The sequence below is a fragment of the Enterobacter hormaechei subsp. hoffmannii genome (assembly GCF_001729745.1).
Lineage (GTDB): Bacteria > Pseudomonadota > Gammaproteobacteria > Enterobacterales > Enterobacteriaceae > Enterobacter > Enterobacter intestinihominis.
The window spans coordinates 1-56,472 of record NZ_CP017186.1; the positions used below are offsets into that span (position 1 = coordinate 1).

Here is a 56,472-nt window from a genome sequence, read left to right on the forward strand (position 1 = left end):
TGCTGCCTAAATCGCGAGGCACTCGCGTCAGGATCGTTTACACTTACCCGATTCCGGATCTTCCTGTGGATAAATCGGGAAGAATCTGTGAGAAACAGAAGATCTCTGGCTCAGTTTAGGCTATGATCCGCGGTCCTGATCGGGATCCAGCGATCCTGGCCGGACATAAACACAACATCGTTCAGGCTGTATCAACGATAGCGTGTATAACCGCAGATAGCGGTTCGCACATCACCCTGATGGGGTCATGTCGATGTGCGCCAACAATCATGAATATTCAATAGTTTTCTTTTATTGTTCGAGTGGAGTCCGCCGTGTCACTTTCGCTTTGGCAGCAGTGTCTTGCCCGATTGCAGGATGAGTTACCAGCCACAGAATTCAGTATGTGGATCCGCCCATTGCAGGCGGAACTGAGCGATAACACGCTGGCTTTGTACGCGCCAAACCGTTTCGTGCTCGATTGGGTAAGGGATAAATACCTTAATAACATCAATGGACTGCTGAACGATTTCTGCGGGTCAGATGCCCCACAGCTGCGTTTTGAAGTGGGCACAAAGCCGGTCACCCAAACCGTTCGTGAAGTTGTCAATGTGGCAGCCCCTGCACAGGCGGCGCCCGCTCCAGCGCCTCGCGTTGCACCGGCTCGTCAGGGCTGGGATAACGTTCCGGCCCCCGCTGAGCCTACCTACCGCTCAAATGTTAACGTGAAACACACGTTCGATAACTTCGTCGAAGGTAAGTCGAACCAGCTGGCGCGCGCGGCGGCCCGCCAGGTTGCCGATAATCCCGGTGGTGCTTACAACCCGCTGTTCCTTTATGGCGGCACGGGTCTCGGTAAAACGCACCTGCTGCATGCGGTGGGCAACGGCATTATGGCGCGTAAGCCCAATGCCAAAGTAGTGTATATGCACTCCGAACGCTTCGTTCAGGACATGGTAAAAGCCCTGCAAAACAATGCGATCGAAGAGTTTAAACGCTACTACCGTTCCGTTGATGCGCTGCTGATCGATGACATCCAGTTCTTTGCCAATAAAGAACGATCGCAGGAAGAGTTTTTCCACACCTTTAACGCCCTGCTGGAAGGCAATCAGCAGATCATTTTGACCTCGGATCGTTATCCAAAAGAGATCAACGGCGTTGAAGATCGTCTCAAATCCCGCTTCGGCTGGGGCCTGACCGTGGCGATCGAGCCGCCGGAGCTGGAAACCCGCGTCGCGATCCTGATGAAAAAAGCCGACGAGAACGACATTCGCCTGCCGGGTGAAGTGGCGTTCTTTATTGCCAAGCGCCTGCGTTCCAACGTTCGTGAGCTGGAAGGGGCACTGAACCGCGTTATCGCCAACGCCAATTTTACCGGTCGTGCGATCACCATCGATTTTGTGCGTGAAGCGCTGCGCGATTTGTTGGCATTGCAGGAAAAACTGGTCACCATCGACAATATTCAGAAGACGGTGGCTGAGTACTACAAGATCAAAGTGGCAGATTTACTGTCTAAACGTCGTTCCCGCTCGGTGGCGCGTCCGCGTCAGATGGCGATGGCGCTGGCAAAAGAGCTCACCAACCACAGCCTGCCGGAAATCGGTGATGCGTTTGGTGGCCGTGACCATACGACCGTGCTGCACGCCTGTCGCAAGATTGAGCAGTTACGCGAAGAAAGCCACGACATAAAAGAAGATTTTTCCAATTTAATCAGAACATTATCATCGTGACGCTATGAAATTTACCGTTGAACGTGAACATTTATTAAAACCGCTGCAACAGGTGAGTGGCCCATTAGGCGGCCGCCCTACGCTGCCTATTCTTGGAAACCTGCTGCTTCAGGTCGCTGACGGTACGCTGTCGCTGACCGGCACAGATCTGGAAATGGAAATGATCGCGCGCGTTACGCTGACTCAGCCGCACGACGCGGGCGCGACCACGGTTCCGGCACGTAAATTCTTTGATATTTGCCGTGGGCTGCCGGAAGGCGCTGAAATCGCCGTGCAACTGGAGGGCGACCGCATGCTGGTGCGCTCTGGCCGCAGCCGTTTCTCCCTCTCCACGCTGCCCGCTGCGGACTTCCCGAACCTGGATGACTGGCAGAGCGAAGTTGAATTTACCCTGCCGCAGGCGACGATGAAGCGTCTGATTGAAGCCACGCAGTTCTCCATGGCGCATCAGGACGTTCGTTACTACTTAAACGGCATGCTGTTCGAAACCGAAGGTGAAGAGCTGCGTACCGTGGCTACAGACGGTCACCGTCTGGCGGTCTGTTCCATGCCGATTGGCGATTCACTGCCAAACCATTCGGTGATCGTACCGCGTAAAGGCGTAATTGAACTGATGCGTATGCTCGACGGCGGCGACACCCCGCTGCGCGTGCAGATCGGTAGCAACAATATTCGTGCCCACGTGGGCGATTTTGTCTTCACATCGAAGCTGGTAGACGGACGTTTCCCGGATTATCGCCGCGTATTGCCGAAGAACCCGGACAAAACGCTGGAGGCGGGTTGCGACATCCTCAAGCAGGCGTTCGCGCGCGCCGCTATTCTCTCCAACGAGAAATTCCGCGGCGTACGTCTGTACGTGAGTGAAAACCAGATCAAAATCACCGCCAACAACCCGGAGCAGGAAGAGGCAGAAGAGATTCTGGACGTCACCTACGCCGGGGCTGAGATGGAAATCGGCTTCAACGTCAGCTATGTGCTGGATGTGCTGAATGCACTGAAATGCGAGAACGTTCGCATCCTGCTGACTGACTCCGTTTCGAGCGTACAGATTGAAGATGCCGCATCACAGTCGGCTGCTTATGTTGTCATGCCAATGAGACTGTAATGTCGCTCACCCGTCTGTTGATCCGCGACTTTCGCAACATCGAGAGCGCGGATCTCGCTTTATCCCCTGGCTTTAATTTCCTGGTTGGCGCGAACGGCAGCGGCAAAACCAGCGTGCTGGAAGCCATCTATACGCTCGGTCATGGCCGGGCGTTTCGCAGTTTGCAGATTGGTCGCGTGATTCGCCACGAGCAGGATGCGTTTGTGCTGCATGGGCGCTTACAGGGTGCCGAGCGGGAAACTGCCATCGGCCTGACCAAAGACAAGCAGGGCGACAGCAAGGTGCGCATCGACGGCACCGACGGCCACAAGGTGGCGGAGCTGGCACTGCTGATGCCGATGCAGCTGATTACGCCGGAGGGGTTTACTTTACTCAACGGCGGCCCCAAATACAGAAGAGCGTTCCTCGACTGGGGATGCTTTCACAATGAAGCCGGTTTCTTTAACGCCTGGAGCAATCTGAAGCGTCTGCTTAAACAGCGTAACGCCGCATTGCGCCAGGTCACGCGCTACGCCCAGCTGCGTCCGTGGGACATGGAATTAATTCCTCTTGCGGAACAAATCAGCCGCTGGCGTGCCGAATACAGCGCAGGTATCGCCGAAGACATGGCCGATACCTGCAAACAGTTTTTACCCGAGTTCTCTCTCACCTTCTCTTTCCAGCGTGGCTGGGAAAAAGAGACGGATTATGCCGAGGTGTTAGAGAGAAGCTTCGAGCGCGATCGCATGTTGACCTACACCGCGCACGGCCCGCACAAGGCGGATTTCCGCATTCGTGCCGACGGTGCGCCGGTGGAAGACACGCTGTCGCGCGGGCAGCTGAAGCTCCTGATGTGCGCGCTACGCCTGGCGCAGGGGGAGTTCCTCACCCGCGAAAGTGGGCGACGCTGCCTGTACCTGATAGATGATTTTGCCTCGGAACTTGACGACGCGCGGCGCGGGCTACTTGCCAGCCGCTTAAAAGCCACGCAGTCGCAGGTTTTCGTCAGCGCCATTAGCGCTGAACACGTTATGGACATGTCGGACGAAAATTCGAAGATGTTTACCGTGGAAAAGGGTAAAATAACGGATTAACCCAAGTTGAAATGAGCGAGAAACGTTGATGTCGAATTCTTATGACTCCTCCAGTATCAAAGTCCTGAAAGGACTGGATGCGGTGCGTAAGCGCCCGGGTATGTATATCGGCGACACGGATGACGGCACCGGTCTGCACCACATGGTATTCGAGGTGGTAGATAACGCTATCGACGAAGCGCTCGCGGGTCACTGTAAAGACATCGTGGTCACGATCCATGCGGACAACTCCGTGTCCGTTACCGATGACGGTCGTGGCATCCCAACCGGTATTCACCCGGAAGAGGGCGTATCTGCTGCGGAAGTGATCATGACCGTTCTGCACGCAGGCGGTAAGTTCGATGATAACTCCTATAAAGTTTCCGGCGGTCTGCACGGCGTAGGCGTATCCGTGGTAAACGCCCTGTCGCAGAAGCTGGAGCTGGTTATCCAGCGCGAAGGCAAAATTCACCGCCAGATTTACACCCATGGTGTGCCGCAGGCACCGCTGGCCGTTACCGGTGATACCGACAAAACCGGTACCATGGTGCGTTTCTGGCCGAGCCTTGAAACCTTCACCAACGTCACCGAATTCGAGTACGAGATCCTGGCGAAACGCCTGCGTGAACTGTCGTTCCTGAACTCCGGCGTGTCGATTCGACTGCGCGACAAACGCGACAACAAAGAAGACCACTTCCACTACGAAGGCGGTATCAAGGCGTTCGTTGAGTATCTGAACAAGAACAAAACGCCAATTCACCCGAATATCTTCTACTTCTCTACTGAAAAAGACGGTATCGGCGTGGAAGTGGCACTGCAGTGGAACGATGGTTTCCAGGAAAACATCTACTGCTTTACCAACAACATTCCACAGCGCGACGGCGGTACGCACCTTGCGGGCTTCCGCGCGGCGATGACCCGTACCCTGAACGCCTACATGGACAAAGAAGGCTACAGCAAAAAAGCGAAAGTCAGCGCCACCGGCGACGATGCCCGTGAAGGCCTGATTGCCGTGGTCTCCGTGAAGGTGCCGGATCCGAAATTCTCCTCACAGACAAAAGACAAGCTGGTCTCTTCTGAGGTGAAATCGGCGGTTGAACAGCAGATGAACGAACTGCTGAGCGAATACCTGCTGGAAAACCCGTCCGACGCGAAAATCGTGGTGGGTAAAATTATCGATGCGGCGCGTGCCCGTGAAGCGGCGCGTAAAGCCCGTGAAATGACCCGCCGTAAAGGCGCGCTGGACCTGGCAGGCCTGCCGGGCAAACTGGCTGACTGCCAGGAACGCGATCCGGCGCTGTCTGAACTGTACCTTGTGGAAGGGGACTCCGCGGGCGGTTCTGCAAAGCAGGGCCGTAACCGCAAGAACCAGGCGATTCTGCCGCTGAAGGGTAAAATCCTTAACGTTGAGAAAGCGCGCTTCGACAAGATGCTCTCTTCTCAGGAAGTGGCGACGCTCATCACCGCGCTCGGCTGCGGCATCGGTCGCGACGAGTACAACCCGGACAAACTGCGCTATCACAGCATCATCATCATGACCGATGCGGACGTCGACGGCTCGCACATTCGTACGCTGCTGTTGACCTTCTTCTATCGTCAGATGCCGGAAATCGTTGAGCGCGGCCACGTCTACATTGCCCAGCCGCCGCTGTATAAAGTGAAGAAAGGCAAGCAGGAACAGTACATTAAAGATGACGAGGCGATGGATCAGTACCAAATCGCGATCGCCCTTGATGGTGCGACCCTGCACGCAAACTCCAGCGCGCCAGCGCTGGCCGGTGAACCGCTGGAGCGTCTGGTCTCCGAGTTCAACGCCACGCAGAAAATGATTGGCCGTATGGAGCGTCGCTATCCGAAAGCGCTGCTGAAAGAGCTGATTTATCAGCCGACCCTGACCGAAGCCGAGCTGAGCGACGAGCAGACCGTCACCCGCTGGGTGAACACCCTGGTGAGCGAGCTGAACGAGAAAGAGCAGCACGGCAGCCAGTGGAAGTTCGACGTTCAGCAGAACGCTGAGCAGCAGTTCGAGCCGATTGTTCGCGTGCGTACCCACGGCGTCGATACCGACTACCCGCTGGAGCACGAGTTTGTTACCGGTCCGGAATACCGCCGTATCTGCACCCTCGGCGAGAAGCTGCGTGGTCTGATCGAAGACGACGCGTTTATCGAACGTGGCGAGCGTCGTCAGCCGGTAGCCAGCTTCGAACAGGCGCTGGAGTGGCTGGTGAAAGAGTCCCGTCGTGGCCTCTCTATTCAGCGTTATAAAGGCCTGGGCGAAATGAACCCGGATCAGCTGTGGGAAACCACCATGGATCCAGAAAGCCGTCGCATGCTGCGCGTCACCGTTAAAGACGCAATCGCAGCGGATCAACTGTTCACCACCCTGATGGGCGATGCGGTTGAACCACGTCGCGCCTTCATCGAAGAGAACGCCCTGAAAGCGGCGAATATCGATATTTAATCGTCGTAATACCGCACGATAACAGGCCGCGCTTTTAGCGCGGCTTTTTTATGGGCGCAGGCATATCCAGCGACATCACGGACGGTAAACGGCTCGCCAGCGTATCTATCGCTATTCTAACCCTCAGCGGCAGATGCGGCGTCTGCTGCCAGACTGCATGAACGTCGAAGCGCACGTCCGGTGCCTGCTTTAAAAGCGGGATGAGTTTTCCCTGATGTATTTCTCTGCGGGCCATCCAGCAGGGCAACCACGCAAGGCCGTGTCCGGCCAGCGCAGCGTCGCAGATTGCCTGTAAATCATCCATATTGAGTGATGAGCGGGGAGTAAAGGTGTGCGATCTCCCTTCGCTATCCATTAGCTGCCAGGGCAGCACTCTGCCTGATCGCAGATAGTTAATGGCAGTGTGGTGGGGTAAATCAGCAACGTTTTCTGGATGGCCGTTCTTCATCAGGTAATCCGGGGCGGCACACAGCACCATGCGATGCTCGCCCAGCCTTCTGGCGACCAGCACGCTGCTGTCCTGCAGCGTGCCGTTACGTACCGCCATATCAAAGCCTTCCTCTACCAGATCCACCACGCGGTCGCTGAATGACATTTCAAGCTCAAGCCCAGGATGTTCCTGCGTCAGTTCTATCAGCAGTGGCGCGACGCACTGGCGACCAAACAGCACCGGCATGGCAACGCGCAGGCGGCCGCTGACCTGCTGTTTTCCGGTTTCAAGCAGCGATTCCGCACCCCGAATCTCCTCAAGCGCCCGCAGGCAGCGTTCATAAAAAAGGGCGCCGTTATCGGTAAGACTCTGGCTGCGGGTGGTGCGTTGAAACAGACGTACCCCCAGCCGCTCTTCAAGACGAGCAATGCTTTTTCCTACCGCCGAGCGCGACAAATGCAGACGGACGGCGGCCTGCGCAAAACTTCCCGCCTCAACGGCGGCCACAAATACAGGTATATCCTTCAGCGTATCGGTCATGGATTGTATCCACTGCGTCATCAATTATGGGAAAACTTATCGCCACTGGCGACCAGGCGTCAACGGTAGACTGTCAGTCCTAAAGCTTATTTGATGGCAGGAGAGAAAAAATGACAGAAACAATGCAGCGCTGGTCAATGAACGCCCTTGGGCGCGAGAGCCTTCAGCTTGTTCAGGTGCCTGTGCCACAGCCCGGCCCGGGTGAGATCTGCGTGCGGGTGAGTGCCGTTGCGCTCAACTACCGGGATAAAATGGTGATTGAAGGCACGATGCCGATTCCGCTTTCCTTCCCGTTTACCCCGGCGTCTGACATGGCAGGCGTGGTGGACAGCATTGGCGAAGGCGTTACGCGTTTCAAACCCGGCGCACGCGTCATCTCAACCTTCTTCCCGGAATGGATCGACGGCAAGCCGCAGGCAGACGCGCGCGATTTGCCCTATAAAACGTCCGGTGGATACTTCCAGGGCATGCTGGCCGAATATGTGATTGTGAGTGAAAACGCGCTGGTGGCGTCCCCGGAAAGCCTGAATGACGCTGAGGCCAGCACGCTTCCTTGCGCGGGGCTTACCGCATGGTTCGCGCTGGTGGAGCGCGGTCATTTACGCGCCGGGCAATCGGTGCTGGTACAAGGCACGGGCGGTGTGGCGCTATTCGCTTTGCAGATAGCAAAAGCGCACGGCGCAGAAGTTATTGTTACGTCGGGGAGTGATGAAAAACTGGCTCTGGCCAAAAAGCTGGGAGCCAGCCAGGGCATCAACCGACTGAAAGGCGACTGGGCTGAAAATACGCTGGCACTGACGCAGGATCGCGGCATCGACCATATTATCGAAACCGTGGGTGGGGAGAATCTGAGACATTCCCTTCGCGCGGTAGCCGTTCACGGGCGTATCTCCGTTATTGGCGTGCTGGCCGGAACGGACATTTCCCTGCCTGCTGGCGAGCTGCTGCTGAAATCCCCCGTCATTCAGGGGATTGGGGTTGGACACCGCCGGGCGCTGGAAGATTTCGTCCGTGCTGTTGATGTCACGGAGTTAAAACCGGTGATTGAACATCGCTATCGTTTTGACGAACTGGAACAGGCGCTTGAGCATCTGGATCGCGGTGCGTTTGGCAAAATCGTTCTCACCCGCGAGTGAGTTCTTGTTCCCGGGATAAATATAAAAGGGGCTTTTTGTTACGCAAGGTAGCTCTATTTTTGTGTGCTTAATCGCGTTAGCATGAAATAGCACTCATTTATCCCGGGGACCTCATGGCTATCAAACTCATTGCAATCGATATGGACGGCACGCTGCTGCTGCCAGACCACACTATCTCTCCTGCCGTTAAAAATGCGATCGCCGCCGCACGCGAAAAAGGCGTGAACGTGGTGCTCACCACCGGACGCCCGTATGCCGGGGTGCACAGCTACCTGAAAGAGCTGCACATGAATGAGCCTGGCGATTACTGCATCACCTATAACGGCGCGCTAGTGCAAAAGGCAGCCGATGGCAGCACGGTGGCGCAAACTACACTGAGCTATGATGACTACCTGTTCCTGGAAAAGCTCTCCCGCGAAGTGGGCTCTCACTTCCACGCGCTCGATCGCAATACGCTTTACACCGCCAACCGCGATATCAGCTACTACACGGTGCACGAGTCCTACGTTGCAACCATTCCACTGGTGTTCTGCGAAGCGGAAAACATGGACCCGGCAACCCAGTTCCTGAAAGTGATGATGATTGATGAACCTGCGGTTCTCGACAAAGCCATCTCACGCATTCCGGCTGAGGTAAAAGAGAAATACACCGTGCTGAAAAGTGCGCCGTACTTCCTCGAAATCCTCGATAAACGCGTCAATAAAGGCACGGGTGTCAAATCGCTTGCCGATGCGCTGGGCATCAAGCCTGAGGAGATTATGGCGCTGGGCGACCAGGAAAACGATATTGCGATGATCGAATATGCAGGCATGGGCGTGGCGATGGATAACGCCATCCCGTCGGTGAAAGAAGTGGCGAACTTCGTCACCAAATCTAACCTGGAAGACGGCGTGGCTTATGCGATTGAGAAATTTGTCCTGTCCTGACAGCTGTCTGTAATCATCAGCCTCGGTTATCAACCGGGGCTTTTTTTGGCGCTGAATTTATCGAATTGTTCTTTTTGTGATCTGGATTGTAGTACAACATTAATTGATTGTACTACATTGTCACCACGGCAAAGGCGAAAGGACTCACGTTTGTACTGCAAAAGTGAGGCGAAATTCAGCGGTCGCGGTAAAGTAGTGATGGACTTACAGAGCACAAGGACTCTCCATGACACTCAATAAAACCGATCGCATTGTCATCACGCTGGGCACTCAGATTGTGGGTGGCAAATACGTTCCCGGTTCGCCGCTGCCAGCAGAGGCGGAACTGTGCGAGGAGTTTGAAACCTCGCGCAATATCATCCGGGAAGTGTTCCGCTCGCTGATGGCGAAGCGGCTGATTGAAATGAAGCGCTATCGCGGCGCGTTTGTTGCGCCGCGTAACCAGTGGAACTACCTCGATACCGATGTTCTGCAATGGGTACTGGAAAACGACTACGACCCACGGCTTATCGGCGCGATGAGCGAAGTCCGAAATCTGGTGGAACCGGCCATCGCCCGCTGGGCAGCAGAGCGTGCAACGTCAGGTGACCTGGCACAGATTGAGTCGGCGTTAAACGACATGATCGCCAATAACCAGAATCGGGAGGCGTTCAACGAGGCGGACATTCGCTACCACGAGGCGGTACTGCAGTCGGTGCATAACCCGGTGTTACAGCAGCTTAGCGTGGCGATCAGCTCGCTACAGCGAGCAGTTTTTGAACGTACCTGGATGGGCGATGAGGCCAACATGCCGAAAACGCTTCAGGAACATAAAGCGCTGTTCGATGCGATACGGCATCAGGACGGCGATGCGGCAGAGCAGGCGGCGCTGACCATGATCGCCAGCTCGACACGAAGGTTGAAGGAAATCACATGACATCACGCTACATCGCAATTGACTGGGGATCGACCAATCTGCGCGCCTGGCTCTACCAGGGGGAGCAGTGTCTGGAAAGCAGGCAATCAGAAGCAGGTGTGACGCGCCTGAACGGTAAATCCCCCGAAGCGGTGTTAGCAGAGGTGACACAAAACTGGCGCGACGGAACTACGCCAGTGGTGATGGCCGGAATGGTCGGCAGTAACGTGGGCTGGAAGGTTGCGCCTTACCTGTCGGTTCCGGTGCATTTCACCGCCGTTGGCGAGCAGTTAACGTCCGTTGGCGACAATGTCTGGATTATTCCCGGTTTATGCGTCTCTCGCGACGATAACCATAACGTGATGCGCGGCGAAGAGACGCAGCTGCTCGGGGCGCGCACCCTTTCTCCTTCTTCTGTCTACGTCATGCCCGGGACGCACTGCAAATGGGTCCAGGCGGATGCTGAGCAAATTCATGATTTCCGCACGGTGATGACCGGCGAACTGCACCACTTGCTGCTTAAGCATTCGCTGGTGGGGGCCGGTTTGCCGGAGCAAACCCCTTCGCCGGAAGCGTTTGCCGCCGGGCTTGAGCGCGGGATCGCATCCCCTGCCGTTTTGCCGCAACTTTTTGAGGTTCGCGCCTCGCACGTGCTGGGAAATCTTCCGCGCGAGCAGGTCAGCGAATTTCTGTCCGGCCTGCTGATTGGCGCCGAAGTCGCCACCCTGAGCGACGCATTCGCCGGGCAGCAGGCCATCACGCTCGTCGCGGGTTCATCGCTGACGTCTCGTTACCGCCAGGCGTTCCACGCTATCGGACGGGATGTTGATGCGGTGGAAGGCGACACGGCATTTCAGGCAGGCATAAGGAGCATCGCTCATGCAGTGGCAAACTGATCTTCCCCTTATCGCGATTTTGCGCGGTATCACGCCCGGTGAGGCCTTAGCGCACGTTGGCGCGGTGATCGACGCCGGGTTCGACGCGGTGGAAATCCCGCTCAACTCCCCGGAATGGGAAAAAAGCATTCCGGCAGTTGTTAAGGCGTTCGGTGATAAGGCGCTGATTGGTGCTGGTACCGTATTACAGCCGGAGCAGGTGGATGAGCTGGCGAAGATGGGCTGCAAGCTTATCGTCACACCGAATATCAACCCCGAGGTGATCCGCCGGGCGGTGGATTACGGCATGACCGTATGCCCGGGTTGCGCCACGGCCACAGAAGCCTTTTCCGCCCTCGATGCGGGCGCACAGTCTCTCAAAATTTTCCCGTCGTCGGCCTTTGGTCCGGATTACATCAAAGCGCTGAAAGCGGTCTTACCCGCCAGCGTGCCGGTCTTTGCCGTGGGCGGCGTCACGCCGGAAAACCTGGTGCAGTGGATAAAAGCAGGTTGTGCGGGCGCGGGGCTGGGCAGCGATCTCTATCGTGCCGGACAGCCCGTTGAGCGTACCGCACAGCAGGCGGCAGCATTTGTGAAAGCGTATCGAGAGGCAGTGCAATGAAAATAACCAAACTTACCACGTACCGTTTACCCCCGCGTTGGATGTTCCTGAAAATCGAAACCGACGAAGGCGTGGTTGGCTGGGGCGAGCCGGTGATTGAAGGCCGTGCGCGCACCGTTGAAGCCGCGGTTCACGAGCTGGGTGAATACCTGATTGGCCAGGATCCGGCGCGCATCAACGACCTGTGGCAGGTCATGTACCGGGCGGGATTTTACCGTGGCGGTCCGATCCTGATGAGCGCCATCGCCGGTATCGATCAGGCGCTGTGGGATATCAAAGGCAAAGTGCTGAATGCCCCGGTCTGGCAATTAATGGGCGGCCTGGTGCGAGACAAAATCAAAGCCTACAGCTGGGTGGGCGGTGACCGCCCTGCGGAAGTGATCGACGGTATCCGGCAGCTGCGCAACATCGGTTTTGACACCTTCAAACTCAACGGCTGCGAAGAGATGGGCGTTATCGACAACTCGCGCGCGGTAGACCGGGCGGTGAACACCGTGGCGCAAATCCGCGAGGCTTTCGGCAACGAGATTGAGTTTGGCCTGGATTTCCACGGCCGCGTCAGCGCGCCAATGGCCAAAGTGCTGATTAAAGAGCTGGAGCCGTATCGCCCGCTGTTTATTGAAGAGCCTGTTCTGGCCGAGCAGGCGGAATACTATCCAAAACTGGCTGAACAGACGCACATTCCCATCGCGGCGGGGGAGCGTATGTTCTCGCGCTTCGAGTTTAAGCGCGTGCTGGAAGCGGGCGGCATTGCGATCCTGCAACCGGACCTCTCCCACGCGGGTGGCATCACTGAATGCTACAAAATTGCCGGCATGGCAGAAGCCTACGATGTGGCGCTGGCGCCGCACTGTCCGCTTGGGCCGATTGCGCTGGCAGCCTGTCTGCATGTGGACTTCGTCTCCCGTAATGCGGTGTTCCAGGAACAAAGCATGGGCATTCACTATAACAAGGGCGCGGAGCTGCTCGACTTTGTGAAAAACAAGGAAGATTTCAGCATGGAAGGCGGTTTCTTTAAACCGTTAACGAAGCCGGGCCTTGGCGTGGAGATCGACGAAGCCAAAGTCATTGAGCTGAGTAAAAGTGCGCCGGACTGGCGTAACCCACTGTGGCGTCATGAAGACGGTTCCGTAGCCGAGTGGTAAATCGCCGGATGGCGCTACGCTTATCCGGCCTACTCTCTCGTAGGCCCGGTAAGCGAAGCGCCACCGGGCAAAAAAAACGTACATAGAAAAAATATAACCCTCTGTAAATTACAGGGCATGGTGAGCGGCTTCGCTATGCCCAAAATCTGGAGACAGATTGCGATGGATATTCCAGTTACTGCTACAAAAACCGGGCGTCGTCGTTACCTGACGCTGATCATGATCTTTATTACCGTGGTCATCTGTTATGTCGACCGCGCCAACCTCGCCGTGGCCTCGGCCCATATTCAGGAAGAGTTTGGCATCACCAAAGCGGAAATGGGCTACGTCTTCTCGGCGTTTGCCTGGCTGTATACGTTCTGCCAGATCCCCGGCGGCTGGTTCCTTGACCGCGTGGGGTCACGTCTGACCTACTTTATCGCTATTTTGGGCTGGTCCGTGGCGACCCTGTTCCAGGGCTTCGCCACCGGGCTGATGTCGCTGATAGGCCTGCGCGCCATCACCGGGGTGTTTGAAGCGCCCGCGTTCCCGACCAACAACCGCATGGTGACCAGCTGGTTCCCTGAACACGAACGTGCTTCCGCTGTTGGTTTTTACACCTCCGGGCAGTTTGTTGGTCTGGCGTTTCTGACGCCGCTGTTAATCTGGATCCAGGAGCTGCTGAGCTGGCACTGGGTGTTCATCGTCACCGGCGGGATCGGCATTATCTGGTCGTTAATCTGGTTTAAGGTCTATCAGCCGCCGCGTCTGACCAAAAGCATCACCAAAGCCGAACTGGACTACATCCGCGACGGCGGCGGTCTGGTGGACGGCGATGCGCCAGTGAAAAAAGAGGCGCGCCAGCCGCTGACCAGAGCGGACTGGAAGCTGGTCTTCCACCGTAAGCTGGTGGGCGTATATCTGGGCCAGTTCGCGGTGACCTCCACGCTGTGGTTCTTCCTCACCTGGTTCCCGAACTATCTGACCCAGGAAAAAGGTATTACCGCGCTGAAGGCGGGCTTTATGACCACCGTTCCCTTCCTTGCGGCGTTTTTCGGCGTGCTGCTCTCGGGCTGGCTGGCGGATAAGCTGGTGAAAAAAGGCTTCTCACTGGGGGTTGCGCGTAAAACGCCGATTATCTGCGGACTGCTGATCTCTACCTGCATCATGGGAGCGAACTACACCAACGATCCAGTGTGGATCATGACCCTGATGGCGGTAGCGTTCTTCGGGAACGGTTTTGCCTCCATCACCTGGTCGCTGGTGTCGTCCCTGGCACCGATGCGGCTGATTGGCCTGACCGGTGGCGTGTTTAACTTCGTTGGCGGCCTGGGCGGGATCACCGTGCCGCTGGTCATCGGTTACCTGGCGCAGGACTACGGCTTTGGTCCGGCTCTGGTGTATATCTCTGCCGTGGCGCTGATCGGCGCGCTCTCCTACATCCTGCTGGTAGGTGACGTGAAACGAGTAGGCTAATCCCTTCGGATGTTTTACCCTGATGCGATAACCGCGCATCAGGGTATTTTCATGAAACAAATCACCTTCGCTTCCCGCAACCACCAGCTCACCAACATCAACATCTGGACGCCAGACAGCCAGTGGCTTGTCTATGATGTCCGCCCGTCCGGCGCGTCGTTTACCGGTAATACCATTGAGCGGGTCAATGTCATTACGGGCGAGGTTGAGGTGATCTACCGTGCGACTGACGGCGCGCATGTCGGCGTGGTGACCGTTCATCCTGCCGGGGAGAAATATGTTTTTATCCACGGCCCGAAAAACCCGGATGCAGACTGGCAGTATGATTTTCACCATCGTCAGGGAGTGATTGCGCACAACGGCCAGGTGAGCAATCTTGATGCGATGGATATCACCGCGCCTTACACGGCGGGGGCGCTGCGTGGCGGCAGCCACGTTCACGTTTTTAGCCCGAACGGGCAGTTCGTCAGCTTTACCTACAACGACCATGTACTGCACGCGCGCGATCCGCAGCTGGATTTGCGTAACGTCGGGGTGGCGGCGCCTTTTGGTCCGGTAAATCCACAGGGGAACCATCCGCGGGAATATGCTGGCACCTTCTGGAGCGTGCTGGTAAGCCGGACAACGCCGAACCCGCAACCGGGCAGCGATGAGATCAACCGCGCCTATGAAGAGGGCTGGGTGGACAACGACAGGCTGGCGTTTATCGGCGATACGGTGTCTGCGAAAGGCGAGAAAGTGCCCGAACTGTTTATTGTGGACCTTCCCAAGGACGAGCAGGGCTGGAAACGGGCGGGCGATGCGCCGTTGCAGGGGACGCCGGATACAATGCCCGCGCCGCCTGCGGGCGTCATGCAACGCCGCCTTACCTTCACCCATCAGAAGGCGTATCCGGGGCTGGTGAACGTGCCGCGCCACTGGGTGCGCAGCAATCCACAGGGGACGCAGATTGCGTTTTTAATGCGGGACGATAACGGCATTGTGCAGCTGTGGCTTATCTCCCCTGAAGGCGGTGAGCCGCGTCAGTTGACACACGCTGAGAGCGATATTCAGTCGGCCTTTAACTGGCATCCTTCCGGCAACGGGCTGGGATTTGTGCTTGCAGGCCGCATTGCCTGCTGCGATGCGCAGACCGGAGAGGTGACGTTTTTGACGTCCGATCATGGCAACCCGCCGTCTGCTGACGCTGTGGTGTTTTCCCCGGACGGACGTTTTATTGCGTGGATGGAAGAGAAGGACGGTTTCCGCCAGCTGTGGCTAACGGAAACCGCACAGAATTAGCGCGGGGTCATCTCTGCGGGCGGGATGACGGAGTTAGTCGCCAGCGTCTCCTGCTCGCTTTTCTCAACGCGCGAACGCACTGAGCTGTCGGTGCGGAACATATCCCACGGCAGCAGAAGCGTATCGGCAACCGCCGTAAACGGCATATCAAGAATCGCCAGAGATTTGGTACCCCAGTTTGTCTCATCATCAGAGATCATGGCGGCACTGGCGCGCGTCCCCGGATATGTTCCTTCTTTACCGCCGGTGTGCGACATCACGCTCGAACACCCGCAAAGTAAAACAACCCCGCTGAACGTCGCCAGCTTAATCAGAACATTTCTCATCATCACTCAGTCATCATTAGTAGCACGGCATTGACCTGCAACTCAGGGTTATAGCGAGGCGCGTCCAAAATGGATAGCTCAAAACTCCCGCACTGTGGTCGCCATCGCAATTTAACCCTTTGTGCTGTGCCCCTGAGTCTATGCGACAACCAGCAAAGTGCAAAAAAATCTCACATCAACAGGCTTGAAAAGGCCGTATCCAGACCCATTTTAAGAATGTAACCCGATAACGGACACGCCTGATGGGTGTTCGGGGAAGCAGAAGCCTGTCCATGGTGGAAGGCTACATTTTCTCGCTGATTCCAGGAGTTTTTATCTATGCGTAATTTCGATCTCTCTCCGCTATACCGTTCTGCCATTGGTTTTGATCGTCTGTTCAACCACTTAGAAAACAACCAGAGCCAGAGCAACGGCTATCCTCCTTACAACGTTGAATTGGTTGACGAAAACCACTATCGCATTGCGATTGCTGTCGCCGGTTTCGCAGAGAGCGAACTGGAGATCACCGCGCAGGACAATCTGCTGGTGGTGAAAGGCTCCCATGCGGGCGAGCAGAAAGAACGAACCTACCTCTACCAGGGCATCGCAGAGCGCAACTTTGAACGCAAGTTCCAGCTGGCTGAGAACATCCACGTCAAGGGCGCGAACCTGGTGAACGGCCTGCTGTTTATCGAGCTGGAACGTGTGATTCCGGAAGAGAAAAAACCGCGTCGTATCGAAATCAATTAATTAAGCGGGTCGCGGCTGCGGCCCACCTGAAATTGCTTGCCGTAAAGGGAGCATATGCGAATCCGTAAGGGTTTGCAGGTACAACTGCGCACAAAAATAAACTGTGCCGAACTCGCTTCTCAGAAGGAGATTTAGTATGCGTAACTATGATTTTTCCCCCCTGCTGCGTCAGTGGATCGGTTTTGACAAACTGGCTAACGCGCTGCAAAGCGCAACCGAACAGCAGACGTTTCCGCCGTACAACATCGAAAAAAGCGATGATAACCACTACCGCATCACGCTTGCGCTGGCCGGGTTTCGTCAGGAAGATCTCGACATCCAGCTTGAGGGTACGCGCCTGACCGTTAAAGGGTCACCGGAAAAACCAGACACCGAGACCAAATGGTTGCATCAGGGGCTTGTCACTCAGCCGTTTAGCCTGAGCTTTACCCTGGCAGACCATATGGAAGTTTCTGGCGCGACGTTCACTAACGGGCTGCTGAATATTGACCTCACCCGTAACGTGCCGGAAGCTATCGCGCCGCAGCGCATCGCCATTAGCGACAGGCCGGCGTTAAACAGTTAACAAACCCGCCGAAAATGTAGGTCGGGTAAGGCGCAGCCGCCACCCGACAACGCTCACAGACCGCACAAGGCCCTGCCCCGGCAGGGCTTTTTTGTGCGCCATCACCCATACAACCGCCGCCAGCTCTGAGAGAATCCCTGTTATAACTAAGGTTATACACAGGATGTGGAACATGAGTGATATCGCGTTAACCGTCAGCGTGTTGGCCCTTGTCGCGGTAGTGGGGCTATGGCTGGGGAATATCAAAATCCGCGGCGTCGGGTTTGGGATTGGCGGAGTGCTTTTCGGCGGGATTTTTGTCGGCCATTTTGCCGACCAGCTTGGGTGGGTGCTCAGCGCCGATATGCTGCATTTCATCCAGGAGTTCGGCCTGATCCTCTTTGTGTATACCATCGGTATTCAGGTGGGGCCGGGCTTCTTCGCTTCCCTGCGCGTCTCCGGTTTACGCCTTAATCTCTTTGCCTTCGGCATCGTCGTGATGGGTGGGCTGGTCACCGCCATTCTGCACAAACTCTTCGCTATTCCGCTGCCCGTCGTGCTGGGCATCTTCTCCGGCGCCGTAACCAACACGCCCGCGCTCGGGGCGGGCCAGCAAATTCTGCGCGATCTGGGTATCCCTGCTGATGTCGTCGATCAGATGGGGATGAGCTACGCCATGGCCTATCCGTTTGGCATTTGCGGTATTTTGCTCTCCATGTGGCTGGTGCGCGTGCTGTTCCGCATTAACGTCGAGCAGGAGGCGAAAGAGCATGAAAGCACGCTGACCAACGGCCATGCGCTCATTAAAACCATCAACATTCGCGTCGAAAACCCTAACCTGAATAATATGGCGATACAGGATGTTCCCATTCTGAACAGCGCGACCATTATCTGTTCACGCCTGAAACGTGACGACACGCTGATGGTGCCTTCACCTGACACCCTCATTCAGCACGGCGATCTCCTGCATCTGGTAGGGCAACCGGCGGATTTAAACAATGCCCGGCTGGTGATTGGTCAGGAGGTGGATACCTCGCTCTCAACCCGTGGAACGGACATGCGCGTGGAGCGCGTGGTAGTGACCAATGAGAAGGTCCTGGGCAAGAAAATACGCGATTTGCAGGTAAAAGAGCGTTATGACGTGGTGATCTCCCGTCTAAACCGCGCTGGTGTCGAGCTGGTGGCCAGCCAGGATGCCAGCCTGCAATTCGGTGATATTCTCAACCTCGTCGGGCGTCCTTCATCCATTGATGCCGTAGCGGACATGGTGGGCAACGCCCAGCAAAAACTCCAGCAGGTGCAGATGCTGCCGGTCTTTATCGGCGTCGGGCTTGGCGTCATGCTTGGCTCCATCCCCCTGTACGTGCCCGGCTTCCCGGTAGCACTGAAGCTGGGGCTGGCAGGCGGGCCGCTCATTATGGCGCTGATCCTCGGGCGTATCGGCTCCATCGGTAAGCTCTACTGGTTTATGCCGCCGAGCGCTAACCTGGCGCTGCGGGAGTTGGGCATCGTGCTGTTTCTGGCGGTGGTGGGACTGAAATCCGGCGGCGATTTTGTCGATACCCTGGTTAACGGCGAAGGGATGAGCTGGGTAGGCTACGGCATATTCATTACCGCCATCCCGCTGATAACGGTCGGATTACTGGCGCGTATGTTCGCTAAAATGAACTATCTCACGCTGTGCGGCATGCTGGCCGGTTCCATGACCGATCCGCCCGCCCTGGCGTTCGCCAATAACCTGCACGCCACCAGCGGCGCGGCGGCGTTGTCCTACGCCACGGTCTATCCGCTGGTGATGTTTTTGCGCATTATCACCCCGCAACTACTGGCGGTGCTGTTCTGGGGGATGGGCTAATAAGTCTTCCGGGTGGATACGCCGCAGATGGTAGTCCACCTGGTAATCGCTGGTGTTCCGGAACATCACGGAATAGTTGAGGAACTCGCCGCTGTCGCTGTAGGAAAGAGAGGTGATGCGCAGCAGCGGCGTCTGTTCCGGCAGATTCATATAACCGGCCAGCTGTTTATCTGCCAGCACTGGCGTCAGGCTCTCGTAGTTGCCGCTAATGGTGATCCCGCACTCCTTCTCGATGTAATCAAACTTAGACCCTTCGAGATGCGCCAGGGAAAGATTGCGGAACAGCTTCACCGGCATAAAGCTGTCCTCCAGCATCAGCGGTTTTCCGTCCACGTAACGCACCCGCCTTGAAAAATAGATCCACTCATCAACCTGAATCCGCAACTGGCTGGCGATGGCGGGCGGCGCGGGCATCACTTCAAACTGCAACACCTTGCTCTGCACTTCTTTCCCCTGCTGGCGCAGTACCTCCACCAGCCCGGTCAGGTTAGTCGTTTCATGATGAACGTCTTTGCGCGCCACGAACGTCCCGCTGCCGTGTCGACGTTCAACCAGCCCCCAGCTTACCAGCAGATCCAATGCCTTGCGGATGGTCATCCGGGCTACGCCAAACTCCTTTGCCAGCGCTTTTTCGCCGGGTAACGGGCTGCCAATGTTGTAGTCCGACGAATTGAGCCGTAGCCGCAATCTGTCGGCAATAGATTTGTAGATCACCTGTAGACCTCTGCTCGCCCGTTATGGCGTGGATTACGTCTTAACTTGTCCATATTTGCTATCAAAAGTAGACCTGATTGGTCAAATTAAAACCATGAATGCGATCACGAATCGCAGCGGCACGCCATGTTCCCGCATCAGTAACTTCTTATGCTCACCTCAGGCCAGTAAAAAATCATAAAGGCCTCTACCCCTACAGGTTGTTTCATGAGGATTTAAAAATGCTCAGTCAAATACAACGTTTTGGCGGCGCCATGTTCACCCCGGTTTTACTGTTTCCCTTTGCCGGGATCGTGGTCGGGATCGCCATCATGCTTCGCAACCCGCTGTTTGTCGGCGAAGCTTTAACGGCCCCCGATCATCTGTTCGCGCAGATTGTTCACATCATCGAAGAGGGCGGCTGGGCGGTGTTCCGCAATATGCCGCTGATTTTTGCTGTCGGCTTACCGATTGGCCTGGCAAAGCAGGCGCAGGGCCGCGCCTGTCTGGCGGTGCTGATTAGCTTTCTGACCTGGAACTACTTTATCAACGCGATGGGGATGACCTGGGGTCACTTCTTTGGCGTCGACTTCTCTGCTGAACCCACTGCTGGCAGCGGGCTGGCGATGATTGCCGGAATCAAAACGCTTGATACCAGCATCATCGGGGCGATTATCATTTCCGGGCTCGTCACCGCCATCCACAACCGATTTTTCGACAAGCCGTTGCCAGTCTTCCTGGGGATTTTCCAGGGCACCTCGTTTGTCGTTATCCTCGCGTTCTTCGTGATGATCCCCTGCGCCTGGCTGACGCTGCTGGGCTGGCCGAAAGTGCAGATGGGCATTGAGTCCCTGCAGGCGTTCCTGCGCTCTGCCGGTGCGCTCGGCGTATGGGTCTATACCTTCCTGGAACGCATTCTGATCCCAACCGGATTGCACCACTTCGTCTACGGTCCGTTTATTTTCGGCCCGGCGGCGGTAGAGGGCGGCATTCAGGTCTACTGGGCGCAGCACCTGCAGGAATTCAGCCAGAGCACTGTGCCGCTAAAAACACTGTTCCCTGAAGGCGGCTTCGCCCTGCACGGCAATTCGAAAGTGTTTGGCTCGGTCGGGATTGCGCTGGCGATCTGGTACACCGCGTCGCCGGAGAACCGCGTCAAGGTTGCGGGGCTGCTGGTTCCGGCCACGCTTACCGCCGTGCTGGTGGGTATTACCGAACCGCTGGAGTTCACCTTCCTGTTTATCTCGCCGTTGCTGTTTGCCATCCACGCCGTGCTGGCCGCAACGATGGCGACGGTGATGTATACCTTCGGGGTGGTGGGGAACATGGGGGGCGGTCTGCTGGACCAGTTCCTGCCACAAAACTGGATCCCGATGTTCCATAACCACGCCTCGACGGTATTCACCCAGATTGGCATCGGCCTCTGCTTCACCGCTCTCTATTTCGTGGTCTTCAGGACGCTTATCGAACGTCTGAATCTGAAAACGCCGGGCCGGGAAGAGAGCGAAATCAAGCTCTACAGCAAGGCCGACTATAAGGCGGCGCGTGGGCAAACCACCGCCCCGGCAGCAGCCAGCCAGCAGGTCGGACAGGCCGCTGGGTTCTTACAGGCGCTCGGCGGCGCAGCAAATATCGAAAGTATCAATAACTGCGCCACCCGCCTGCGTATCGCCCTGGTGGATATGACGAAAACCCAAAGCGACGACGTCTTCAAAGCCCTGGGCGCACACGGTGTGGTGCGACGCGGCAACGGCATTCAGGTGATTGTCGGTCTGCACGTTCCTCAGGTGCGCGACCAGCTGGAATCGCTGATGAAAACCCCTTTAACAAACGAACAAACCACTCTGACAGAGGCTATATCATGAAAAAATTCTCAGTTGTTATTGCAGGCGGCGGCAGTACATTCACGCCTGGTATCGTCCTGATGCTGTTAGCCAACCGTGACCGTTTCCCGCTGCGTGCGCTGAAGTTCTATGACAATGACGGAGCACGTCAGGAGGTTATCGCCGAGGCGTGCAAAATCATCCTCAGGGAGCAGGCGCCTGAGATTGAATTTAGTTACACCACCGATCCGAAAGCAGCCTTTACCGATGTGGATTTCGTGATGGCGCATATTCGCGTGGGCAAATACCCGATGCGTGAAAAAGATGAAAAAATCCCGCTGCGCCACGGCGTGCTGGGCCAGGAAACGTGCGGGCCGGGCGGCATCTCCTACGGCATGCGCTCCATCGGCGGCGTGCTTGAGCTGGTAGATTATATGGAGCAGTACTCCCCGAAAGCGTGGATGCTGAACTACTCCAACCCGGCGGCGATTGTCGCGGAAGCCACGCGCCGCCTGCGTCCGAACGCGAAAATCCTCAACATCTGCGACATGCCGATCGGCATTGAAGGCCGTATGGCGCAAATCGTCGGCCTGAAAGACCGCAAAGAGATGCGCGTGCGCTACTACGGTCTGAACCACTTCGGCTGGTGGACGTCGATTGAAGATCTGAACGGAAACGATCTGATGCCGAAGCTGCGCGAATACGTGGCGAAAAACGGTTATGTTCCGCCTTCGGAAGATGTGCATACTGAAGCGAGCTGGAACGATACCTTCGCCAAGGCCAAAGACGTACAGGCGCTGGATCCGGACACCATGCCGAACACCTACCTGAAGTATTACCTGTTCCCGGACTATGTGGTCGCCCATTCCAACCCGGAGCGTACCCGCGCCAATGAAGTGATGGATCACCGTGAGAAGCATGTATTCAGTTCATGCCGGGCGATTATCGAAGCCGGTCATTCTTCTGCCGGTGAACTGGAAATCGACGAACATGCGTCGTACATCGTCGATCTGGCGACCGCGATTGCCTTTAACACCCAGGAACGCATGTTGCTGATTGTGCCTAACAATGGGGCTATCCATAATTTTGACGCCGACGCGATGGTAGAAATTCCGTGTCTGGTCGGCCACAACGGACCGGAGCCGCTGACCGTGGGTGATATTCCGCACTTCCAGAAAGGGCTCATGAGCCAGCAGGTGGCGGTGGAAAAACTGGTGGTGGACGCCTGGGAGCAGCGCTCGTATCAGAAACTCTGGCAGGCGATTACCCTGTCGAAAACCGTACCGAGCGCATCGGTGGCGAAGGCGATTCTGGACGATCTGATTGAAGCTAATAAGGATTACTGGCCAGAGCTGCACTAATCTTTCTGACCGGCATCGCCAGATGCCGGTCTCCTTGTCCTGGCTGAATTACGCTATGCTGAAGCCTGCATGCTGCACGACAAGGAACCTTCATGAACATTTCCCGCCTCGGTGAAGCGCCGGACTACCGCTTCTCACTGGCTAACGAACGCACGTTCTTAGCGTGGATCCGCACCGCCCTGGGCTTTCTGGCCGCAGGCGTCGGCCTTGATCAGCTCGCCCCCGATTTTGCCTCTCCGTTGATTCGCGAAGTGCTGGCCCTGCTGCTGTGCCTGATTGCCGGCGTGCTGGCGATTTATGGCTATCTGCGCTGGCTGAGAAATGAAAAAGCGATGCGTCTGAAGCAGGATCTCCCCTATACGCGCGGTTTGATCATCATCAGTACGATTTTGCTGATGGTTGCGGGCGTAGTGATGTTACTGGTGCTGTATGCCGGATAGCCGCAAAGCGCGGCGGGAAGCGGACCCCGGGCTTCAGCCGGAGCGAACCTCGCTGGCCTGGCTGCGCACGCTGCTTGGGTATGGTGCGTTGATCGCGCTTGCCATTAAGCACAACTGGCACCGCACGGGGGCGCCATTCTGGATCTCCATTGTTGTGCTGGCGCTGGTAGCCATCATTTTATGGCGCTACACCCGCAGCCGTAACCTGATGGACGTGGCGCAGAGCGACTTTGTACAGCCGAAGGCGGTGCGGGATAAGTTCCTTATCGCCCTGGCCGTGCTGTCGCTGTCACTGCTGTTTGCGGTCACCCACATTCAACAAATTTTGCACCTGTAGGCCGGGTAAGGCGCAGCCGCCACCCGGCATATTTACTTCCCTTTCGCTAAATATTTCGCCATCTCGTCTTCCGGCACCATGCCGCCGCCGGTCGCCCAGACCAGGTGTGTAGTGTTAGCATTCGCCGTTATGCGTACCGGCCCGGCCATCCCCGCCAGCGCCGACGGCTCCAGACAAATGCCTTCTTCCTGCGCCAGCCAGCCGAGCAGGTCGTACATGCTTTGATCGGCGAGGGTATAGAACCCGTCAAGCAGACGCTCCATCGCGCGGCCCACGAAGCCAGACGCGCGACCTACCGCCAGACCGTCCGCCGCCGTCACGTTATCAATACCCAGATCCTGCACGGCGATTTCATCGTGCAGCCCGGTGTAAACGCCCAGCAGCATGCACGGGGAGTGCGTGGGCTCGGCGAAGAAACAGTGGACGTTATCGCCAAAGGCCAGCTTCAGGCCAAACGCCACGCCGCCGGGGCCGCCGCCGACGCCGCACGGCAGATAGACATTCAACGGATGTTCAGCATCCACCGCGCGCCCCTGCGCGGCAAACTGCGCTTTCAGGCGCTCACCTGCAACCGCGTAGCCCAGGAACAGCGTGCGTGAGTTCTCATCGTCAATAAAGAAACAGTTTGGATCGCTTTCCGCCGCTTTGCGCCCTTGCTCCACCGCCACGCCATAATCCTGCTCATATTCCACGACGATCACGCCGTGGCTGCGCAGTTTGGCTTTCTTCCACTCGCGGGCGTCGGCGGACATATGCACCGTGACCTTAAAGCCGATGCGCGCGCTCATAATGCCGATGGACATCCCCAGGTTGCCGGTTGAACCCACCGCGATGCTGTACTGGCTGAAGAAGGCTTTAAAGCGTGGCTCCAGCAGGATACTGTAGTCATCTTCAACGCTCAGCAACCGGGCTTCCAGCGCCAGTTTTTCCGCGTGGGCCAGCACTTCATAGATACCGCCGCGCGCTTTAATGGAGCCGGAAATCGGCAGATGGCTGTCTTTTTTCAGCAGCAGCGTGCCTGGAATGGCCTTGCCGGACTCTTTCTCCAGCCGCTTTTGCATCGCCGGGATAGCGACCAGTTCGGATTCGATAATCCCGCCCGTTGCCGCCGTTTCCGGGAAGGCTTTCGCCAGATACGGCGCGAAGCGTTTCAGGCGCGCATGCGCGTCGTCCACGTCGGCTTTGGTCAGCCTGACATATGGCAACCCTTCCGCCAGCGTCGTGGTGTTCGGATTAAGCCAGGTGATCTCTTTCAGGGCAATCAAATCCGCCAGCAGCGGAAACCGGTCAATGAGGCCGGTCAGGTCAGTCGTTTTCATAATCTGTCTCAGAATTTAGTTCGTCTTGACTCTACACCAATTGTGAAAAAGCATGCTAAATACAGAGTAAAGCATTTGATTATTTGCAAGGGGCGTCGTGTTAAAGCCGTTAATTGTCACCGTGTTAGCGCTCGCTTCCGGCTGGGCCTGTGCCGCTGAGCCACCCCTGACGGCTGCCCGTTACGCGCAGATGTTGGGCGTCGGAATGGATGTCGACTGGGCCCGCACCGAGCGCGGTATACGCGAATTCGACCCGTTGGTGGTCCGTGATTTCCAGGCGAAAGGCATACATCATGTCCGTATTCGGGTGGCGGGCGAACCGACGGAAGCGCGGTTGATTCACCTGCGTAAGCTGGTGGAGGCTTGCGAGCAATACGGCGTCATCCCCATCATCGCTTATCAGGCCGATGAATATAAAAACGACCCGAAAGCGGATACCGAAAAAGCGGTGATCAACTGGTGGATTGCCGTGGCGCACTATTTTGGTCAGCGCTCGCCGTTGCTGGGGTTTGACCTGATCTACGAACCGGCGGACAAGCTCAACCACAACGTTGCTTCGCTCAACCGGGTGTATGAGAAAGCGATCAAAGACATTCACGCCATTGATGCCAGCCGCATGATTTTTATCGCCCCTCGTCTGCGCGCCGCGCCGGAGGATTTATCCAGCCTGAAGCTGCCCGCACACAGCCAGAATTACCTGCTGGCGGAATGGCATATTTTCCCCTGGGGTCCGCTGAAAACGAACGGCAAATACCCGTGGACGTCCGGAACCGCGGCTGAGAAAGCGGCTATCCGTAACCGAATCAATGCCGCGCTGCACTGGCAGCAAAAAACCGGGCACGTTAGCTGGGTCGGGGGCTGGGGCGTGGGGGAGTCAAACCACCTCACGCCAACCGCTTCGCAAATGGCCTTCGCCAACTTTATGGCCTGCGAGCTGCAAAAGGCGAAAATCCCGTATGCGCTTAACGCGGACTTCCAGTTTTATGACGGGGAAGAGGGTGCCTGGCGGCCTGCGCCAGAGCCGTTATTACAGGCGATGATTGCGCCCGTGTGTGAAAAGTCCGGCGAGAAGCCGGGCCATCATGCGGTTAAACCGGCTGTTCGTGATGCGGGACGCGCGACGCCAGCGGCAGCCAGCACAGCAAAATCAGCAGCCCCATCAGGGTCATCAGCAGGCCCAAACTCGCCTGCCCGGTCTGCGGCATCATAGCCGAAAGCCAGGCCAGCGCGCCGGAACCGATATTCTGTAAACCGCCGACCAGGGCACCAGCCGTGCCCGCGTGGAACGGGAACGGCTCCATTGCGCCGCTGGTGGCGAGCGGGAACAGCATGCCCGCGCCGAAGAAGAACAGCGCCGCCGGGATGAGCAACGTCCAGACCGACATCACGTCAAACAGCCCCGGGATCCACATCATCAGCCCGGCCAGTAGACAGCTGATCACCGACTGCCACATCAGCGTAGAGAAGCGTTTGTTCGGACGTCCGGCGAACCATGCGCCGAAGAACGCCGCCGGGATCGGCAGAATAAACAAAATGCTCACCACCATGCTGCTCAGGCCAAGGCCTGCGCCCAGCAGCACGCCGGAACAGGCTTCAAACACCGCAATGCCCGCCAGGCCGCCGATTAGCATCAACAGATAACAGGTAAAGGACCCATTACCGAACAGCGTTTTGTAGCTGGCGATGAGCTTCGTGCGCGGCGCGTCCTGCGGACGTGTTTCCGGCATCCAGCGCGCCATGCTGAAGGTGACAATAATGCACAGCACCAGCAGGAAGGCGTAACAGGCGCGCCAGGACCAGACGGTGTCCAGCAGACCCCCAATCAGCGGGGCGAGCAGCGGGCTGACCAGAATGCCCATATTTAACAGACTGTTGGCGTGGCGAAGCTGGGTGCCCTGGTACATATCACGCGGCAGGGTACGCGCCATGACCCCGCCGACGCCGGTGCCCACGCCCTGGAGGGCGCTGGCGGCAATCAGGATGGTCAGGCTGTGCGTAGTAATGGCAATCACCGTCGCCACCATGAAAATGCTCATGCCCACCAGAATGACCGGACGACGCCCGACGCGATCGGACAGGGGACCATAAACCAGCTGTGAAACGCCATAGGTCAGCAGGTAGGCTGCCATCACGCTCTGTACCGCACCTTCGCGGACGCTCAGATCTTTTGCCATATCGGCAATCGCCGGAATGTAGATGGTTTGCGCCATCTGCCCGACGGCCACCAGTAACACCAGCATCAACAATAAGTTCACGTTCCGTTGCTTTTTCATGTCGCTGAATACTTTTGCCAAAAGAGATAAATAAAGAATAAGTGACTACGCATTCCCATAAATGCGCGAGGAATCTACCACAGAGAGATGACAATTTAAGCATTACTGTGATGAATGACAGAAGGCGTGAAGGCAGGATTTGTAAACAAGATCGGCAACTAATGTTGCCAGCGAATTACGCCAGGCGCAGCAGGACCGCACCGGCTGCAATACCCAGCGCCGCCGCGATGCGCAGGCCCACAACCTTCTCTTTTAAAAGCACAAATGCGATGAATGCGCCGAAGAGAATAGAGGTTTCACGTAGTGCGGCGACCACCGCCAGCGGCGCCTGAGTCATCGCCCAGAGTGCCAGACCGTAAGATCCCATCGTCCCGACGCCGCCGAGCAGTGTAACGCACAGGAGACGAACAAATATGGCCAGCTTGCGGCAGTCGGCTGGGGCGAGAAGGGGAGTAAAATCAGCGCAATAAGCGCGGCTGAACCGCTGACCCCGATCGCCGAGTAGAGCTTGTCCGTTCCGGCTTTAACGATGGCGTTCCAGCTGGCATGCAGCAGTGCGGCGAACAGTAAAATGCAGAAAACGGTGATGGACATGGCGGATCGGTTGGTGAAATGTCATCCAACTGTAACATTCCCCCGTCGAGGCTGCCAGCCGCTTACACTGCGCAAAAAAGGCGGTGCGTCACCCGGGGCTCGTCTGACACCAGCCTGAAGCCCGCCCGATGATAAAATCCGTACGCGGTTTCCGGCGCATGGGTATTAAGAAAATCAAACCAGATGCTGGCATCCGCCATCACCACGGTCAAAAGTTGTTTTCCAATCCCCAGCCCACGGCACTTTTCGCTGACGTAGAGATGACGAATACGTCCGGCGCGCGGCTGCTGGCTGAATGGATCGCGATTTAGACCGCACACGCCCACCAGCCTGCCGTTAAGAAACGCCCCCAGCAGCTTTTCACCCGGCGCGTTAAAGCGATTCTCACCGCGCTGCCAGTTCTCTTCCAGCCTGCGCAGCATATTGAAATTTAACGCGATACTCTCGGCCTTCAGGGCGATATAGCCCGGTTCATCAGGCGTAACAGGCTCAATTAACAGACGCGACATAGCATTCCCTCGTTATTAAAGAGGGGCGGTTGCCCGCCCCTCTCAGGTGCGACTTGAACCTGAATCACTTAACGTATTTCAGGACAGCATCAAGCAGTTGCAATACAGCAACAATGAGTTTGAGGACAAGTATGACCATATCCACGACGCTCATACGCGTCTCCTTTTGGTTAAAAGGAGCACGATGCTGGCGTACCTTTCCGCCGCCTGTGGCCAGCACCTGGATTGACGTAACACAGTGTGCTCACTTCAGGGGTTAAGGCACTGACGGCACCACCCGTTTCAGCCAGGACTTCGTTGCGCCGGTAAACTGCGGCCCCCTCGCTCACTGCGAACACCCTCAGTATAGATAAATACTGTATGTATGAACAGTATTTTATGGACAAATTTTGGAAGGCGATCCATACTCAAAAACGTCAAAATCCGTGCCGGAATTGCGCGTTCGTCTTCGATCGCGTATACTTTTCGCGTTGACGTAACACAGTGTGTTCTGCGGCAACCAACCGCAAAACCCTGATAAAAACCTCGCTTAGGCGGGGTTTTTTGTTTTCTGACGAAGTGAAAATAGTATCCTCCGTTGACTTATTGGCAATAGGTGTTATCGTTGCCATAATGGCAACGGACGCGGCAGGCAAGCAGGATGCATTTAATCTCAATGAAGGCAATTTTGGATGCGGTAAGCCAGTTCCCGCAATACAGAGAAGAGCTTCTCTTTTTAGGACGAGTTATTGAAAAGAGCCACTGCCCGACGCCCGCTGCACTGAGAAAACTTTTCCCAACGCTGGATAACTTCAAGTATCTTGATAAGCATTATGTTATTGATATTGCAAATAACAATCTCAGAGTAGTGGCTCTCATATTCTTTGAAAGCCAAAAGTTTTATGTGCGCCATGTTTTTACTCATAAGGAATATGACCGTTTTACGGAGAAACATCGCACTAAGGGGAAGAAATGATGATCGTCGCTGATGCAATGAAAGCTACGCACGCCCTTGTTGCGGCCGTTCCTTTACTGGGTGAACAGCCGAGCGAGAAAGATTATAAGGATGCGCTTGAGCTGGTTGAGTATCTCCTTATGAACGAGCCCAATAGCCCCTTGCTGGATATTGTTTGCGCCAGAATTAGCCATTACGAAGCTAATCGGCCAGAGATAGTCGCATTACGCAAGGAGATGGAGTCCGTTCCCGTCGGAATTGCAGTTTTGAGAACCTTGATGGATCAATACAATCTGACGATATCGGATTTTAAGGATGAAATTGGTAGTAAATCGATGGTTTCACGAGTTCTGAATGGTCAGAGACAGCTTACTCTGAACCATATTAAAAAGCTGGCGGCCAGATTTGGGGTATCACCTGCGCTATTTATTGAGTGAGTAAAAACCCTTTATTGAGTGTCATCGCCCAACAAACGAAACGTGATCCCTGACGCATTTTTGCGCAGTTGAAAATATTTCCATTGTCACATCCGAAAACCTGTGTTTGTATAAATTCTATCAATGATTCCAAACACAGGTCCCCAATGACTTCATCCATCTTCACTTCGACCCTACTAAAAACTGCGCAACCTGCCGCAGTGGTCGTCGTGCGTGTGGTGGTGGTCGTCGGCAATGCGCCGTAGGGACTGGATCAACACACGAATCCAAAACCCCGCCGGCGCAAACCGGGCGGGGTTTTTCGTTTATGAGCCTCCCCGGAAAGTCGGCCCAGAAGAAAAGGACTGGAGCATGGCAAGTTCGGGCACAACATCCACAAAAACGCGTTTTACAGGCGCGCAGCTGATTGTTCATTTACTGGAACGACAGGGCATCACCACCGTTGCGGGCATCCCGGGTGGGACCGTGCTGCCGCTGTATGATGCGTTAAGCCAAAGCACACAGATCCGCCACGTGCTGGCGCGCCACGAGCAGGGCGCAGGCTTTATCGCTCAGGGCATGGCGCGTACCCAGGGTAAACCGGCGGTCTGTATGGCCTGTAGCGGGCCGGGCGCCACTAACCTGGTGACCGCCATCGCCGATGCGCGCCTCGACTCCATTCCGCTGATCTGCATTACCGGCCAGGTGCCGTCCTCGATGATCGGTACCGATGCGTTCCAGGAAGTGGATACCTACGGTATCTCTATCCCCATCACCAAACATAACTATTTAGTTCGCGATATCAGCGAGCTGCCTCAGGTGATCAGCGATGCGTTTCGCATTGCCCAGTCTGGCCGCCCGGGTCCGGTGTGGATAGACATTCCTAAGGATGTCCAGACCGCAGAAATTGAGATCGACGTGCTGCCGGAGCCGGGCGAGCGTGCCCCGGCGCCGGAATTCAGCGCTGAGAGCGTGCGCGATGCCGCCGCCATGATTAACGCGGCGAAACGCCCGGTGCTCTATCTGGGCGGCGGGGCGATCAACGCCGCGGATGAAATCCGTCAGTTCGCTGAAAAATCCAGCCTGCCTACCACCATGACCCTGATGGCGCTCGGCATGCTGCCAAAAGCGCACCCATTGTCTTTAGGGATGCTGGGCATGCACGGCGCGCGCAGCACCAACTACATCCTGCAAGAGGCGGATTTGCTGATTGTTATGGGGGCGCGTTTTGATGACCGTGCGATTGGCAAAACCGAGGAGTTCTGCCCGAACGCCAAAATCATTCACGTGGATATCGACCGCGCCGAGCTGGGTAAAATCAAGCAGCCGCACGTGGCGATTCAGGGCGACGTGACCGAGGTGCTGGCACAGCTGATCCCACAGACGGAGGCAAACGACCGCGCCGACTGGCGCCAGCTGGTAGCCGATCTGCAACGCGAGTTCCCGGGCGCTATCCCAACCGAGGGCGACCCGCTGAGCCACTATGGTCTTATCAACGCCGTTGCGGCCTGCGTGGATGACAGCGCGATTATCACTACCGACGTCGGCCAGCATCAGATGTGGACCGCCCAGGCGTATCCGCTTAACCGCCCGCGCCAGTGGCTGACCTCCGGCGGCCTTGGCACCATGGGCTTCGGCCTGCCAGCAGCGGTTGGCGCGGCGCTCGCCAACCCGGACCGTAAGGTGATCTGCTTCTCCGGTGACGGCAGCCTGATGATGAACATTCAGGAGATGGCGACGGCAGCCGAAAACCAGTTAGACGTCAAAATCATTCTGATGAACAACGAGGCGCTGGGCCTGGTACACCAGCAGCAGAGCCTGTTCTATAAGCAGGGCGTGTTTGCGGCGACCTATCCGGGGATGATCAACTTCATGCAGATTGCCGCTGGTTTTGGCCTGCACACCTGCGATCTGAACGCCGAAGAAGATGCCCACGCGGCGTTGCAGGATGCGATTTCTCGCCCTGGCCCGGCGCTGATCCACGTGCGTATCGACCCTGAACAAAAAGTGTATCCGATGGTGCCGCCGGGTGCGGCCAATACTGAGATGGTGGGGGAATAAGCCATGCAGAAACAATGTGATAATGTCATTCTGGAACTCACCGTCCGCAACCACCCTGGCGTCATGACCCACGTCTGCGGGCTGTTTGCCCGACGTGCGTTTAACGTGGAAGGCATTCTGTGCCTGCCGATTCAGGGCAGCGAGCACAGCCGCATCTGGCTACTGGTGAACGACGACCAGCGTCTGGAGCAGATGATGGCGCAGATCGACAAGCTGGAAGATGTCACCAAAGTGGCACGCAACCAGTCCGATCCCACCATGTTTAACAAAATTGCGGTGTTTTTCGAGTAAATCACTTAAGGTAAAAGGCTTTTGCCGGATAGCGCTGCGCTTATCCAGCCTGCAAGGACGTTACACGTAGGCCGGATAAGGCGTTTACGCCGACATCCGGCGTGTTCACGCATCAGGATCAAACCATGACCACCATCGCCCTTATCGACGACCACCTTATCGTCCGCTCCGGCTTTGCCCAGCTTTTAAACCTCGAACCGGATTTTCAGGTCGTGGCCGAGTTTGGCTCCGGTCGCGAGGCGCTGGCGGGCCTGCCGGGACGCGGGGTGCAGGTCTGTATCTGCGACATCTCAATGCCGGATCTCTCCGGGCTGGAGCTGTTAAGCCAGCTGCCGAAAGGGATGGCGACCATTATGCTCTCCGTCCACGACAGCCCGGCGCTGGTCGAGCAGGCGCTCAACGCGGGCGCGCGCGGCTTCCTCTCTAAACGCTGTAGCCCCGACGAGCTGATTGCCGCCGTGCGCACCGTCTCCACCGGCGGCTGCTACCTGACGCCGGATATCGCCATCAAGCTGGCGGCGGGACGGCAGGATCCGCTCACCAGACGCGAGCGTCAGGTGGCAGAGAAACTTGCCCAGGGCATGTCGGTAAAAGAGATTGCCGCGGAGCTGGATCTGTCCCCGAAAACCGTGCATGTTCATCGCGCCAACCTGATGGAAAAACTCAACGTCAGTAACGATGTCGAGCTGGCGCGCCGTATGTTTGACAGCTGGCAATGAGTCCCGTTTTTTCACGGCTGATCGCCGTCGTCGCCAGCTTTTTTATCTTCTCCGCCGCATGGTTCTGCCTGTGGAGCATCAGCCTGCATCTGGTGGAACGCCCGGAGCTGGCGGTGCTGCTTTTCCCCTTTGGCCTGCGTCTGGGACTGATGCTTCAGTGCCCGCGCGGCTACTGGCCCGTTTTGCTGGGCGCAGAGTGGCTGATGCTGATCTGGCTGGCGCAGGAAGTGGCGCTGGCGCATCTGCCCTTATTGATGACCGGAAGCCTGCTCACGCTTATCCCGGTCGCCCTGATTTCCCGCTACCGTCACCAGCGCGACTGGCGCACGCTGCTGCGTCAGGGGGCGGCGCTGATTGCCGCCGCGCTGTTGCAGTCCCTGCCGTGGGTGGGTGAAAAGGAGGGGCTCAACGCCCTGCTGCTGACCCTCACCGGCGGCCTGACGCTGGCACCGACCTGCCTGGTTTTCTGGCATTACCTTACCAGCACCGTCTGGCAGCCGCTCGGCCCGGCGCTGGTCTCCCAGCCGGTGAACTGGCGCGCCCGGCACCTCGTCTGGTATCTGCTGCTGTTTGTGGTGAGCCTGTGGCTTCAGCTGGGTTTACCTGCCGAGCTTTCACGCTTCACGCCGTTTTGTCTGGCATTACCGATCATCGCGTTGGCCTGGCACTACGGCTGGCAGGGGGCGCTGATCGCCACGCTGATGAACGCCATCGCGCTCATTGCCAGCCAAACCTGGCACGATCATCCGGTAGATCTGCTGCTTTCCCTGCTGGCCCAGAGCCTGACCGGGCTGCTGCTCGGCGCGGGCATACAGCGCCTGCGCGAGCTGAACCAGTCCCTGCAAACCGAGCTGGCGCGCAACCGCCGTCTGGCGGAGCGCCTGCTGGAGACCGAAGAGAGCGTGCGGCAGGAGGTCGCCCGCGAGCTGCACGACGATATCGGCCAGACCATCACCGCTATCCGCACCCAGGCGGGCATTGTCCAGCGCCTGGCGGCGGAAAACGCGAGCGTGAAGCAGGGCGGGGCGCATATCGAACAGCTTTCGCTGGGGGTTTATGATTCCGTTCGCCGCCTGTTAGGACGGCTGCGCCCGCGCCAGCTTGACGACCTCTCGCTTGAGCAGGCGGTGCGCTCCCTGATGCGCGAGATGGAGCTGGAAAGCCGCGGAATTGTCAGCCATCTCGACTGGCGTATTAACGAGCCTGCGCTGAGCGAAGGCCAGCGCGTGACGCTATTCCGCGTCTGTCAGGAGGGGCTGAACAACATCGTCAAGCACGCCAGCGCCAGCGCGGTCACCATCCAGGGCTGGCAGCAGGACGACAGCCTGAAGCTGGTGATTGAGGATGACGGCTGCGGCCTGCCGCCGGGTTCCGGCCATCAGGGCTTTGGCCTGGCGGGCATGCGCGAGCGCGTGAAGGCGCTCGGCGGCACGCTGACAATCTCCTGCACCCACGGGACGCGCGTCAGCGTCAGTTTGCCGTTAAGGACGCACCATGTTTAAAACCCCCGCCAGCGCCGCCCCGCTAGGCAACAAAGCGGAAATCGACGCCCGCTACCGCTACTGGCGACGTCATATCCTGGTCACTATCTGGCTCGGCTACGCGCTGTTCTACTTCACCCGCAAAAGCTTCAACGCCGCCGCGCCGGAGATCCTCGCCAGCGGCGTGATGGCGCGCACCGACATCGGCCTGCTGGCGACGCTGTTTTACATCACCTACGGTCTGTCGAAGTTCTTCTCCGGCATCGTCAGCGACCGCTCCAATGCGCGCTATTTCATGGGCGTTGGGCTGATCGCCACCGGCGTGGTGAACATCCTGTTTGGCTTCTCCACCTCGCTCTGGGCCTTCGCCCTGCTGTGGGCGCTGAACGCCTTCTTCCAGGGCTGGGGCGCGCCGGTCTGCGCCCGCCTGCTCACCGCCTGGTACTCACGCAACGAGCGCGGCGGCTGGTGGGCGATATGGAATACCGCGCATAACGTCGGCGGGGCGCTGATCCCGATGGTGGTGGGGGCTGCCGCGCTGCACTACGGCTGGCGTGCGGGGATGATGATTGCCGGTGGCCTGGCAATTATCGCCGGGCTGTTCCTCTGCTGGCGCCTGCGCGACAGGCCGCAAACCGTCGGCCTTCCACCGGTGGGCGACTGGCGGCACGACGAGATGGAGATCGCCCAGCAGCAGGAGGGGGCCGGGCTGTCCCGCCAGCAGATCCTCACCAAATACGTACTGAAAAACCCCTACATTTGGCTGCTGTCGCTCTGCTACGTGCTGGTCTACGTGGTGCGCGCGGCCATCAACGACTGGGGCAACCTGTACATGTCCGAGACGCTCGGTGTGGATCTGGTGACCGCCAACTCGGCAGTGACCATGTTTGAACTGGGCGGGTTTATCGGCGCGCTGGTGGCGGGCTGGGGCTCGGACAAGCTCTTCAACGGCAACCGCGGGCCTATGAACCTGATCTTCGCCGCCGGAATTTTGCTCTCCGTTGGCTCGCTGTGGCTGATGCCGTTCGCCAGCTACGTGATGCAGGCGGCGTGCTTCTTCACCATCGGTTTTTTCGTCTTTGGCCCGCAGATGCTGATCGGCATGGCGGCGGCAGAGTGCTCCCACAAAGAGGCGGCAGGCGCGGCGACGGGCTTTGTCGGGCTGTTTGCCTACCTTGGCGCATCGCTCTCCGGCTGGCCGCTGGCGCGGGTGATCGACATCTGGCACTGGAGCGGGTTCTTCGCGGTGATCGCTATCGCGGCGGGCATCTCCGCCCTGCTGTTGCTGCCGTTTTTGCACGCGCAGGCACCGCGCGAAGCGTGACGCGCCTCACCTTTTGCTGCCGAGTCGCGCAAAACTAAGAAATTTTCCCGGTTTCACCTGGACGCTGTCTCAGGCATCTCTCCTGGCTGGTTTTTACAATGCTGCAAAAATCAGCTCAGGAGTAACTCAGTCATGCTGGCCTTCTTAAATCAGGTGCGCAAGCCGACCCTGGATCTGCCGCTCGACGTGCGGCGCAAAATGTGGTTCAAACCGTTCATGCAGTCCTATCTGGTGGTCTTCATCGGCTACCTGACTATGTACCTGATCCGCAAAAACTTTAACATCGCGCAGAACGACATGATCTCCACCTACGGGCTGAGCATGACGCAGTTGGGGATGATTGGCCTGGGCTTCTCCATCACCTATGGCGTGGGGAAAACCGTTGTTTCCTACTATGCGGACGGCAAAAACACCAAGCAGTTCCTGCCGTTTATGCTGATCCTCTCTGCCATCTGTATGCTCGGCTTCAGCGCCAGCATGGGCGCGGGCTCCGTCAGCCTGTTCCTGATGATCGCCTTTTACGCCCTGAGCGGTTTCTTCCAGAGCACCGGAGGGTCGTGCAGCTACTCCACCATCACCAAATGGACGCCGCGCCGCAAGCGGGGGTCGTACCTCGGCATGTGGAACATCTCCCACAACCTCGGCGGAGCGGGTGCGGCAGGCGTGGCGCTGTTCGGCGCGAACTACCTGTTCGACGGTCACGTCATCGGCATGTTTATCTTCCCGTCGATTATTGCCCTGATTGTTGGTTTTATCGGCCTGCGCTACGGCAGCGATTCCCCGGAGTCGTACGGCCTCGGCAAAGCCGAAGAGCTGTTCGGGGAAGAGATCAGCGAAGAGGACAAAGAGACCGAAGAAAACGAGATGTCCAAATGGCAGATCTTTGTTGAGTACGTGCTGAAAAACAAAGTGATTTGGCTGCTCTGTTTCTCGAACATCTTCCTGTACGTGGTGCGCATTGGTATCGACCAGTGGTCCACCGTGTATGCCTTCCAGGAGCTGAAGCTTTCTAAAGAAGTGGCGATTCAGGGCTTCACCCTGTTTGAAGTGGGCGCGCTGGTCGGCACGCTGCTGTGGGGATGGCTCTCCGACCTCGCCAATGGCCGCCGCGCGCTGGTGGCCTGCGTCGCGCTGGCGCTGATTATCGCCACCCTTGGCGTCTACCAGCACGCCAGCAACCAGTACATTTACCTGGCGTCCCTGTTCGCGCTCGGCTTCCTGGTGTTTGGTCCGCAATTACTGATCGGTGTGGCGGCAGTGGGCTTCGTCCCGAAAAAAGCGATCGGCGCCGCCGATGGGATTAAGGGCACCTTCGCCTACCTGATCGGCGACAGCTTCGCCAAGCTGGGCCTGGGGATGATCGCCGACGGCACGCCGATTTTCGGCCTTACCGGCTGGGCGGGCACCTTCGCCGCGCTGGATGCCGCCGCGATTGGCTGTATCGTCCTGATGGCGATGGTTGCGGTGCTGGAAGAGCGTAAGATCCGCCGTGAGAATCGTGCGCAGAAATTAAAAGTAGCCTGAGTGTGCAGGTAACTTCTTTGCCCGGTGTGTGATGCCGGGCTTTTTTATTTTGCACGGCCTACCTTTACTCCGCTTTACACACTTGCTCCTCTCTATGCTCTACAGTGTTTTTGCTGCCGCCTTTCGTGCAGCCTTAGCCCTTTTGCTAACGGAGAGCTTGCATGTTAACCCGACGATTGTCCTGCCTTGCGCTGCTGATGGCGCTGGCGTCCCCCGCAATGGCCGCGGATGCCCCCACCTACGGCGAGAAGCTGGAAGGTTTTGACTACGGCTGGCCGGTAAAACACTTTACCTTTACCTCGCAGAACCAGCCTCTGGATATGGCTTACCTGGACGTGAAACCGGAAAAACCCAACGGCCGCACCGTGGTGCTGATGCACGGCAAAAACTTCTGTGCTGGCACCTGGGACGGCACTATCCGCGCGCTGTCGGCCGGTGGTTACCGCGTGATCGCCCCTGACCAGATTGGTTTTTGTAAATCCACCAAGCCGGAGCATTACCAGTACACCTTCCAGCAGCTGGCGGATAACACCCACGCGCTGCTGAAAACGCTGGGCGTCGAGCGCGTGACGGTTATAGGACATTCGACCGGCGGCATGCTGGCAACCCGCTATGCGTTGATGTGGCCGCAGCAGGTGGAGCAGCTGGTGATGGTGAACCCGATTGGTCTGGAAGACTGGAAAGCGCGCGGCGTGCCGCATATTACGGTCGACCAGTGGTACCAGCGCGAGCTGAAAGTTAGCGCCGACGGTATTCGTCAGTACGAGAAAAACACCTACTACGCCGGGGAGTGGAAACCGGAGTACGAGCGCTGGGTCACTATGCTCGCCGGGCTGAACAACGGGCCGGGCAAAGCTCGCGTGGCGTGGAACTCGGCGCTGCTCTACGACATGATTTATACCCAGCCGGTTGTCTATGAATTTAGCGAGCTGAAGATGCCGGTATTATTAATGATCGGCACGAAGGACAACACTGCCATCGGGAAAGATCTCGCCCCACCGGAGATCCGCAAGACGCTCGGCAATTACGCGGTGCTGGGCAAAGAGACGGCGAAGCGCATTCCGCACGCGACGCTGGTCGAGTTTAACGACATGGGCCACGCGCCGCAGATGCAGGATCCTGAACGTTTCCACGACGCGCTGCTGAAAGGGCTTCAGGCGCGCTGACGGGTCTCCAGCAACAGCCCGCGCAGCCACGCCTGCGCGGGATTGCTTTCATCGCAATTATCCAGCTTTTTTCGGTTCACTATTCTGGCCGTTCCCGCTGTTGACGCGCTGCGTTTCCCGCTATGATGGGCGGCTAGTCTAAGGAGAACGCATGGTCTGGATAATGCTGGCAACGCTTGCCGTGGTATTTGTGGTTGGATTTCGTGTCCTGACCTCAGACTCCCGCCGCGCCATCAAACGTTTAAGCGAGCGGCTGGGCATCACCCCGATGCCAGTCGAGTCGATGATCGATCAGTTCGGTAAAACGCCGGGCAATGAGTTTATCCGCTACCTTGAGCGCCCCGACGAGGCACATCTGCAAAATGCGGCACAGGTGCTGCTCATCTGGCAGGTCTGCATTGTCGACGGCAGTGAAGAGAATCTGCATACCTGGCACCGTATGCTGCGTAAAGCCCGCCTTGCCGCACCCATTACCGATGCGCAAATTCGACTGGCACTTGGCTTTATGCGCGAAATGGAGCCCGATCCGCAGGAGCTGAACGCCTTCCAGCTGCGCTATAACCAGCTATTTCTGCCGGAAGAAGGTGTGTTTTATCTGCACTGATCCCCTCTAAAACCACAAAAGTTGTCAAATCGTTAAATCCGTCACACTTTTGATGATAAACTGCGCGACTTTTCCGCACGTTTTTATCTCAGGTGATGCCATGACAGAACATATCCAGCCCACGACTCCGCCGCAGGCCAAAGAGGTGTCTCGCCCCAACTGGTCGGCGGTTTTCTCCGTGGCATTTTGCGTCGCCTGCCTGATCACCGTTGAGTTTCTGCCGGTCAGCCTGCTGACGCCGATGGCGCAGGATCTGGGCATTTCCGAAGGCGTGGCGGGGCAGTCCGTTACCGTCACCGCCTTTGTGGCGATGTTCGCCAGCCTGTTTATCACCCAGGCGATTGGCACCATTGACCGTCGTAAAGTGGTCATCCTGTTCAGCGTGCTGCTGACGCTCTCCTGCCTGCTGGTCTCTTTCGCTGAAAGCTTCACCCTGCTGCTGCTGGGTCGCGCCTGCCTGGGGCTGGGGTTAGGCGGCTTCTGGGCGATGTCGGCCTCGCTGACCATGCGCCTGGTGCCCGCGCGCACCGTGCCAAAAGCGCTGTCCGTTATCTTCGGCGCGGTCTCTATTGCGCTGGTGATTGCCGCGCCGCTGGGCAGCTTCCTTGGTGGGATTATCGGCTGGCGTAACGTCTTTAACGCGGCGGCAGTGATGGGCGTGCTGTGCATTATCTGGGTGTGGAAAGCGCTACCGTCTCTGCCGGGTGAAGCGGCGCACCACAAACAGAACATGTTCGCGCTGCTCAAGCGTCCGGGCGTGCTGGCGGGGATGACCGCCATCTTCATGGCCTTTGCCGGGCAGTTTGCCTTCTTTACCTATATTCGCCCGGTGTATATGACCATGGCGGGCTTTGACGTGGATGGCCTGACGCTGGTGCTGCTGAGCTTCGGTATCGCCAGCTTCGTCGGCACCTCACTGTCGTCTCAGTTCCTGAAGCGCTCCCTGAAGGTGGCGCTGGCGGGTGCGCCGCTGGTGCTGGCGATCAGTGCCGCGGTGCTGGTGCTGTGGGGCAGCGACAAGTGGGTCGCATCGGCGATTGCGATTGTCTGGGGCTTTGCCTTTGCGCTGGTGCCGGTGGGCTGGTCGACGTGGATCACCCGCTCGCTTGCCGATCAGGCGGAAAAAGCCGGGTCGATTCAGGTGGCGGTGATCCAGCTGGCGAACACCTGCGGGGCGGCGGTGGGCGGCGTAGCGCTCGACCATCTGGGGCTGACGTCACCGCTGGTGATCTCCGGTACGCTGATGCTGCTGACCGCGCTGCTGGTGGCGGGGAAGGTGAAGGCGAAGTAGTCAATTTTCCCCCTCACCCTAACCCTCTCCCCGCAGGGGAGAGGGGACTGCTCGGTGCTGTCTTTTCACTCTCGCCCCTTTGGGGAGAGGGCCGGGGTGAGGGGACATTCGCTTACGCCGATGCCTTAACCCTTCTGCGTGAATCCATCGAAATCAACACCACCGACGACACAATCAGCAGCGTTCCCAGCCAGTCCGGCAGGGTGAATGCCACCCCCAGCAAAACCACCGACAGCAGCGCGCTGCTCAGGGGTTCGGCGCAGCTCAAAATGCTTGCCTTCGGCCCACCGATCATCTGCGCGCCCTTCAGATACAGGCTGAACGTCAGCGCGGTGCCAATCACCACCAGGTAGAAAAACGCCAGCAGCAGGCCGCCGTCAATGGCGAAGGTGGTGCCGCGTCCGGCGTAGAACGGCGTCAGCATTAGTCCCGCAATCAACATACTCCAGCCGACAATCGGCAGCGTGCCGTAGCGGGCGATAAGCGTTGATGGATAGGTGGTGTAAAACGCCGCGGCAAACGCCGAGGCGATACCGAAGAACAGCGCGGCAGGCGAGATGGAGAGCGACGTCGGGTCGCCGTGGGTCACCAGCAGGAAGGTACCCACAAGCGATGTCAAAATCGCCGACAGGACAAACATGCCGGGACGCTTCTTCCGCGCCAGGGCGAACCACGCCACGATTATGGTTGGCGACAGGAACTGAAGCACGGTGGCCGTAGCGGCGTTGGATTTTTCAATCGTCAGCAGGAAGGTGAGCTGCACGGTGAGCGCGCCAACCAGTGAGAAAAACAGCAGGCTGAGGGCGTCTTTGCGGTTTTTGATGACCGAGAAAATCTTGTCGCCGTGAACGAAGGAGAGCGTCAGCAGGATCACGCCGGTAAACAGCAGGCGAACCATGGTCAGGTAAGGTGAAGAAATGTGGCTTTTCTCCATGATGTACTGCGCGCAAACCCCGGAACTGCCCCATAAAACGGCGGCGATCAGGACGTTGAGCATCCCTTTGCGTGTGGAACCCATGTTCTCCCCTGTTATGTTGTCGTTAATTGGCCAACAGCATAGCATGGTTGTGTGCGGCCTGATGCCCTCACCCCGGCCCTCTCCCACGGGGAGAGGGGGAAAACCGTAGGCCGGGTAAGCGTAGCGCCACCCGGCATGTTGTTGACCTTAGAACCACGCCTCCCACATCGCGCCGACGTTGAAGTCGTCCAGCGTCTCATCTTTGGTGTTGTTCACGCGCGCGGTGCGTTCGTTGTCCACTTTGCCGCCGGTCACGTAGAAGCGCAGCATCGGACGGAACTCCGGCCCCATGGCGATAGACATGTTCTGCGACAGGGTCAGCTTCCAGCCCTTGTTGTCGCCGCCGTTGTCGTAATCTACGTGCTGCCAGCCCGCTTCCAGCCAGGTGGAGTTAACGTCGTTCCACCAGTGCATCGGGCGCACGATGGCGTTGTAGTTCTTACGGTTGTCGGTGTCATCACGGCTGTTGTCATAGTCGTGGAAGGCGAGGATGTACTCCACCTGCGTGGCCTGGGTGAATTTATACAGCCCTTCGAAGCTGGCGTAGACCGTGGTCAGATCTTCGGTTTTGTTGAACACGCTGTTGTCCGAATTATCGGAGTAGCGGGCGATCACCTTGTTCACGCCGCTATCGTTGGTGTGGCTCAGCACCACGCCGCCCTGCCAGGCGTTCAGACGCTCGTCGCTCTCAACGGCTTTGGAGTCAAAACCGTAGTTGGCGTACAGCTCCAGGTCGATCGGGCCGAGCTTCATGCCGTGGATTTTTGAGGTGGCAGCGTAGTTGCCCTTGTCACCCGTGCCGGAGCCGCCGGTACAGGTGATGCGCGACGGGTTGGCTTCATCTTCCATCACTTCCGGGCTACAGGATTCCACCGCCGCCACGGCAGCCACGTCGAACTGCACGCCGCCGATGTCGAAGTTCTTCACCCCGGCGCCCTGGCCATCGTGGTTCATCCAGAAGTAATCGTTGATGCCCTGCTGCGGACGCTGGTGGAAGTCACGACCGGCCCAAAAGTAGGCGTTCGGGTTGGAGGCCATAATGTTGGTCACCCCGGCGTAAGCTTTTTTGAGGTTAACTTCGTCGCCCCAGTGGTCGATCATCACGTTGATGTCCCAGATGGCGCCGTTATCACCCTTGAAGGCCTTGGAGAGCTGGAATTCCCCGCCGTTGCCTTCGTTACCCAGACGACCAATCGCGGACGCGCCGTTGTAGGAGCCGTCCACCGCCACATACTTCTGGTCAGCGGCCTGGAAGTGCGCGCCGTAGCGGGCGTAGCCGGTAAATTTGATGCCAAACGGAATCGCCATGTCCGGGGATTGCGCTGCGCTCTGCGGCTCGGTGATGACGTCCGCTTTTTTCGCGACCGCCGCATCCATTTTCGCCTGACGCTCGGCCAGGGCTTTATCCACCGCTTTCGCCACAATGGCGTCGATTTGCTCCTGCGTAAATTCTTGCGCGAGCACGGAAATTGGACAAAGCGCGGCGATAACCGCCATGGTTAATGGAAGTTTTTTAATCGTATTCATGGTTATCTCAATATAGTTTAATTTTATTCAGACAATAACCATCCCGCTCCGATCTGACAGAATATGTCGCTATCATCAGAACAAGTGGATTTCTAGTTTTAGGTACAGAGGTATTACATTAATTTATTTCGCCATAGACTATCTCTGATATAAATGAATAATCTCTTCAGATAATTCACGCGCTAATAGCGAATTCATTAAATGATCCTGCGCGTGCACCATAATTAAGGTCATCGGCTGGCGGGCTTCGCCCGCGTCCTGCTCGATCAGTTTGGTCTGCATCTTGTGTGCCTGGCGCGCGTAGCCATCGGCTTCACGCAGCAGGCTTTTGGCTTCGTCAAGGTTGCCCTGGCGCGCCGCATGCAGCGCTTCGAAGCACAGGCTGCGGGACTGACCGGCGTTGACGATAATTTCCATTACGGCTTCTTCTAATGCGATCATCATTTTTACTCTTTATCAAAGCAATTATTTAAGGCGGTAGCGGCAAACCACTCTCCGCTTTTTTTAATGGTGCGCTGCTGCGTCTCCAAATCGAGCTGAATAAAACCGTAGCGGTTTTTATACGCATTGCACCACGACCAGTTATCAATAAACGTCCACATATGGTAGCCAAGGCAATTGCAGCCTTCGCTAATACCTTTATGCAGCCACGCTAAATGCTCAGAAATAAATTCGATGCGGTACCGATCGTTTATCTGACCGTTTTCAATAAAGCGCTGCTCGTTTTCGACACCCATCCCGTTTTCAGAAATAAAACAGCGGGGGTTACCGTAATTGTCGCGCAGGTTAACCAGAATATCGTAAATACCCGGCTCGTAGATTTCCCAGCCGCGGTACGGGTTCATCTTACGGCCCGGCATCTCGTAGCTATCAAAGAACCACTCCGGCATAAACGGCGCCTGCGGGTTCACCGCGCTGTCGCGACACTTCACGCGGCGCGGTTGATAGTAGTTAACGCCGAGCAGGTCGATTTTCCCTTCCGCAATCAGGAAACCGTCTTCCGGCTTGCAGGCGGGTAGCTGATCGTAAGATTTCAGCAATGCCACCAGGTCGGCCGGATACTCCCCGCGCAGCACCGGGTCGAGGAAGCTACGGTTAAACATCAGATCCGCGATATGCGCCGCCTTCACGTCCGCCGGGTTCTGCGAACGCGGGTATGACGGCGTCAGGTTCAGCACGATGCCGATCTCCCCCGCGTAATGCCCGGCGCGGTAAGCCTGAACGGCCTTCGCATGGGCCAGCACCGTGTGATATGCCACGGTGGCCGCCCGACGAAAATCCACCACGTTCGGGTAATGGAAATCGTACAGATAACCGCCTTCCACCGGAACAATCGGCTCGTTGAAGGTAAACCAGTGCAGCACGCGGTCGCCAAACAGCTCGAAGCAGATCTGCGCATAGCGGGCGTAGGCGTCCACTACGTCACGGTTTTCCCAGCCGCCGATCTCCTGCATCGCCATCGGCATGTCGAAATGGAACAGGGTGATAAACGGCGTGATGCCCTGTTCATTCAGCTCATCAATGACCTGATTATAAAAATCGACCGCGTCCGGGTTCACTTCACCGATACCGTCGGGGATCAGGCGCGCCCAGCTAATCGAGGTGCGAAAGCTGTTGTGGTTCAGCTGCTTCAACAGCTGAATGTCCGTTTTCCAGTGCTGATAAAACGTGGAGGTGTGCTGCGGTCCCACGCCGTTGTGAAAACGGTTCGGCTCGCGGGCAAACCAGTAGTCCCACGTGGTTTCACCCTCTCGTGTCCCTTCCGTCTGGAGAGCGGAGCTTGCGCTGCCCCACCAGAAGTTATCGGGAAATGCGTATTTCATGACCCTTCCTCTTTGACTTAATTGCTAACTGTTTCAGCGGTGCCGACGGTTGCCTGGGCTTTCTGCTCTTCATTTTTGATGAGCGTACGCTCATAGGCGCGCAGGAACGGCAGGTACATCAGCGCCGACATCACCATGCAGACCAGGCACATCACCACCGGGCTCAGCGCCCAGTTCGCCGCCCACGAGGCGCCAATCGGCGCGGGCGTGGTCCACGGGGTTAACGAAACCACCTGGGCCAGCCAGCCGAGTTTGGTTGCGCCGTACGCCAGGCAGGCATTGACCAGCGGAACAAACACGAACGGGATAAACAGCATCGGGTTCATTATGATCGGCGCGCCGAACAGAATCGGTTCGTTGATGTTAAAGAAGCTTGGCACAACGCCCATTTTGCCGATGGTGCGCAGGTGAGTGGCGCGGCTGCGCAGCAGCAGGAACGCCAGCGGCAGGGTCGAGCCTACGCCGCCAATCAGCAGGTAGTGATCCCAGAAACCTTGCAGATAAACGTGCGGCAGCGCCGCGCCCGCCGCCAGCGCCGCCTGGTTTGCAGAGAGGTTCGCCATCCAGAACGGGTTCATGATGCCGGTGACAATCAGCGACCCGTGGATACCGGCAAACCAGAAGATCTGGCACAGCAGAACGGAGAGCAGAATCGCGGGCAGCGAGTCAGACGCGGACACCAGCGGCTCCAGCAGGTGCATAATCGCCTGCGGGATGATCATCCCGGTCTGCGCTTCAATGAACAGGTTCAGCGGATGTAGGGTACCAATCACCACCATCACCGGGATCAGGATCTCAAACGAACGCGCCACGCCGGTCGGCACCTCTTTCGGCAGGCGGATGGTGACGTTGTTCTGCTTCAGCCACGCGTACACACGGGTGGAGTAGATCGCGGTGATAAGCGCAGTGAAGATGCCCTGACCCGACAGATACTGCGTCGAAATTTTGCCGTCGGCATACGGCGCGGCGACCAGCAGGAAGGCCATAAAGGCCAGCAGACCGGACATCACCGGATCGAGGTTAAACTGACGCCCCAGGCTCGCCCCAATCCCCACCGAGATGAAGAAGGTCATCACGCCCATGCTGAGGTTAAAGGGCAGCATCAGCTGTTCGCGGTAGGTCTCGGAGAAATCCAGCCAGCCGCGGGCGAAGCTGTTGGTGGTATCCGCCGAAAACGGCGGGAAGATAAACACCAGCATAAACGAGCCGATGATCATAAACGGCAGCGCGGCGGTAAAGCCGTCGCGGATGGCAATCACATACTTTTGCTGACCGAGCTTCGCGGCCAGCGGCGTAATTGACTGTTCAATCACCGCGACCATGGATTGATATAACGAACTCATGTGAACACCTTTTAGTGTGCCGCTTCGATGAGCGACAGAGCATAGTCCAGTACTTTATCGCCACGCTGCATGCCGTAATCCATCATGTCGATGGGCTGCACCGGTATGCCTTGCGTCGCTGCCTTGTCTGAGAGTGTCTTTAACATGTATTTCACTTGCGGTCCGAGAAGCACCACCTGATAGTGCGGAAACTGCGTATCAAATTCGGATACGCCATACGCATCTATCTTCACGGGCAAGCCCCGTTCTTTTGCTACATCGATCATTTTGCTGACCAGCAGGCTGGTGGACATCCCGGCAGAGCAGCACAGCATAATCTTGAACATCGACGACCATCCTCAAAATGTAAAAAGTTATTGCGATGATGATTGGACATGATACGGAAACCGGTTTCCATTCATAAAAGACAGAAGTGTGACAACCATCAATATCCACTACTTATGACGCTAATTAACCGGATGTGGGTCACATAATTTGGCTGTTTTGGCATCAAATTGAGTGGAAACGGAAAATCGGTTTCCATGGAAAACGGAAACGGATATACTCCGTTCTGGCTATAATGTGAGCCGTAGCGGTGATGGAAATTACAGACGCCAGTTGCGTCTGACAGGGGAGAGAGATGTCTACAATCAACGATGTATCGCGTCTGGCCGGGGTGTCCAAAGCCACGGTATCACGGGTGTTGAGCGGGTCGCGTGGCGTTAAAGAAGCCAGCCGCCAGGCTGTTCTGAAAGCGGTGGACGAGCTGAACTATCGTCCCAACGTGATCGCCCAGTCGCTGCTCAGCCAGTCGACGGGCTGCATTGGGGTGATTTGCGCGCAGGAAAACATTAACCAGACCACCGGTTACCTGTACGCGCTGGAAAAACACCTCAGCCAGCATCAAAAACATCTGCTGCTGCGTTTCGCACACACGAAAACAGAAGTGATGAACGCCCTTGAAGAACTCTCCTGCGGCTTATGTGATGACATTCTGGTGATTGGCGCGCGTTTCCCGCTGGACGTGGACATGGACAACGTGATTCTGGTCGACTGTATGGAAGCCGATAACGCCAACAGCATTCATTTCGATCACGCGTTCGCGGCTGAAACGGCCTGTAACTATCTCACCAGCCAGGGGCGTCGCCAGATAGCGCTGATCCACCCGCACGGCAGCGGTTTTGCCGATCAGGTGCTGCTGGGCTACAAACACGCGCTGGAGAAAAACTTCCTGCCCTTTAATCGCAACCTCGTGTTTATGGACGCGACTTCATCGTCCGTTGCGCTTCAGGAATTACTCAACAACGCGTCCACGCTGAACTTCAACGCGCTGCTGGTGGCAGACGAGCAGGAAGCCCAGCGGGTGATCCCGCAGTTACAGGCGTTTAATAAATCGGTACCGGAAGACATCATGGTCTTCAGCCTCGGCGGTTCGCTGCATCTCCCGGGTATTCCGGTGATCCCGGCCATTGAGTATTCCATGGACGCCATGGCGGCGCGCATCGTGAGCTGGCTGACGGCGAAAACGCAGATGCTCGGGTCCTACGTTCTGCGTGGGGATTTGATTATTCCGGATGTGCGGAAGCGTTAAACATGTGATGTAGGCCGGGTAAGGCGCAGCCGCCACCCGGCGCTCAACCCTCAGTAATCTTCCATACAATCCACCTGACTTACTGCATCCCAGTAGGCGTCCAGGTTGTCACGCTTCATGGCGGTGATGGCATTTTTGATCAGCAGTTGATTGGCCTCAGACGACAAAATCATCGCCTGCCAGGCCTTATCGCTCTGCTTTTTCTGCGGGGTACAGGTTTTCTTCACATCTTTCAGGACCTGCTGTTTTATCTGGGCCTCTTTCTCCGGAGCGCTCTTCTCCTGCGCATGAACAAACGCAGCGAAAATCAGGCAAACGAGCAGGCAAACCTGGTGTGCAGATTTCATTGAGACCTCCGGTAAAGTCACAGGCTTTCCCTGAAATGTATCGTTACATTCAGGCAGGCGATTCCAGCCGAAAGTATGAATTTACTTTTCACCTGGTATGAGAATCGCCCTCTCAGGCCGTTACTGAACCCCTCCACCCAGCGATTGCCACAGCGTGATGCGGTTTTCCAGGTCGGTTTGCTGCAAGGCAATCAGTGATTCCTGAGCCGACCACAGCGATCGCTGCGCGGTGAGCACCGTCAGATAATCGCCCGCGCCAGCCTTGTAACTGCGCGTCGCCACATCCAGCGTTTTTTGCTCCGCCGCCACGTATTCACGCTGGGCATCAAGCTGTTCGCTCAACGTTTCGCGCCGCGCCAGCGCGTCGGCCACGTCCTTAAACGCGCTCTGGATGGTCTTCTCATAGGTGGCGATTAGCCCCTTCTTCTCCGCTTCCGCATAGCGCAGCTGCGCCATATTGTTGCCCCCGCTAAACAGCGGCAGGGTGATGGACGGCGCGAACGACCAGACCTTCATGCCGTGGCTGAACAGGGATGACAGCGAATCGCTGCCGACGCCCGCGCTGGCGGTCAGTGAAATGGTCGGGAAGAAGTTGGCGCGTGCCGCGCCGATGTTGGCGTTAGCGCTCAGCAGGTTATGTTCCGCCTCCTGAATGTCCGGGCGACGCAGCAGCGCGCTGGAGCTGACGCCCGCCGGGATCAGCGTGATGGCGTTATCGCTCAGGCTCTCCAGCGTGCCGGGCAGCAGGTTCTCGGGCACCGTATCGCCCGCCAGCAGGTTAAGGGCGTTTTTGTCCTGCATCACCAGCGTCTGGTAGCTCGCCACGCTGGCGCGCGCCTGCTGGTAAACCGCCATCGCTTCACTGACGTCCGTGGCCGCTGCCACACCTACTTCCTGCTGACGTTTGACGATTTTGAGCGAGTTCGCGGCGCTCTCCAGGGTGGATTTCGCCAGCGCCAGATTGCTGTTATCCGCCGCCAGCGTCACCCAGGCCGTGGTCAGCTCGCTGACCATTGTCAGGCGCGTGTTCTGCGCGGTGAACTCGCTGGCAAGCCAGGTTTCACGCGCGGCGCGCGACAGGCTCTGGTTGCGGCCAAACAGATCCAGTTCGAAGCTGGAGACCGTGCCGTTGGCTTCGTCGCTCGTCGCGACGCCGCTCGCCAGCGTACGGCTGCGGGTATGACTCAGTTCCGCGTCCACCGTCGGGAACAGGGACGAGCGCGTTTCGCCATACTGGGCACGGGCGGCGTCGATATCCGCAATCGCTTTTTGCACGTCGCGGTTGCTGTTGAGCGCCATCGTCACCACGCTTTTCAGCCGCGCATCATTCATCACCTGCTGCCACTGGCTCACCACGGCGCTGGCTTCGCCGTGCGCGCCGGGTAGGGTGGCCGGAACGGGCGCGTCCGGGCGCTGATACGTGGGATCTAATGACACACAGCCTGCGCTCAGCAGTGCTAACGCTAAAACAGTTACACGAAACATTATGACCTCCGGTTTGCGTGCTTACCGGAGAACAGACGTTTCACCAGTACAAAGAATAAAGGAACAAAGAAGATAGCCAGCAGCGTCGCGGCCAGCGTCCCGCCGATAATGCCGGTGCCGATCGCCACGCGGCTGTTGGCCCCCGCTCCGGTGGCAATCGCCAGCGGCGTCACGCCTGCGATAAACGCCAGCGAGGTCATGATGATCGGACGCAGACGCGTCTGGGCGGCCCGCAGGGCGGCGCGCGTCAGTGAGTAGCCTTCGGCCACTTTGGCTTCGGCAAACTCGACAATCAGAATGGCGTTCTTCGACGACAGACCGATGGTGGTCAGCAGCGCCACCTGGAAATAGACATCGTTGCTCAGGCCGCGCAGGGAGGCGGCAATGGCCGCGCCCAGCACCCCAAGCGGGATCACGAGGATCACCGAAATGGGCACCGACCAGCTCTCATACAGTGCCGCCAGGCACAGGAACACCACGAGGATGGAGAGGGCATAAAGGCTCATCGCCTGACCGCTCGCCAGTTTTTCCTGCAACGACAAACCGCTCCACGCCCAGGTGCTGCCGGACGGCAGGTTATTCGCCAGCTGCTCCATTTTGCTCATCGCCGTACCGGAGCTAGCGCCGCTGGCGTTCTCGCCCTGAATTTCATACGCCGCCGAGCCGTTGTAGCGCACCAGGCTTTCCGGGCCATACTCCCAGCGGGTAGTGGCGAAGGCGGAGAATGGGGTCATAGTGCTGTCGCTGCCGCGCACATACCATTTGTTGAGATCCGACGGTACCGCGCGATAGTCGCTGTCGCCCTGGATGTAGACCTTTTTCACGCGGCCACGGTCAATGAAGTCGTTCACGTAGGTGCCGCCCCAGGCGCTGGACAGGGTGTCGGTGACGTCGCTCAGGGAGAGCCCCAGCGACACGGCTTTGTTGTTATCGATATCCACCTGAAGCTGCGGCATCTGCGGCAGATCGTTGGCGCGCACGGCGTGCAGCGAGCTGTCCTGATTCGCTTCGCCAATCAGCTGGTTACGCAGTTTCAGCAGCGCGTCGCGGTCGGTGCCGCCGCTCGCCATCAGCTCAAAGGTAAAGCCGTTGCTCTGGCCCAGACCGTCCACTGCCGGCGGTGTCATCGCAAAGATGGTGGCATCGCGGATGGCGCTCAGCTCCTGCGTGGCGCGCAGGGCAATGGCCTGCGCGGTGTTTTCCTCGCCTTTACGCTCTGACCAGTTTTTCAGGGAGACGAACGCCATCCCGGCGTTCTGGCCGCTGCCGCTGAAGCTGAAACCTTCAACGGTAAAGATCACATCGGTATTGGCTTTCTCTTTGGTGAGGAACCATTCGCGTACCTGGCGGCTTACCTCTGCGGTACGCACCGCGGTTGCGCCGGCAGGGAGGGTGTACTGCACCATGATTTCTCCCTGGTCTTCGGTTGGCAGGAAGCTGCCCGGCAGTTTCAGCATGGCGAACCCCATCGCGCCGCAGAGCAGGGCGAAGATCACCAGCATGCCGCCGGAACGGCGCAGGGCGCGCAGAACCTTATTCTGATAGCCGTGCTCGGTCTTACTGTAGAAGCGGTTAAACGCGCCGAAGAAGCCCTTTTTGTGCGGAGCGGTGTGATTCAGGATCGAGCCGCACAGCGCGGGCGTCAGGGTCAGCGCCACCACCACGGAGAGGAACATCGCCGAAATAATGGTGACCGAGAACTGACGGTAAATGACCCCGGTAGAGCCGCCGAAGAAGGCCATCGGCAGGAATACCGCAGAGAGCACCAGCGCAATGGCGATCAGCGCGCCGGAAATTTCGCCCATCGATTTTTCGGTCGCTTCCCGGGCGGGCAGCCCTTCGTCTCGCATAATACGCTCGACGTTTTCCACCACCACGATGGCGTCATCCACCAACAGTCCTATCGCCAGCACCATGGCAAACAGCGTCAGGGTGTTGATGGAGTAACCGAACAGCGCCAGCACGCCGAAGGTGCCCAGCAGCACCACCGGCACCGCCAGCGCCGGGATCAGCGTCGCGCGGATGTTTTGCAGAAACAGGTACATCACCACCACCACGAGGATAATGGCTTCGAACAGGGTCTGAATCACGTCCTCAACGGAGATCTTGATGAACTCGGTGCTGTCTTTCGGGTAGGCCACGTCGTAGCCTTCCGGCATCGACTTTTTGAACTCGGCGATCTTGTCTTTTACCGCCGTGGCGGTGTTAAGCGCGTTGGCGCCCGGCGAGAGCATCACCGCCATACCCGCCGCCGGGTGGCCGTTCAGCTTCGCGGTGGCGGTGTAGTCTTCGCTGCCCATCTCCACGCGCGCGACGTCGCTGATGCGCACCACCGCACCGTTGGACTCGCTCTTGACGATGATTTTTTTGAACTCATCGACCGTTTGCAGACGCGACTGAGCGCGAACGGTGGCGGTCAGCTGTTGGGCGTTCGACGAGGGCAGCGCGCCGATTTTACCGGCGGAGACCTGCACGTTCTGCGCTTCAATCGCGCTCTGCACGTCGGAGGGCATCAGCGAGTACGACGCCAGCTTAGCCGGGTCGAGCCAGATGCGCATCGCGTATTCTGCACCGAACACCTGCAGGCTGCCGACGCCATCCACGCGCGCCAGCGGATCCTGCATATTACTCACCAGCCAGTCGGCGATATCCGAGCTGCTGGCGGTGTCGGTTTTATCATATACGCCCATGATCAGCAGGAAGTTGCTCTGGGATTTTTCGACGGTGATCCCGGACTGCTGCACCTCGGTCGGCAGGCGTGATTCCGCCTGCTGGACTTTGTTCTGCACCTGTACCTGAGCGGTGTCCGGATCGGTTCCCTGTTCAAACGTGACGTTGATGCTCACCGAACCGTCCGAGCTGCTGGTGGAGGTGAAGTAGAGCAGGTTATCCAGCCCGGTGAGCTGCTGCTCGATCACCTGCGTCACGCTGTTCTCCAGCGTTTGTGCGGAGGCGCCGGTGTAGGTGGCGGATATTTTGATCGACGGCGGGGCAACGTCCGGGTACTGCGCAACGGGCAGCGTGCGGATCGCCAGTATCCCGGCGAGCATGATGAGAATGGCGATAACCCAGGCAAAGACCGGGCGACGCACGAAGAAACGGGAAAACATCAGGCGTTTCCTCCGTTGGTTTTCATCTCTTCAGCTTTCACTTCCTGCCCGGCGGTGACTTTGTCGGTGCCTTCCACAATCAGCTTATCGCCCGCCTTCAGGCCATTCAGCACCAGCCATTTATCGCCGTAGGTGTCGCCCGTTTCCAGCTGACGCTGCTCGACCTTGTTGCTGGCGTTCACCACCAGCGCGGTGGCGGTACCTTTGGCGTCGCGGGTGATGCCCTGCTGCGGCGCGAGGATCGCGTCATTCATGATGCCTTCATCCACTCGGGCGCGGACGAACATGCCCGGCAGAAGCTGATGCTGCGGGTTCGGGAAGACAGCGCGCAGGGTGACTGAGCCGGTAGACTCATCCACCGCCACTTCGGTTAACGCCAGATGGCCTTTTTCGCTGTAGCTGCTGCCGTCTTCGAGGATCAACGACACGTTCAGCGTATCGCTGTTGCTGGCGAGGGTTTGCTTGCGTAATCGCAGCAGATCGGCGCTGGAACGGGTTAAATCGACGTACATACTGTCCAGCCCGCGAATAGTGGCCAGCGCGGTATCCTGCTGGGCGGTCACCAGCGCGCCGGGGGTCACAGAGGAGATGCCGATACGTCCGGCAATCGGCGCGGTGACGGTGGTCCAGTTGAGGTTAATGCGGGCACTTTCCAGCGCGGCTTTCTTTGACTCGACGCTGGCCTTGTCCTGCGCGCAGGTGGACTTCGCGTCTTCCGCATCCTGACGTGATACGCCGTCATCCTTAACCAGCTGCGCATAGCGCCGGGCTTTCTGGCAGTCGGCCTGCACCAGCGCCTGCGCCTGTTTCAGTGCGGCGGCAGCTTCATCATAAGCGGCGCGGTAGCTGGAAGGATCGATCTGATACAGCGCCTGCCCGGCCTTGACCGTATCGCCTTCGGTGAAGAGCCGTTTCTGAATAATGCCGCCCACCTGAGGGCGCACTTCGGCGCTCATCGCGGCGGCGGTGCGGCCGGTCAGCTCGCTGACCACGGACACCGGCTGGCTCATGAGTGTGACAATCCCCACTTCCGGAAGAGGACGCTGGGGAGCAGGTGTTTGCGCATTATCGCACCCTGTCAGGAGGAGTAATGCTGCGATGGAGGTTGTTATGGTTTTCATAATCTTTTTCCAGGGTGAACGAAGCCTGCCCTGTTAATCGCTTAACAGGGAGGAGGGCTAATTAAAAGCACAGCGATCCCGCATCTCTGGCAGAGCCAGAAATGAAAAAAGGGAAATTACTTATTTCCGCTAATTATTCACATGCGATTACTTCGCAGAGAAAAGCATATTTAAAATATTCTGGTATATGGGCTCTAATTGTTCTGACGGTACTTTTAAAGGCGTGAGTCGACGGTAAATCGTGCCTTCGATCATCACGGCGGTAATCTCCACGCAGCAGCGAATATGCTCATCGCTCAGGTGGGGGAACTGCTTTTTCAGGTGCTCACAGGCGTTGGCGAACATGCGGGCTTCGGCTTCGATCAGCATGTTTGCCACCAGCGGATTACGTGTGGCCTCTGCGGACATTTCGAGCATTAGCGCGTCATCATCTTCGTTCAGCGTCTGGCGCCAGGCAAGCGCCTGCGGCATCCCTTCAACCAGGGTTTTGCCCTGCATCTCCTCAATACGTGAGTCGATAATGCGCCGGATCATCTCTTCAATGATCGCGTCTTTGTTACTGAAATAGCGATAGATTTGTCCGACGCTGAGCCTGGCTTCGCTGGCGATCTGCGACATGCTGGCAGCGTGAAATCCACTGGCGCGAAAGCAGCGGCGCGCGGCGGTGATGATTTCGTCCTGCCGTAGTTTTTGTCGTTCTTCCAGCTTTGTGCTCATCGTCGGCTACCGTAAAAAGTGAGAATGATCGTTCTCATTATACGTTTTCGGAGCCTATTGGAAAGGTTTTTTTTATTTACATATTGAATGAATATTTCCTTGTTTAAACAATGGAGGAAATAAGGAGTTTTTATGAAGGTTAAGCTGTGAGATATTCAGATTGCGCTGAAAATAAGGAGAGATTTATGCACCTGAGCATTACAGATAAAGTCACGGCTGAAGAAAAAGAAGAATTATTAACGGGGCTAAGAGCCTATAACGCGCAGTATTTAGATCTGGCGACGTTTAGTGGCGATATTGGCGTATATGTGCGAGACGACAACGGCGTCATGCTGGGCGGGTTAATCGGCGTACGTAAAGGCGACTGGCTGAATATCGACTTTCTGTGGGTCAGCGACAGGGTGCGGGGAACGGGCGTCGGCAGCCAGCTGATCAAAACGGCTGAAGAGGAGGCCCGTCGTAAAGGGTGTCGTCACGCGCTGGTGGATACGGTCAGCTTCCAGGCGCGTCCGTTCTATGAAAAACAGGGTTATCAGGTGCAGATGTCCTTGCAGGATTACCCTTATCAGGGAATGCAGAGACACTATCTGACCAGGGATCTTTAACCGCCGATCCCGTTGCCGATCACGGCTAACACGTGGCGCACAACGATCTCCGGCGAGAGGGCATTAAGCCTCTCGTCATTGCGCATGCGAGAGAAAGGCACCAGCACCAGGCTCAGCAGCGTCGTGAACAGCAGTTCGGGGGCCAGCGCCGGATTCAGTTTTCCTTCCTGCTGCCAGCCTTTGATGGTTGCCAGCGTGGTGTGATATTTCTCATCGCCAAAGCGCTCCTGCAAATGCGTACGCAGTACCGGCATCTCGCCGATCACCTCCTGCATCCACAGCGGGGCAAACCAGCGATACTTTTCCGCCAGTTCGGCCAGCACCCTGACCATTTCCGTCAGGGCATCCACCGGCGAATCCCGGTTGTCGGCGAAAATCGCCCCGATCCGCTCGCGTAACGGCAGGAAGCGCTCCTCAATCATCGCATCCAGTAACTGTTCTCTGGAGTTGAAGTAGTAGTGCAGCATGGCGGGCGTCACGCCGGCTTCGCGGGCAATAGCGTTCAACGACGTATTGGCGATCCCCTGGCGGGAAAAGAGATTCAGGGCGATATCCAGCAGCTGTTCGCGGCTGGCGGTAACGCGCTTGCCGCCGCGTGGCCGACCGGGGCGGCGGGGTTCAGAATTGTCCTTTTGTGCTGACATGGTCACCGTATCTCTTGATCTTATTCATCACTTCCACAAATATTAATTATACGATTAATTAATTTCAAGTGATGTCTTATGGAGTCCGACGTAATGACTCAACCTGCGAAAAAGGCGCCGTCGATTAAGCTGCTGTTCAGCGCACTCCTGCTGGTGATGCTGCTCTCGGCGCTGGATCAGACCATTGTCTCCACCGCGCTGCCGACCATCGTCGGCGAGCTGGGCGGGCTGGATAAGCTCTCCTGGGTGGTGACAGCCTATATCCTCAGTTCGACCATCGTGGTGCCGCTGTATGGCAAATTCGGCGATCTGTTTGGCCGTAAAATCGTCCTGCAAATCGCAATAGTGCTTTTCCTGGTGGGCTCTGCGCTGTGTGGCCTGGCGCAGAACATGACCCAGCTGGTGCTGATGCGCGCCCTGCAAGGGCTGGGGGGCGGCGGCCTGATGGTGATCAGCATGGCCGCCGTGGCGGACGTGATCCCGCCTGCCGATCGGGGTCGCTATCAGGGGTTGTTTGGCGGCGTGTTTGGCCTGGCGACGGTGATAGGGCCGCTGATCGGCGGGTTTATCGTTCAGCACGCATCCTGGCGCTGGATTTTCTACATCAACCTGCCGCTGGGGCTGTTTGCGCTGCTGGTGATTGGCGCGGTATTCCACGGCAGCGCGCGGCGCAGCAAGCATGAGATTGATTACCTGGGGGCGATTTACCTCAGCATGGCGCTGCTGTGCATCATTCTGTTTACCACCGAGGGCGGTACGATCCGCCAATGGAACGACCCGCAGCTGTGGTGCATTCTGGCCTTCGGCCTGACGGGGATCGCCGGGTTTATTTACGAAGAGCGGCTGGCGTGGGAGCCGATTATCCCGCTGTCGCTCTTCCGCGACCGCAGCTTCCTGCTCTGTAGCCTGATTGGCT

The 56,472-nt window shown here is 57.5% G+C and carries 53 protein-coding genes, 2 pseudogenes and 1 other annotated feature (1 of these 56 only partly in view); of the genes and pseudogenes, 35 read left to right on the plus strand and 20 right to left on the minus strand.

The annotated features are described in order from the left end of the window. Positions 1-314 precede the first annotated feature (314 nt). Genes dnaA through gyrB form a run of 4 tightly spaced genes read left to right on the plus strand, consistent with a single transcriptional unit; the run spans position 315 to position 6,327 of the window. Positions 315-1,709: a chromosomal replication initiator protein DnaA gene (gene dnaA, locus BFV65_RS00005; protein WP_003861124.1), complete on the plus strand. Its 1,395-nt coding sequence runs from the start codon at positions 315-317 to the stop codon at positions 1,707-1,709. A 4-nt stretch (positions 1,710-1,713) separates the two neighbouring features. Beyond that, positions 1,714-2,814, plus strand: coding sequence for a DNA polymerase III subunit beta (gene dnaN / locus BFV65_RS00010; RefSeq protein WP_003861122.1), 1,101 nt, complete (start codon positions 1,714-1,716; stop codon positions 2,812-2,814). Continuing rightward, positions 2,814-3,887 (plus strand): DNA replication/repair protein RecF, encoded by a 1,074-nt coding sequence (gene recF / locus BFV65_RS00015; protein ID WP_022646527.1) that lies wholly within the window; start codon positions 2,814-2,816, stop codon positions 3,885-3,887. Before dnaN ends, recF begins: the two co-directional genes overlap by 1 nt. Before the next feature lie 28 nt (positions 3,888-3,915). Continuing rightward, positions 3,916-6,327 (plus strand): DNA topoisomerase (ATP-hydrolyzing) subunit B, encoded by a 2,412-nt coding sequence (gene gyrB / locus BFV65_RS00020; RefSeq protein WP_069596101.1) that lies wholly within the window; start codon positions 3,916-3,918, stop codon positions 6,325-6,327. A gap of 34 nt (positions 6,328-6,361) precedes the next feature. Here gyrB and BFV65_RS00025 read toward each other — a convergent pair whose 3' ends face one another. Further along, positions 6,362-7,297, minus strand: a complete 936-nt coding sequence (locus tag BFV65_RS00025; protein ID WP_069596102.1) for a LysR family transcriptional regulator — start codon at positions 7,295-7,297, stop codon at positions 6,362-6,364. Positions 7,298-7,407: 110 nt separating this feature from the next. On the opposite strand from BFV65_RS00025, the gene BFV65_RS00030 reads away from it, so the two are divergent. From BFV65_RS00030 to BFV65_RS00065, 8 genes are all read left to right on the plus strand, one after another. Beyond that, positions 7,408-8,433, plus strand: a complete 1,026-nt coding sequence (locus tag BFV65_RS00030) for a zinc-dependent alcohol dehydrogenase family protein (protein ID WP_069596103.1) — start codon at positions 7,408-7,410, stop codon at positions 8,431-8,433. A 113-nt stretch (positions 8,434-8,546) separates the two neighbouring features. After that, on the plus strand, positions 8,547-9,359 hold the full coding sequence (gene yidA / locus BFV65_RS00035; protein ID WP_069596104.1) for a sugar-phosphatase: 813 nt from the start codon (positions 8,547-8,549) through the stop codon (positions 9,357-9,359). Between the two features lie 226 nt (positions 9,360-9,585). Further along, positions 9,586-10,275, plus strand: coding sequence for a D-galactonate utilization transcriptional regulator DgoR (gene dgoR, locus BFV65_RS00040; protein WP_003861109.1), 690 nt, complete (start codon positions 9,586-9,588; stop codon positions 10,273-10,275). Next, the gene (locus BFV65_RS00045) at positions 10,272-11,150 is read left to right on the plus strand and encodes a 2-dehydro-3-deoxygalactonokinase (RefSeq protein WP_069596105.1); all 879 of its coding nucleotides are present in this window, start codon (positions 10,272-10,274) and stop codon (positions 11,148-11,150) included. Before dgoR ends, BFV65_RS00045 begins: the two co-directional genes overlap by 4 nt. Further along, entirely contained in the window at positions 11,134-11,751 is a 618-nt protein-coding gene (locus tag BFV65_RS00050) for a 2-dehydro-3-deoxy-6-phosphogalactonate aldolase (RefSeq protein ID WP_063152590.1), read from the plus strand. The genes BFV65_RS00045 and BFV65_RS00050 overlap by 17 nt, the downstream gene beginning before the upstream one ends. Then, on the plus strand, positions 11,748-12,896 hold the full coding sequence (gene dgoD, locus BFV65_RS00055) for a galactonate dehydratase (protein ID WP_003861103.1): 1,149 nt from the start codon (positions 11,748-11,750) through the stop codon (positions 12,894-12,896). The genes BFV65_RS00050 and dgoD overlap by 4 nt, the downstream gene beginning before the upstream one ends. 117 nt (positions 12,897-13,013) lie before the next feature. After that, positions 13,014-14,351: an MFS transporter gene (locus tag BFV65_RS00060; RefSeq protein WP_162273767.1), complete on the plus strand. Its 1,338-nt coding sequence runs from the start codon at positions 13,014-13,016 to the stop codon at positions 14,349-14,351. Positions 14,352-14,402: 51 nt separating this feature from the next. Further along, a complete protein-coding gene (locus BFV65_RS00065) occupies positions 14,403-15,632 on the plus strand; it encodes a YidR family protein (RefSeq protein WP_201788118.1) in 1,230 nt (409 codons plus the stop codon). Here BFV65_RS00065 and BFV65_RS00070 read toward each other — a convergent pair. Then, a complete protein-coding gene (locus tag BFV65_RS00070; protein ID WP_032622035.1) occupies positions 15,629-15,961 on the minus strand; it encodes a YceK/YidQ family lipoprotein in 333 nt (110 codons plus the stop codon). The two genes, BFV65_RS00065 and BFV65_RS00070, sit on opposite strands and share 4 nt — an antisense overlap. A 247-nt stretch (positions 15,962-16,208) precedes the next feature. Beyond that, positions 16,209-16,283: a sequence feature (ROSE (Repression Of Heat Shock gene Expression) occurs in the 5'-region of heat shock genes and acts as an RNA thermometer to modulate expression.), on the plus strand. Here BFV65_RS00070 and ibpA point away from each other — a divergent pair. The 3 genes from ibpA to BFV65_RS00085 all read left to right on the plus strand — a co-directional run bounded on the left by ibpA (position 16,277) and on the right by BFV65_RS00085 (position 19,086). Continuing rightward, on the plus strand, positions 16,277-16,687 hold the full coding sequence (ibpA, locus tag BFV65_RS00075) for a small heat shock chaperone IbpA (RefSeq protein WP_003861094.1): 411 nt from the start codon (positions 16,277-16,279) through the stop codon (positions 16,685-16,687). Its footprint overlaps the feature before it by 7 nt. A gap of 136 nt (positions 16,688-16,823) precedes the next feature. Beyond that, on the plus strand, positions 16,824-17,252 hold the full coding sequence (ibpB, locus tag BFV65_RS00080; protein WP_022646539.1) for a small heat shock chaperone IbpB: 429 nt from the start codon (positions 16,824-16,826) through the stop codon (positions 17,250-17,252). 172 nt (positions 17,253-17,424) lie between these two features. After that, complete coding sequence (locus tag BFV65_RS00085) at positions 17,425-19,086, plus strand: putative transporter (protein WP_032626695.1); 1,662 nt, start codon at positions 17,425-17,427, stop codon at positions 19,084-19,086. On the opposite strand, the gene BFV65_RS00090 is transcribed toward BFV65_RS00085, so the two are convergent. After that, positions 19,054-19,800, minus strand: coding sequence for a GntR family transcriptional regulator (locus BFV65_RS00090; protein ID WP_069596108.1), 747 nt, complete (start codon positions 19,798-19,800; stop codon positions 19,054-19,056). The two genes, BFV65_RS00085 and BFV65_RS00090, sit on opposite strands and share 33 nt — an antisense overlap. Before the next feature lie 221 nt (positions 19,801-20,021). Here BFV65_RS00090 and BFV65_RS00095 point away from each other — a divergent pair, with 221 nt between their 5' ends. The 4 genes from BFV65_RS00095 (at position 20,022) to BFV65_RS00110 (ending at position 23,740) form a co-directional block, all read left to right on the plus strand. Then, complete coding sequence (locus tag BFV65_RS00095; protein ID WP_022646542.1) at positions 20,022-21,644, plus strand: alpha-glucoside-specific PTS transporter subunit IIBC; 1,623 nt, start codon at positions 20,022-20,024, stop codon at positions 21,642-21,644. Next, entirely contained in the window at positions 21,641-22,963 is a 1,323-nt protein-coding gene (locus BFV65_RS00100; protein ID WP_058646762.1) for a 6-phospho-alpha-glucosidase, read from the plus strand. Before BFV65_RS00095 ends, BFV65_RS00100 begins: the two co-directional genes overlap by 4 nt. 92 nt (positions 22,964-23,055) lie before the next feature. Next, positions 23,056-23,403, plus strand: a complete 348-nt coding sequence (locus BFV65_RS00105; protein ID WP_069596109.1) for a YidH family protein — start codon at positions 23,056-23,058, stop codon at positions 23,401-23,403. Continuing rightward, the gene (locus tag BFV65_RS00110; RefSeq protein WP_022646545.1) at positions 23,393-23,740 is read left to right on the plus strand and encodes a DUF202 domain-containing protein; all 348 of its coding nucleotides are present in this window, start codon (positions 23,393-23,395) and stop codon (positions 23,738-23,740) included. Before BFV65_RS00105 ends, BFV65_RS00110 begins: the two co-directional genes overlap by 11 nt. A gap of 32 nt (positions 23,741-23,772) precedes the next feature. On the opposite strand, the gene dsdA is transcribed toward BFV65_RS00110, so the two are convergent. Further along, positions 23,773-25,059, minus strand: coding sequence for a D-serine ammonia-lyase (gene dsdA / locus BFV65_RS00115; RefSeq protein WP_069596110.1), 1,287 nt, complete (start codon positions 25,057-25,059; stop codon positions 23,773-23,775). Positions 25,060-25,156: 97 nt separating this feature from the next. Between dsdA and BFV65_RS22195 the strand changes: the two are divergent. Beyond that, positions 25,157-26,242: pseudogene (locus tag BFV65_RS22195) on the plus strand (cellulase family glycosylhydrolase); the annotation flags it as partial. On the opposite strand, the gene emrD reads toward BFV65_RS22195, so the two are convergent. The 4 genes and pseudogenes from emrD to tisB form a co-directional block, all read right to left on the minus strand. After that, entirely contained in the window at positions 26,148-27,332 is a 1,185-nt protein-coding gene (emrD, locus tag BFV65_RS00120) for a multidrug efflux MFS transporter EmrD (protein ID WP_069597078.1), read from the minus strand. The pseudogene BFV65_RS22195 and the gene emrD sit on opposite strands and share 95 nt — an antisense overlap. Positions 27,333-27,507: 175 nt before the next feature. Continuing rightward, a pseudogene (locus BFV65_RS00125) lies at positions 27,508-27,926 on the minus strand (hypothetical protein). 62 nt (positions 27,927-27,988) lie between these two features. After that, positions 27,989-28,435 (minus strand): GNAT family N-acetyltransferase, encoded by a 447-nt coding sequence (locus tag BFV65_RS00130; protein ID WP_023298965.1) that lies wholly within the window; start codon positions 28,433-28,435, stop codon positions 27,989-27,991. Positions 28,436-28,499: 64 nt separating this feature from the next. Next, the gene (tisB, locus tag BFV65_RS22200; RefSeq protein ID WP_022646551.1) at positions 28,500-28,589 is read right to left on the minus strand and encodes a type I toxin-antitoxin system toxin TisB; all 90 of its coding nucleotides are present in this window, start codon (positions 28,587-28,589) and stop codon (positions 28,500-28,502) included. Between the two features lie 486 nt (positions 28,590-29,075). On the opposite strand from tisB, the gene BFV65_RS00140 reads away from it, so the two are divergent. From BFV65_RS00140 to nepI, 12 genes are all read left to right on the plus strand, one after another. Beyond that, positions 29,076-29,390, plus strand: coding sequence for a type II toxin-antitoxin system HigB family toxin (locus BFV65_RS00140; RefSeq protein WP_022646552.1), 315 nt, complete (start codon positions 29,076-29,078; stop codon positions 29,388-29,390). Beyond that, entirely contained in the window at positions 29,387-29,806 is a 420-nt protein-coding gene (locus BFV65_RS00145; protein WP_022646553.1) for a helix-turn-helix domain-containing protein, read from the plus strand. The genes BFV65_RS00140 and BFV65_RS00145 overlap by 4 nt, the downstream gene beginning before the upstream one ends. Positions 29,807-29,952: 146 nt before the next feature. Then, positions 29,953-30,051 (plus strand): ilvB operon leader peptide IvbL, encoded by a 99-nt coding sequence (ivbL, locus tag BFV65_RS22205; protein ID WP_057979964.1) that lies wholly within the window; start codon positions 29,953-29,955, stop codon positions 30,049-30,051. A 106-nt stretch (positions 30,052-30,157) separates the two neighbouring features. Next, complete coding sequence (ilvB, locus tag BFV65_RS00150; RefSeq protein ID WP_069596111.1) at positions 30,158-31,846, plus strand: acetolactate synthase large subunit; 1,689 nt, start codon at positions 30,158-30,160, stop codon at positions 31,844-31,846. A 3-nt stretch (positions 31,847-31,849) separates the two neighbouring features. Continuing rightward, positions 31,850-32,137, plus strand: a complete 288-nt coding sequence (ilvN, locus tag BFV65_RS00155) for an acetolactate synthase small subunit (RefSeq protein WP_015570113.1) — start codon at positions 31,850-31,852, stop codon at positions 32,135-32,137. A gap of 125 nt (positions 32,138-32,262) precedes the next feature. Then, positions 32,263-32,856, plus strand: a complete 594-nt coding sequence (gene uhpA, locus BFV65_RS00160) for a response regulator transcription factor UhpA (protein WP_022646555.1) — start codon at positions 32,263-32,265, stop codon at positions 32,854-32,856. Continuing rightward, positions 32,853-34,358 carry a signal transduction histidine-protein kinase/phosphatase UhpB gene (gene uhpB, locus BFV65_RS00165; RefSeq protein WP_069596112.1) on the plus strand — a complete coding sequence of 502 codons (1,506 nt, stop codon included), beginning with the start codon at positions 32,853-32,855 and terminating at the stop codon, positions 34,356-34,358. Before uhpA ends, uhpB begins: the two co-directional genes overlap by 4 nt. Further along, a complete protein-coding gene (uhpC, locus tag BFV65_RS00170; protein ID WP_038414992.1) occupies positions 34,351-35,661 on the plus strand; it encodes an MFS transporter in 1,311 nt (436 codons plus the stop codon). The genes uhpB and uhpC overlap by 8 nt, the downstream gene beginning before the upstream one ends. Before the next feature lie 132 nt (positions 35,662-35,793). Beyond that, entirely contained in the window at positions 35,794-37,185 is a 1,392-nt protein-coding gene (gene uhpT, locus BFV65_RS00175; RefSeq protein WP_023298970.1) for a hexose-6-phosphate:phosphate antiporter UhpT, read from the plus strand. A gap of 161 nt (positions 37,186-37,346) precedes the next feature. After that, positions 37,347-38,351, plus strand: coding sequence for an alpha/beta fold hydrolase (locus BFV65_RS00180; protein WP_023298971.1), 1,005 nt, complete (start codon positions 37,347-37,349; stop codon positions 38,349-38,351). A 151-nt stretch (positions 38,352-38,502) separates the two neighbouring features. Further along, positions 38,503-38,955, plus strand: coding sequence for a DUF1198 domain-containing protein (locus BFV65_RS00185; RefSeq protein ID WP_014830062.1), 453 nt, complete (start codon positions 38,503-38,505; stop codon positions 38,953-38,955). A gap of 100 nt (positions 38,956-39,055) precedes the next feature. Further along, the gene (nepI, locus tag BFV65_RS00190; RefSeq protein WP_023298972.1) at positions 39,056-40,246 is read left to right on the plus strand and encodes a purine ribonucleoside efflux pump NepI; all 1,191 of its coding nucleotides are present in this window, start codon (positions 39,056-39,058) and stop codon (positions 40,244-40,246) included. A gap of 112 nt (positions 40,247-40,358) precedes the next feature. On the opposite strand, the gene BFV65_RS00195 is transcribed toward nepI, so the two are convergent. The 6 genes from BFV65_RS00195 to BFV65_RS00220 form a co-directional block, all read right to left on the minus strand. Continuing rightward, positions 40,359-41,264: an EamA family transporter gene (locus BFV65_RS00195; RefSeq protein ID WP_023298973.1), complete on the minus strand. Its 906-nt coding sequence runs from the start codon at positions 41,262-41,264 to the stop codon at positions 40,359-40,361. A gap of 147 nt (positions 41,265-41,411) precedes the next feature. Beyond that, the gene (locus BFV65_RS00200; protein ID WP_069596113.1) at positions 41,412-42,791 is read right to left on the minus strand and encodes a carbohydrate porin; all 1,380 of its coding nucleotides are present in this window, start codon (positions 42,789-42,791) and stop codon (positions 41,412-41,414) included. A gap of 138 nt (positions 42,792-42,929) precedes the next feature. After that, the gene (locus BFV65_RS00205) at positions 42,930-43,232 is read right to left on the minus strand and encodes a PTS lactose/cellobiose transporter subunit IIA (protein ID WP_014168006.1); all 303 of its coding nucleotides are present in this window, start codon (positions 43,230-43,232) and stop codon (positions 42,930-42,932) included. Between the two features lie 5 nt (positions 43,233-43,237). Next, positions 43,238-44,614: a glycoside hydrolase family 1 protein gene (locus tag BFV65_RS00210; protein WP_063148195.1), complete on the minus strand. Its 1,377-nt coding sequence runs from the start codon at positions 44,612-44,614 to the stop codon at positions 43,238-43,240. A gap of 17 nt (positions 44,615-44,631) precedes the next feature. Continuing rightward, complete coding sequence (locus BFV65_RS00215; protein WP_022646565.1) at positions 44,632-45,957, minus strand: PTS sugar transporter subunit IIC; 1,326 nt, start codon at positions 45,955-45,957, stop codon at positions 44,632-44,634. Positions 45,958-45,968: 11 nt separating this feature from the next. Next, on the minus strand, positions 45,969-46,283 hold the full coding sequence (locus BFV65_RS00220) for a PTS sugar transporter subunit IIB (protein WP_003861034.1): 315 nt from the start codon (positions 46,281-46,283) through the stop codon (positions 45,969-45,971). 293 nt (positions 46,284-46,576) lie between these two features. Between BFV65_RS00220 and BFV65_RS00225 the strand changes: the two genes are divergently transcribed. Next, positions 46,577-47,527, plus strand: a complete 951-nt coding sequence (locus tag BFV65_RS00225) for a LacI family DNA-binding transcriptional regulator (RefSeq protein WP_069596114.1) — start codon at positions 46,577-46,579, stop codon at positions 47,525-47,527. Between the two features lie 50 nt (positions 47,528-47,577). Here the strand turns inward: BFV65_RS00225 and BFV65_RS00230 are convergent, their stop codons facing one another. From BFV65_RS00230 to BFV65_RS00250, 5 genes are all read right to left on the minus strand, one after another. After that, on the minus strand, positions 47,578-47,874 hold the full coding sequence (locus BFV65_RS00230) for a YicS family protein (RefSeq protein ID WP_069596115.1): 297 nt from the start codon (positions 47,872-47,874) through the stop codon (positions 47,578-47,580). Between the two features lie 120 nt (positions 47,875-47,994). Then, positions 47,995-49,359 (minus strand): efflux transporter outer membrane subunit, encoded by a 1,365-nt coding sequence (locus tag BFV65_RS00235; RefSeq protein ID WP_022646568.1) that lies wholly within the window; start codon positions 49,357-49,359, stop codon positions 47,995-47,997. After that, positions 49,359-52,469, minus strand: coding sequence for an efflux RND transporter permease subunit (locus BFV65_RS00240; RefSeq protein ID WP_038414996.1), 3,111 nt, complete (start codon positions 52,467-52,469; stop codon positions 49,359-49,361). Before BFV65_RS00240 ends, BFV65_RS00235 begins: the two co-directional genes overlap by 1 nt. Continuing rightward, positions 52,469-53,590, minus strand: coding sequence for an efflux RND transporter periplasmic adaptor subunit (locus BFV65_RS00245; RefSeq protein WP_069596116.1), 1,122 nt, complete (start codon positions 53,588-53,590; stop codon positions 52,469-52,471). Before BFV65_RS00245 ends, BFV65_RS00240 begins: the two co-directional genes overlap by 1 nt. A gap of 147 nt (positions 53,591-53,737) precedes the next feature. Further along, positions 53,738-54,307: a TetR/AcrR family transcriptional regulator gene (locus BFV65_RS00250; protein WP_022646570.1), complete on the minus strand. Its 570-nt coding sequence runs from the start codon at positions 54,305-54,307 to the stop codon at positions 53,738-53,740. A gap of 185 nt (positions 54,308-54,492) precedes the next feature. Between BFV65_RS00250 and BFV65_RS00255 the strand changes: the two genes are divergently transcribed. Next, positions 54,493-54,912: a GNAT family N-acetyltransferase gene (locus tag BFV65_RS00255; RefSeq protein WP_022646571.1), complete on the plus strand. Its 420-nt coding sequence runs from the start codon at positions 54,493-54,495 to the stop codon at positions 54,910-54,912. On the opposite strand, the gene BFV65_RS00260 is transcribed toward BFV65_RS00255, so the two are convergent. After that, positions 54,909-55,556, minus strand: coding sequence for a TetR/AcrR family transcriptional regulator (locus BFV65_RS00260; RefSeq protein ID WP_048966521.1), 648 nt, complete (start codon positions 55,554-55,556; stop codon positions 54,909-54,911). The genes BFV65_RS00255 and BFV65_RS00260 overlap by 4 nt on opposite strands. 78 nt (positions 55,557-55,634) lie before the next feature. Between BFV65_RS00260 and BFV65_RS00265 the strand changes: the two genes are divergently transcribed. Next, positions 55,635-56,472, plus strand: partial view of an MDR family MFS transporter gene (locus BFV65_RS00265; protein WP_032626657.1) — the 5' portion only. The gene runs 662 nt beyond the window's last position; the window shows 838 of its 1,500 coding nt (coding positions 1-838); it begins with the start codon at positions 55,635-55,637; its stop codon lies off the right edge, out of view.

What these genes read in the sequence shown, in the direction of transcription:
- BFV65_RS00215 (WP_022646565.1), bottom strand. Translation starts at nt 45,957, where the DNA reads ATGAGTTCGTTATATCAATCCATGGTCGCGGTGATTGAACAGTCAATT.
- BFV65_RS00255 (WP_022646571.1), top strand. Translation starts at nt 54,493, where the DNA reads ATGCACCTGAGCATTACAGATAAAGTCACGGCTGAAGAAAAAGAAGAA.
- BFV65_RS00240 (WP_038414996.1), bottom strand. Translation starts at nt 52,469, where the DNA reads ATGTTTTCCCGTTTCTTCGTGCGTCGCCCGGTCTTTGCCTGGGTTATC.
- BFV65_RS00070 (WP_032622035.1), bottom strand. Translation starts at nt 15,961, where the DNA reads ATGATGAGAAATGTTCTGATTAAGCTGGCGACGTTCAGCGGGGTTGTT.
- ilvN (WP_015570113.1), top strand. Translation starts at nt 31,850, where the DNA reads ATGCAGAAACAATGTGATAATGTCATTCTGGAACTCACCGTCCGCAAC.
- nepI (WP_023298972.1), top strand. Translation starts at nt 39,056, where the DNA reads ATGACAGAACATATCCAGCCCACGACTCCGCCGCAGGCCAAAGAGGTG.
- BFV65_RS00205 (WP_014168006.1), bottom strand. Translation starts at nt 43,232, where the DNA reads ATGATCGCATTAGAAGAAGCCGTAATGGAAATTATCGTCAACGCCGGT.
- BFV65_RS00225 (WP_069596114.1), top strand. Translation starts at nt 46,577, where the DNA reads ATGTCTACAATCAACGATGTATCGCGTCTGGCCGGGGTGTCCAAAGCC.
- uhpC (WP_038414992.1), top strand. Translation starts at nt 34,351, where the DNA reads ATGTTTAAAACCCCCGCCAGCGCCGCCCCGCTAGGCAACAAAGCGGAA.
- BFV65_RS00245 (WP_069596116.1), bottom strand. Translation starts at nt 53,590, where the DNA reads ATGAAAACCATAACAACCTCCATCGCAGCATTACTCCTCCTGACAGGG.
- dgoR (WP_003861109.1), top strand. Translation starts at nt 9,586, where the DNA reads ATGACACTCAATAAAACCGATCGCATTGTCATCACGCTGGGCACTCAG.
- BFV65_RS00260 (WP_048966521.1), bottom strand. Translation starts at nt 55,556, where the DNA reads ATGTCAGCACAAAAGGACAATTCTGAACCCCGCCGCCCCGGTCGGCCA.
- ivbL (WP_057979964.1), top strand. Translation starts at nt 29,953, where the DNA reads ATGACTTCATCCATCTTCACTTCGACCCTACTAAAAACTGCGCAACCT.
- tisB (WP_022646551.1), bottom strand. Translation starts at nt 28,589, where the DNA reads ATGAGCGTCGTGGATATGGTCATACTTGTCCTCAAACTCATTGTTGCT.
- ibpA (WP_003861094.1), top strand. Translation starts at nt 16,277, where the DNA reads ATGCGTAATTTCGATCTCTCTCCGCTATACCGTTCTGCCATTGGTTTT.
- BFV65_RS00025 (WP_069596102.1), bottom strand. Translation starts at nt 7,297, where the DNA reads ATGACCGATACGCTGAAGGATATACCTGTATTTGTGGCCGCCGTTGAG.
- BFV65_RS00085 (WP_032626695.1), top strand. Translation starts at nt 17,425, where the DNA reads ATGAGTGATATCGCGTTAACCGTCAGCGTGTTGGCCCTTGTCGCGGTA.
- dnaN (WP_003861122.1), top strand. Translation starts at nt 1,714, where the DNA reads ATGAAATTTACCGTTGAACGTGAACATTTATTAAAACCGCTGCAACAG.
- BFV65_RS00185 (WP_014830062.1), top strand. Translation starts at nt 38,503, where the DNA reads ATGGTCTGGATAATGCTGGCAACGCTTGCCGTGGTATTTGTGGTTGGA.
- uhpB (WP_069596112.1), top strand. Translation starts at nt 32,853, where the DNA reads ATGAGTCCCGTTTTTTCACGGCTGATCGCCGTCGTCGCCAGCTTTTTT.
- BFV65_RS00220 (WP_003861034.1), bottom strand. Translation starts at nt 46,283, where the DNA reads ATGTTCAAGATTATGCTGTGCTGCTCTGCCGGGATGTCCACCAGCCTG.
- BFV65_RS00235 (WP_022646568.1), bottom strand. Translation starts at nt 49,359, where the DNA reads ATGTTTCGTGTAACTGTTTTAGCGTTAGCACTGCTGAGCGCAGGCTGT.
- BFV65_RS00105 (WP_069596109.1), top strand. Translation starts at nt 23,056, where the DNA reads ATGAACATTTCCCGCCTCGGTGAAGCGCCGGACTACCGCTTCTCACTG.
- recF (WP_022646527.1), top strand. Translation starts at nt 2,814, where the DNA reads ATGTCGCTCACCCGTCTGTTGATCCGCGACTTTCGCAACATCGAGAGC.
- ibpB (WP_022646539.1), top strand. Translation starts at nt 16,824, where the DNA reads ATGCGTAACTATGATTTTTCCCCCCTGCTGCGTCAGTGGATCGGTTTT.
- uhpA (WP_022646555.1), top strand. Translation starts at nt 32,263, where the DNA reads ATGACCACCATCGCCCTTATCGACGACCACCTTATCGTCCGCTCCGGC.
- BFV65_RS00250 (WP_022646570.1), bottom strand. Translation starts at nt 54,307, where the DNA reads ATGAGCACAAAGCTGGAAGAACGACAAAAACTACGGCAGGACGAAATC.
- BFV65_RS00095 (WP_022646542.1), top strand. Translation starts at nt 20,022, where the DNA reads ATGCTCAGTCAAATACAACGTTTTGGCGGCGCCATGTTCACCCCGGTT.
- BFV65_RS00045 (WP_069596105.1), top strand. Translation starts at nt 10,272, where the DNA reads ATGACATCACGCTACATCGCAATTGACTGGGGATCGACCAATCTGCGC.
- BFV65_RS00200 (WP_069596113.1), bottom strand. Translation starts at nt 42,791, where the DNA reads ATGAATACGATTAAAAAACTTCCATTAACCATGGCGGTTATCGCCGCG.
- BFV65_RS00180 (WP_023298971.1), top strand. Translation starts at nt 37,347, where the DNA reads ATGTTAACCCGACGATTGTCCTGCCTTGCGCTGCTGATGGCGCTGGCG.
- uhpT (WP_023298970.1), top strand. Translation starts at nt 35,794, where the DNA reads ATGCTGGCCTTCTTAAATCAGGTGCGCAAGCCGACCCTGGATCTGCCG.
- gyrB (WP_069596101.1), top strand. Translation starts at nt 3,916, where the DNA reads ATGTCGAATTCTTATGACTCCTCCAGTATCAAAGTCCTGAAAGGACTG.
- BFV65_RS00140 (WP_022646552.1), top strand. Translation starts at nt 29,076, where the DNA reads ATGCATTTAATCTCAATGAAGGCAATTTTGGATGCGGTAAGCCAGTTC.
- BFV65_RS00230 (WP_069596115.1), bottom strand. Translation starts at nt 47,874, where the DNA reads ATGAAATCTGCACACCAGGTTTGCCTGCTCGTTTGCCTGATTTTCGCT.
- BFV65_RS00050 (WP_063152590.1), top strand. Translation starts at nt 11,134, where the DNA reads ATGCAGTGGCAAACTGATCTTCCCCTTATCGCGATTTTGCGCGGTATC.
- BFV65_RS00195 (WP_023298973.1), bottom strand. Translation starts at nt 41,264, where the DNA reads ATGGGTTCCACACGCAAAGGGATGCTCAACGTCCTGATCGCCGCCGTT.
- BFV65_RS00130 (WP_023298965.1), bottom strand. Translation starts at nt 28,435, where the DNA reads ATGTCGCGTCTGTTAATTGAGCCTGTTACGCCTGATGAACCGGGCTAT.
- emrD (WP_069597078.1), bottom strand. Translation starts at nt 27,332, where the DNA reads ATGAAAAAGCAACGGAACGTGAACTTATTGTTGATGCTGGTGTTACTG.
- dgoD (WP_003861103.1), top strand. Translation starts at nt 11,748, where the DNA reads ATGAAAATAACCAAACTTACCACGTACCGTTTACCCCCGCGTTGGATG.
- BFV65_RS00210 (WP_063148195.1), bottom strand. Translation starts at nt 44,614, where the DNA reads ATGAAATACGCATTTCCCGATAACTTCTGGTGGGGCAGCGCAAGCTCC.
- BFV65_RS00030 (WP_069596103.1), top strand. Translation starts at nt 7,408, where the DNA reads ATGACAGAAACAATGCAGCGCTGGTCAATGAACGCCCTTGGGCGCGAG.
- yidA (WP_069596104.1), top strand. Translation starts at nt 8,547, where the DNA reads ATGGCTATCAAACTCATTGCAATCGATATGGACGGCACGCTGCTGCTG.
- dsdA (WP_069596110.1), bottom strand. Translation starts at nt 25,059, where the DNA reads ATGAAAACGACTGACCTGACCGGCCTCATTGACCGGTTTCCGCTGCTG.
- BFV65_RS00065 (WP_201788118.1), top strand. Translation starts at nt 14,403, where the DNA reads ATGAAACAAATCACCTTCGCTTCCCGCAACCACCAGCTCACCAACATC.
- ilvB (WP_069596111.1), top strand. Translation starts at nt 30,158, where the DNA reads ATGGCAAGTTCGGGCACAACATCCACAAAAACGCGTTTTACAGGCGCG.
- BFV65_RS00060 (WP_162273767.1), top strand. Translation starts at nt 13,014, where the DNA reads ATGGTGAGCGGCTTCGCTATGCCCAAAATCTGGAGACAGATTGCGATG.
- BFV65_RS00145 (WP_022646553.1), top strand. Translation starts at nt 29,387, where the DNA reads ATGATGATCGTCGCTGATGCAATGAAAGCTACGCACGCCCTTGTTGCG.
- BFV65_RS00100 (WP_058646762.1), top strand. Translation starts at nt 21,641, where the DNA reads ATGAAAAAATTCTCAGTTGTTATTGCAGGCGGCGGCAGTACATTCACG.
- BFV65_RS00110 (WP_022646545.1), top strand. Translation starts at nt 23,393, where the DNA reads ATGCCGGATAGCCGCAAAGCGCGGCGGGAAGCGGACCCCGGGCTTCAG.